Here is a 57,671-nt window from a genome sequence, read left to right as displayed (position 1 = left end):
TACTCGCTGGCGGCGGCTTATTATCCGTACGACTGCAACGCCACGTTCGACGCCGTGAACAAGACCTTCAAGCACACCTGGGGATCGGAATACTGCACGGACAACCTGGCTGCCTATGACTTCATGTATACGAACATCTGGGAGGAGCCGTTCGAAATCAACGAGGCGACGACCCAACTGCCCGTACACTTCACGTTCAAACCGCTGATGGCCCGCATCAAGATCTCGCTCGGACTGGGTGCGAACGAAACGCCCAAGAAAGTCATCCTGGAGACCGACAGCAACGTATTGCCGACCTCCGGTACGATCGACGCCCTGGAGAACTTCACGGCATCGTCCGTAACCAATTCGATCGCAGTTCCCACGAACCGGAAAGAGTTCGTAGTGGGCCTGCTCCCCGTGGGCATCCACTCGACCATGACCGTGAAGGTAATGACTACCGACGGGCTGACCTACTCGGACAAGTCGTTCACGCTGGCCGGCCTGAAGCGCAACCACCACTACACGATGAGCGTACCCTGCAACAAGAAAACGGTGACGATCACCGTACCCGATGCCATCGACCAGAAGTACGGTACGCATACCTATCAGGACAACGGATTCTACACGGTCGATTCCCAATACGACCCGGAAGGAATTTTCAATGACTGGTATTTTTACCAGGCAGAGATCAAGAGCGACAAGAACGGCGACGACAAACTCAAGAAGAACCGCATCCAGCTGCAGGTTCCTGCGGGCTTCAACAACGCAAACAACGGCGCTTTCGTGACGGCCCCGATCCAGTGCGAGGGTTCGAAAACCGTGAAGGTATCCTTCGAGGTAGCGACCAACCGTATAGGCAATATTGAGTATAGGATCGGCGTAACGGGCAACGGCCCGATCACCGAATCGTGGCTCCGCGACAGGAACAACATCCTGAACGGCAACGACCAAAAGTGCAAATCCGGTACGCAGACCCATACGTTTACGGTCACCAACGGACAGCGTCTCATGATCAAGATACTATCTACCGCAGGATCTTACCACGTAGAGTTCGCGGATTTCACCTATACGGTCGAATAATTTCGATATAATAATTTTTCAGATCGGGACGGAGCAGGATACCGTCCCGATTTATCTATAAACCGAATCTGATGAAAGCAGCATACACAAAGCCGGAATTGGAGATACTCGTAATTGCGGCCGAAGCAGGATTCGCGATTTCACAGCCGCACGGCAGCGAACTCGGGCCGGGCCCGGTGGATTATGCGGACGACGAGTATTGAATTACAAACAGCCAATTCGAACCTGACGTTATGAAACACAAACCTATTTTCCGACTCGCGCTGCTCGCGCTCCTGCTGGCCGGTTGCGGAAAGGATACGACAGAACTGCCCGAAGGGCCCGAAACACCCGCGACAGGGGGCGATGCCATCGTCTGCCGGTTGTCGATCGGCAATGAAGCGCCCGACCCCACGGACGAAACCCGTACGGCTTACGGCCCGCTACAGGACGGTTATTACCCGATCTATTGGCGCAATGCCGACCGCGTGGGGATCATCTGCCCGCAGACGACCCCGCAATGGGCGGAGGTCGAAGTCAGCGTCTCCGGGGCGACCGAAAGCGAAGCCGACCTGAGCGACACGGGGATGCAGTGGGGGAGCAGTCCCAGCTACGATTTTTACGCCTTCTACCCGGCAGACGCCGTCCAGGCCAACAGCGGCTCGATCGTCGCGACGGCAATCCCGGCCGTACAGACCTACCACAACGGCGAATGCAACATGCAGTATGCCTATATGGCGGCATGCACCCAAGGGGTGGAACGCGGAGGGGAGGTGCCCTTCAGGTTCCGCCCGCTGATGACCACGGTTACGATCCAGGTGGGATTCTCGGAGGCCGCGGAGGTACAGAAGCTCGTGCTGTCGAGCGAGAACGGCCCCATAGCGGGCGGCTTCACGTTCGACATCGAAACCGACCGGTGCACGGTCATCCCGGGCAAAGGATCGAACGTGCTGGCCCTGCACCTGATGTCGGGGGACGTCCCCTACATTCAGCTCAGCGCAGGGTCGAAGGTCGCGGTCACGGCGTTCATGCTGCCGCAGGACATCGAGGGGCTCACGCTTTCCGCCGTCACCACGCAGGGCAGAACATACAGCTACACGACCCCGGCAACGCTCAGGGCCGGGCACCGTTATTCGTTCACGATCGGCGACATGCAGGCACAGGCGCAACAGACCTCGGAAGATTATTCCGACTGGATGGCCTACCTGCCCGACAACACCTACCTGTCGCAGGTTTCCATCCCCGGGTCGCACGACGCCTGCACGATCTACGGTTCGCACTACGAGTACAAAGGCGGGATGCCCGGCGAAAGATACCACTTCAAATGGTTGCAGAACGTCGTATTCGGCTATATGAACACGACCAAGATCATCAAGGCACAGGAGCTCTCCATCGAAGAGCAGCTTGCGGCCGGGGTTCGCATGTTCGACCTGCGCCCCTCCTCGTCGAGCTCCTCGGTGCGCGACCTCCCGATCCATCACGGCATAGCCCCGCTGGGCGACCCGACGCTGGGCGGCTACGCCCCGGGCAGCTCCGGTCGCCAGGAACTTTCGCCCTTCATGCTTTCGCACCTGCTCGACCGTTTCGTGCGATTCCTCGACGAACATCCGGGCGAGACGGTGCTCGTGCACATGAAATACGAGAACACGAGCACCAGCGCCAATAAGACGGGATGGGACAAAAGCGTGGCCAGCCTGATCAAATCGCATTGCAGCGGCTATGTGGCCGACTTCCACCCCCTGATGACGCTGGCCGACGCCCGCGGCAAGATACTCTTCGTGATCCGCGAGGATTACAAATCGTCGAACAACGGCCGGTATTTCGGCGCCTACCTGAACTGGACGCACGACAAGGTGGTCTTCGACACGACGCTCAGCGGCAACGGCGTGGGGCAGGCCCCGATCCGCGTGAACGACCTCTACAACATCAAGAACGGGGCATCGGACGGCAAGACCAAGTATGCGGCCATCGACGAGTGCATCGCCTATACCTATAATACGGACGACCCGACGCGGTGGTGCATGAATTATGTGAGCTGCTACGACACGGCCCATTGCAGCGTGTCGGGGATCAGCCTGTTCGGCGCCGTGGGCGACTACGACTACTGCGCGAACAAGTACAACAGGTATACGGCCGACAAGATCGACAGGTACGATTTCCGCGGGAACGTCGGCATCGTGCTGATGGACTTCGCGGCGGCATCGCACGCCACGATGACCTACGGGCAGACCTACTCGAACATGCAGGTCTACGGCGACGACCTGGTCAGGGCCGTGATCTGCAACAACAACAAGTGGAACCTGCGGCGCAACGAATAACCCCCGGAGGCTCCCGCCGCCGGCACGCGCCCCGGCAGGACGCCGGAACGACACCGAAGAAAAACCTCCCGGGCTTCCCGGGAGGTTTTTGCACACACAAACATTAACAATACAAACAACGCAATGGCTGAATAGATCTGTTGTTCCGGATACAAAGGTGGGGGTAATTTCCGGGTCGTACAATCGCCATAAATGAGTATTTTACGTCCGGGCACTCCCAATTTATGGTGAAAGCCCCGGCGGAAGGGCGTGATCTGCAATTTTTTATTTTGAATTTCGAAATAATGCACTATCTTTGCAAGCAAATTCCAATGTCCCGGCGCCCGCCGGGGTTCTGAAAATCACTTTGAAATAGAAATATATGCAGGATTTGAAAGCGCTCGAAGGGAAAAGCCTCGTCGAACTGCGTGAAATAGCAAAAGCTATCGGTATCGGGGACACCACATTGAAGAAGCGCGAACTGATCGAGAAAATCGCCGGGTTCTCCGCTTCCGAAGGCGCCCCCGCAGAAAATAAAGAGAAAAGAGGACGAGGCCGGAAAAAGGAGGTTCCCGCAACGGAAATGCAGCAGACGGCAGCCATAGCCGAACCTGCCGCCGCAAAGGCGGAAACCGCTCCCGAAACCGTTCCCCAGGCCCCGCGAGGCCGCCGGCCGCGCATCACCAATACGAAGACCGAAAACACCGCACCAGCACAGCGTCCGCCCGTCACGGTCGCCGGCCCCCCTGCCGAGCCGGAGCTCCCGATGGAAAGCGCCCCGGCACCTGCACCAGCGGCAGCGGCAGAAACCGTACAGGCACCCCGCGAGGAGAAGGCCGAGCCCAAGCGCCGCGGCCGCAAGCCCAAGGCACAAGCACAAGCACAGGAAGAGGCAGCAGAACCCGCCGCCGCAACACCCCCGGCTGCCCCGGCTGCCCAGGCAGCCCAGACTACCCAGGCAGCAGCCGATGCGCAATCCTTCGACGGCGAGGTGATCACCAAGGACGATTTCGCCGGGGAGATCGAGGGCGAAGGCGTGCTGGAGATCATGCCCGACGGATACGGGTTCCTGCGTTCGGCCGACTACAACTACCTGAACTCGCCCGACGACATTTACGTTTCGCCGTCGCAGATCAAACTCTTCGGGCTGAAGCCCGGCGACACGGTGAACGGCGCCATACGCCCGCCGAAGGAGGGGGAGAAATATTTTCCGCTGGTACGCGTGAACGAGATCAACGGCCTGGCGCCGGAGTTCATCCGCGACCGCGTACAGTTCGAATTCATGACGCCGCTCTTCCCGAGCGAGAAATTCTGCCTTACGGGCAACGGACACAACAACATGTCGACGCGCGTGGTCGACCTCTTTTCGCCCATCGGCAAGGGACAGCGCGCGCTGATCGTAGCACAGCCCAAGACGGGTAAGACGGTGCTCATGCAGTCGATCATCAACGCCATCGCCGACAACCATCCCGAAGTATACATCATCGTGCTGCTGATCGACGAACGCCCGGAGGAGGTGACTGAGATGGCCCGCAACTCCAAGGCCGAGGTCGTGGCATCGACCTTCGACGAACAGGCGTCGCGCCATGTGAAAGTCGCGGAAATGGTACTCGACAAGGCCAAGCGCATGGTCGAATGCGGACACGACGTGGTGATCTTCCTCGACTCGATCACCCGCCTGGCACGTGCCTACAACTCCGTCCAGCCCGCATCGGGCAAGGTGCTCTCGGGCGGTGTGGATGCCAACGCGCTCCACAAACCCAAGCGTTTCTTCGGTGCAGCCCGCAACACGGAGGAGAAAGGGTCGCTGACGATCATCGCCACGGCGCTGATCGACACCGGTTCGAAGATGGACGAGGTGATTTTCGAAGAGTTCAAGGGCACGGGCAACATGGAGCTCCAGCTCGACCGCAAGCTCGCCAACAAACGTGTCTACCCGGCAGTCGACGTCATCGCATCGGGTACGCGCCGCGAAGACCTGCTCCTGCCGCGCGACGTGATGAACCGCACGTGGGTGCTGCGCAAATACCTTTCGGACATGACGCCCGTCGAGGCCATGGAGTTCCTCCAGAAGCAGATGGGAATGACCAACACCAACGAGGAGTTCCTCGCCACGATGAACCATTAAACAACCACAAAACCCACTGATAGAATGAAAAACCTGATTATCCTGCTGTCATGCCTGCTGTTCGCCGGCAGCGTATACGGATGGGGACAAAAGGGGCACGACGTCACGGCCTACATCGCAGAGTGCCACCTCACGCCCGAAGCCGCCCAAAAGATCGACAAGGTGCTCAACGGCCATTCGCCCGTGTACTACTGCAACTGGATGGACATTGCCAGCCACACCCCCGAATACAATTACACCAAGACGTGGCACTACCTGAACATCGACGAGGGCCAAACCCTCGAAACGATGCCCCGGAACCCCAAAGGCGACGTGCTGACGGCCGTCACGACGCTCGTCGCCGAGCTCAAGGCCGGCGGGCTGGCACCCGAGGCGGAGACCGAGAAGCTCAAGATGCTGATCCACCTGGTCGGCGACATGCACTGCCCGATGCACACGGGGCGCCTGTCGGATATCGGTGGCAATCAGCGCCCGGTGCTGATGTTCGGACGCAGAACGAACCTCCACTCGGCCTGGGACTCGGCGATCCTCGAAGCCGGGCACAAGTGGAGCTACACCGAGTGGCAGGAACAGATCGACCGCTTGACGGATGACGAGGCGGCACTGGTACAGGCCGGGGAGCCGCAGGACTGGCTGAAGGAGACCCATGCGATCTGCGTCGGCATCTACGAGGACAGCCCCGAAGGGACGAAAATATCCTACGATTACGTGGACAAATACACGCCCGTCATCGAGCAGCAGTTCGTCCGGGGCGGCTACCGGCTGGCACGCCTGCTGAACGAGATTTACCGCTGACCGTAGGTGCAAAATAAAAGAGAACGGGCTTGCAGTCGCTGCAAGCCCGTTTTCCGTCCTGCGGCAGTGCGGCAAAGATGTATTTCGGCCGTTTCGGCCGCACAAAAATCCGGGCTAAGCGCTAAGGGACAAGACCGGGGCATGCAGGGGAGCACTGCATGCGGCGCAGGGCCCCGGCAACGGATCGGGGCGGATAATTTTATCCGGCAAAATACCCGCGGAAATAAAAGTTATATTAATTTTGCAGGCATGAGATACCTAACCGCCATACTCTTCGGCCTGCTTGCTGCCGGATGCGGCGACAAGGCCGCGGACAACCTGATGACCCAGGCTTCGGTGCTGATAGAGGAGCATCCCGACAGCGCCTTGCTGGCTCTCCGGCAGATAGACCCCTCGGCCATTTCACCGGCGGCCGACGCCCGGCGGCGCCTGCTGCTCGCGCAGACCTACTCCCGCACAGGTGCCGAGGCTGACAAGGATTCGCTGACCGCCCCCGCACTGGATTATTACGAGCGCCACGGCTCCGGGGCCGAGCGTGCCTATGCCTGGTATTTCGACGCAAAGGTACACCACAATGCCGGCGACCTGGGACGGGCGATCAAAGGCTACACACAGGCGATGCTCTACGCCGAACGCAACCGCGACAAGGCGGGAACCACAAAACTGCTCATGGCACTGTACCACACGCTGGGGCTGCTGTACCTCGAACAGGGATACGACACCGAGGCCGAAGAGGCATTCTCGAAAGCCGTCGCCGCGGCGCAGGAGACCGGCAGTGCGGAACTGGAGGGATACAGCCGCTACATGCTCTCGTCGGCACAGTATGCCAACGGCCGCTATGCCGCGGCCATCGAAACACTCTCCCCGCTGGTCGGGGCACGCGACACGATGGCATTCCGTTTCTTCGCCCAGCAGATCACCCTGCAAAACCTGATATACCACACCTTCGCCGAAGACTGGAGCACCGGGCAGTTGCTCGAGGAGCGGGCGCGCATCGACATGCACGAACTATGGATAGCCCCGCTGACGCACGGCCCCGCATCGGCCGACGACGATGACCGCACGCTTTACGACATCGCTTCGGCCATCATTTTTTACCGGGCGGAGCAGCCCGATTCGGCACAATACTACATAGACCGCTCGCTGGCGCACATCAAACGCTTCAACCAGAACAACATAGGGCTCTACACGATCGCCTCGGCCATACACCACCGCCGCGGGGAGGACGGCAAAGCCTATGCCTGTGCCATGCAGTACATCGGCAAGCGCGATTCGCTCGACAAGGCACGGCAGGGGGTATCGGTGGCCGAGCTGGAAAAGAGATACCGCACGGCCAACGAAACGGCGCTCCGCGAGGCGGGGCTGCGTTACCGAATCTGGATCGCCACGCTGGCATGCCTGTTGCTGGCCGCGGCCGTTACAGGGGCGATGGTGGGCTACCGGCGCAAACTCCGGCACCGGGACGCGCAGCTGAGCGAATACCTCACGCTGCTGGAATCCTACCGGGAATCGCACGACAGCCTCACCTCGCGGCTCGATGCCTCGAACGAGCGCGAGGCCGCCGTCAAGGCTTCGCTCGAGGGGCGGTTCGCCCTGCTGCGCGACATCGCCGCAACCTACTACACCTATGGCGAAGGGGAACGGCTGGCGAGGAAGGTGAAGGAGCTGGCACTGAGCCCGGCGATGCTCGCGGACATCGTCCGCATGGCAGACCTCTACAACGACCGGGCGGTCACGCGCCTGCGCCGCCAACTGCCGGGGTGGACGCCGCGCAACTACGATTTCGCAGCGCTGGTCGTCGCCGGGTTCTCGGCGCAGGAGATCAGCGTGATGCTCGACATGACGCTGAACGGGGTCTACACGCTCAAATCGAAACTCAAACGCCGGATCGCCGAATCGGGGGCTGCGGACAGGGAGTTTTTCACCCGTTTTTTCGCATAGCAAGGGCGCCCGGCGCGCCGGCAAGAATCCGCGGGATCGCACCCTCTGTAAATCAACATTTTACACACAAACAAGCAAGAATTATTCCGTACCGGCAAGCCGCATCGGGGCTTAACTTTGCAGGGAAACCAAATGAAAAAACCAAGCAAAGTTATGAGACGGACATTTCTTTTACTCGTATGCGCCCTGGCGCTTTTTTCCGTGAAACAGACCTGCGGGCAAATTGTGCGGGGGAGGGTGGTCGACCAGGAGCGGCAACCCGTGGTCGGGGTCGCGGTAGTGATGCTCGACACCGACTCGACCTACCTCGCGGCCGCGGCATCGGATGCCGACGGGCGTTTCGCCATCGCATCGGAGGTACGCCCCTACCGGCTGCTGTTCCAGCACCTCGCCTATGAGATGCAAACGCTTACGTCGGAGCACGACGAAGCCGGCGAGGTCGTCCTGCATGAATATACGAATGCGCTCGACGCTGTGGTCGTAGAGGGCGAAAAACCCATCGTGCGGGTCGAAGAGGGGCGGCTGGCCTATGACCTGGAAGCCGTATCGAAAGGCAAGGCGGTGAACAATGCCTACGAAGCCCTCACCCAGCTGCCGGGCGTCAGCGAACAGGACGGCGGGCTGACGCTTGCCGGCGCCGGGGGTGTCACGGTGATCCTGAACGGGAAGCCCTCGACGATGAGCGCCGAGCAGTTGGCGTCGCTGCTGCGCTCGACACCCGTCGAACGGATCGAGAAGGCCGAAGTGATGTACAGCACGCCGCCGCAGTACCATGTGCGCGGCGCGGCGATCAACCTCGTCCTGCGGCGCAGCCACGACTACTCGTTTTCGGGGGAGGTACACGCCAACTATACCAACCGGTTTTACAGCAACTGGGATGCCGGGGGCAACTTCGCCTTCTCCTCGCCCGAGTGGTCGGCCGAGGTAACCTATTCGGCCGGGCAGGCCAAGACCAAACGGATCATCGACCTCTACTCGCGGCATACGCTCGCGGACGGGGAGCATGAAATCGCCCAGAGGCAGAATATCACCAGCAAAGGGACATGGCACCGGCTGAGGGCCGCCGCAGAATACGCCCCGCAGGGCAAAGGACGCCTGAGCATTGCCTATACGGGCGCATACACCCCGCATACGAGCGGCCTCGTACGTGCCGACGGCAACCTGGTCAACTCGGTCAGCTCGCCCGGGGGCGACAACACGATGCACAACGCTGCGCTGCGCTACACGTCGGCCTCCGGGCTCGACCTCTCGGCGGACTACACGCATTACAGCTCGTGGCAGCTGGCCGCCATGCGGAACAGGTACGCCGACGGCAGCCGGACAGCGTTCGACGTGGTTTCGGGGCAGTCCGTCGACCGGGTAAATGTCAGCGCCGACCAGTCGCACGACCTGGGCAATGGCTGGGGCATGACCTACGGGGGCATCTTCAGCTGGGCGGGCGACCACGACTACCAGCGATACACGCTCTGCGAGGGCGACATCGCCACCGTCGATACCGATTCGCACCTCGACGAATACACGGGCAACCTCTACGCCGGGGTGAGCAAAGAGTTCGCCAAGGGGAGTTTCTCGCTGTCGCTGGCCGGGGAATACTACCGCGCGGGGGACTACGACAACTGGTCGCTCTACCCGCAGGCGACCCTGCTCCTGACACCCGCAGAGAAACATCTCGTACAGATTTCACTCTCGTCGGACAAGACCTATCCCTCGTACTGGGAGATGCAGCAGTCGACCTCCTACATCGACGGCTATTCGGAGATCCGGGGCACGCCCGGACTGCGGCCGTCGAAAAGCTACAACGGCCAGGCAATGTACATGTATAAGCAGAAGTATATCTTCATGCTGTTCTGGAACGAGATGCCCGACTACTTCGACCAAACCGCATGGCAGGCCCCTGATCGCCTGGCATTGGTCTACCAGACGCTCAACTGGAACACCAACCGCCAGTGGGGCGCCAACGTCATCGTACCGCTGCGCCCGGGCAAATGGCTCGATTCCCGGCTGACGCTGACCGGGATGCGGATGACCCAGCGCTGCGACGCCTTTCACGACCTGGCGTTCGACCGCTCCAAATGGCTGGGGGTGGTGCGCATGGACAACACGATCCGTCTGAGCCGCAAACCCGACCTGACGCTCGACCTCTCGGGCTACTATCAGAGCGCGGCCATCCAGGGGACTTACGACGTCGCCCCTTCGTGGAGCGTCAACGCGGGTGTCAAGTGGACGTTCGACAAGAGCCGGGCGAGCCTCTCGGTGCGCTGCAACGACATTTTCGAAAGTTCGCTCCCGTTCGCCAAAGTCCGTTACAAGGGACAGTACCTCGACATGGATTCCGGCACGTACACCCGTTCGGTGACGGTGCATTTCTCCTACCGTTTCGGCACATACAAGGAGAAGCGGCACAAGACGGTCGACACGTCGAGGTTCGGGCATTGACCGGATCCCGCAGGGCACGAAAAAAGGGCCGTCGCAAAAGACGGCCCTGTACTCGGAGCGGGAATCGAACCCGCACGACCATTGCTGGTCACAGGATTTTAAGTCCGGCGTGTCTACCTATTCCACCATCCGAGCCACTGCCTTTCGGCGAAAGGCGTCGGCAAAAGTACGAAAATTTTACGATTCGCCAAAATCTATATAATTTATAATCGTCCCCGTCTGGCCGGGGCCGAACCAGCGGATTTCCGGGTCGCGGCGGAACCAGGTAAGCTGCCGTTTGGCATATCGGCGCGAATTGCGCTTGATAAGTTCCACGGCCCGGTCATAGGAGATGCGTCCGTCGAAATAGTCGAAGAACTCCCGGTAGCCGACCGTCTGCAGGGCATTCAGACCGCGGTAGGGATACACCGCACGCGCCTCGGCTTCGAGGCCGTCGGCAAGCATCTGCCCGACACGGCGGTCGATGCGTCCGTACAACTCCTCGCGCGGCATGTCAATGCCGACCTTCACGATGTCGAAATCGCGCTTGCGACGCCGCCCAGTCCGCAGGCGGGAGTAGGGCAGTCCGGTTTGCAGGCAGACCTCCAGTGCCCGAACGACGCGCGCCGGGTTGCTGCGGTCGACCACCGCATAATAATCCGGATCGAGCGTCCGCAACTGCCCGGCGAGGGCTTCGAGCCCCTCCGTGCGGAGTCGCGCCGCCAATTCGCGGCGCAGGTTTTCATCGGCCTGCGGCAGGTCGTCCATGCCTTCGCACAACGCCTTGACATAAAGCCCCGAGCCCCCGACGGCAACGACGCAGTCATGCCCGGCGAACAGTCTTTCGAGGCAGGCGAGGGCCTGCGTTTCGTACTCGCCGCAACTCAGGTTATCCGCGAGGTCGTGCGATGCTATAAAATGGTGTTCGACGGCTTGCAATTGGTCTGCCGTAGGCTGAGCCGTACCGATCGGCAAGCCGCGGTACATCTGGCGGGAGTCGGTGGAAAGGATGGGTGCACCGTAGTGCAGGGCGATGCGGATGCTCAGATCCGTCTTGCCCGAACCGGTCGGGCCGACAATGACGACGAGCCGCTTAGTACTCGTCGTCATAATTGTCGTCGCCCTCGAAATCGTTGAATTCCCCCATCACCTCGTCGAAAATCGAGCCTTCGCCCGCGGTGGCCGTCTTCGACGGGTCGTACTGGTCGGGGGCATCCGCCTGGGCGTATATCTCGCGCGGATAGGAGCCGTCTTTGGGCATTTCGTACGTCCCGGTCAGTTCGAGGAAGTAGGCCCGGTCACCGAACATGTCGAAAAGGTAGATCAGCCGGTCGCGGTTGTTGTGGATGATCTGCCCCAAGGTCACGCTCTCCATCGCCGCAGGAGCCCCTTCCGAACCGTCGTCCATATCCATGAGGGTGAACTCGCGCAGTTTTTCCCAGCGCTCGTCCGCCGTGAAGAACGACGCCATGCACTCCTCGTATTCGAGCGAACGGAGGATGAAATTATGGAAATCGAGCAACGTCATGTCGTACGGCACTTCGTAATCGCGCACGAAGTTGTCGTTCTCATCGCTCAGCATCCGGAATCGGAAAACCATTGACATAGCTTGTAATTTTTGCATTTCCTACTACAAAGATAGTACAAAAAGGGAAAATGCAAAACCACAGGCTGCGTCACTTCCGACCGAGGTACCGGGTAACAATGTCGATCAGGTAGTGGCTGCCCTGCGGGTTCTCCGCCCCGGGAGCTACGTAGTCGTGGTGGAATTCCCACCAGAAAGCCCCCAGGTAGCCGCCGGCCTTGATCCATTCGATCTTGCTGCGTATCGAAGAGGGGTTGTCGATGGTCACGAATTCCGTTCTGTCCGGCGAGAAATAGTAGGACACCTCGGCTGCCGGGTCGAACTCCTCCGTCCAGCCGTTTGCGAGCCGGGGCAGGAACTCCTTGTAGGTGATATACGAACCGTAGTCACGCAGCGACCCGTCGGCTTTCTGCCCGGGCTTCAACCCTTTGTAATAGAACCCGTAGTTGGCCAGCCCGAGGCAGAGCTTCCGCTTGTCGAAGACTTTCCAGTGTTCCAGCTTCGACCGCATACGCTCCATCGAGGTGTTGTGCGAAGGGGTGCTGCCCCATACGCCGTCGCACATGTCATAGGACATGATATTTATCCAGTCGACCGCCCCGGCCAGCCTGTCGGCCAGCGCCGGGTCGTACTCGTGGTCGATGCTGAGGGCCGTGGTCAGGTAGTAATAACGCCCGGTGCGTTCCGAGAGTTCGTCGAACCGTTCGCGCAGCAGGGCCATCATGCGGGCATGCAACTCCTTGTCCAGCGTGATCTCCCAGTCCATGTCGATGCCGTCGTAACCGTTCTTTTCGACCAGGCGCACCATATACCCGACAAACCTGGGGATCCGATCCGGATTCTCCAGCAGGGGAAGGAACTCCTGCTGCCCGCCGAAGCACAACAGTATCCTGGCCCCGGCGGCATGCGCCTTTTCGATCATGGAGGGCACGAGCGCCATCTTGCCTCCCTGCTTCAGGTAGTCGAACTGCGTGGCATAGGCGTCGACGGCATCCTGCGGCCGGTCGAAATCCAGCCCGGCCCACTCGGGCGTAGCCATCAGGTAGATGAACTGGAAGGCATCGTACCCCGGGTTCGTGAGTTCCGCCTCGCTCAGGAGGCTCTCCACCGAATAGGCGGCATGTATGAAGTCGGGGATTACGGGGGCCGGTTTGCGGGCATACGATGCAGAGCCGGCGACAAATAACGAAACGACTAATAAGGCGAACTTTTTCATGATAAACCATTTGTTTTATATTCAGCCTCAAATATAATATTATTTATTATAAACACAGCCAAATATAATATTATTTATCAATAAAAAGCACCCAGCATGACCTAATTTACAAACAAGATGTCGTAAGGAATTCGATGACATCCCTGTTGTCGGGGTAATCCGTCAGCCCAGGGGACTGTGCATGGCCGAAATCCACGCGGCGGCGGCAGGCAATGCACTCCGAAACGACGCATTGCAGTCCGGCATCGTGTGCTGCGAGCCAGGCCCCGACCTCGGCGGGTGATTTGTAAAACGAATAATTGATCCGGCTCAACGCCGCGGGAAAGGCCCGCTCTTCGACGGCCACGGCAGCTCCCAGGTCGCGGAACGGCTGTCCGCCCATCGTCAGGAGGGCTTTCTGCTGGCGGTAAGAGTTCCTGTATTTCACGTTCACCTCCGGCATCCGCAGCTGCAGGTCATAGCCCTCGGGCAGGAAAAGCAGCGACACGCTGCGGCAGCCCAGTCCGGAATAAGCCCAGATGTCGTCGGCCAATGCAGTGAGCTGCGCGGGGGTTTCCCGGCCGCCGAGTACGGCGACCGACTGGCGGTTACCGCGCAGCAGGGCGGGAATGCCCGCATACTGCGCCCGGAAATAGCGGTTGGCATTGTCGCTGCCCGTAGCGATCACGGCATCGGGCGATGTGCTGCCGTCGTAAAATTCCACCGGAACCTGCGGGTCGATTCCGCGCAGCAACCCGATGACATATTCCATCAGGACGGTATCTTTGGCCGATGGTTTTACGAGGCACCTGTGCCCTGCGGCGAGCACGCACAGCATATCGAAAAATCCGACCAGCGGGATATTCCCGGCCATGACGACCAGCACGCGCCGGGGTTCGGCGACAGGAACGGGGTAGGGCGCCAGCCACTCCGCCAGCGCATCGCGCCGGAGCATCCCGTCTGCGACGGCTACAACGGCGCGGCAAATGTCTGCGGGCGTAAACCAGCCGTTTTCCCGGCAAGCACGCCCTATTATCTCCCGCGTGCGGGCGTCGTCGCCGAAACCGCGCAGGCGGCACCCAAGCCGGGAAAAGAGTCCGATGGCATTTTTCATGGTGCAAAGATAGCGTTTCGCAGCGGAATATGCACATTTTATCCGAAGTTGTGCTATATTTGCATAGACGGATCTTAAACCGGTAAAGACTATGGAAAGAACATTCAGAGAGGCACTCCGCCACCGCCGCAGCTACTACGCCTTAGCTCCGGAATCGCCCATCGACGACGCACGGATCGAGGAAATCGTGCGTTTTGCCATAAAACACGTACCCTCGGCCTTCAATTCGCAATCGACACGTGCCGTATTGCTGCTTCACGAGCATCACGACGAATTATGGAAAATCGTAAAGCGCACCCTGCGGGCAATCGTCCCCGAAGGGGCATTCGCACGCACCGAGGAGAAAATCGAGCACAGCTTCGCAGCCGGGTACGGCACCGTACTTTTCTTCGAAGACACGGATGTCGTCCGCGGCCTGCAACAGCAGTTTCCGGCCTATGCGGGGAATTTCCCGGTATGGTCGGAGCAGACATCGGCCATGCACCAGCTGGCAGTCTGGACGATGCTGGAAGACGCAGGGTTGGGGGCATCGCTCCAACATTACAACCCGCTCATCGACGATGAGGTGCGCAAACACTGGAGCCTGCCCGGGGAGTGGAAACTCGTCGCGCAAATGCCGTTCGGGACACCCGCAGGCGAACCGGGCGAAAAGACGTTCAAACCGCTGGACGAACGCATCAGGGTGTTCAGATAAAGGGGGCGGAGCCCGGCTTCAGGACAAAAATTCCGCAGAATAGCCCTGAAAAATTTGGAGATTCGGATTTTTTATATACCTTTGCACTCGCAATTGAGAAACATGCCATGCGGAAATAGCTCAGTTGGTAGAGCACAACCTTGCCAAGGTTGGGGTCGCGAGTTCGAGTCTCGTTTTCCGCTCAGGGAATCAGCAACTTACAGAAATGAAGTTGCTGATTTTTTGTTTACCTGCGGCGGGAAAGAGGCAAAAGCGCCTTTCCAGGGGCCTGGCTCCCATTGTCTCTCCATAAAACTCCCCATAGGAAACGTATTTTCCCTCCTGCGTCAAACGATGCGGAACAATGACTTCCGAACAAATACCCCGGCAAGGACACGGTCAATAAGCCCCCGTTATGTCCCTTGCGTCCCCGGGACAAACGCAGGAAACCAGTAACAGTGAAATAACCTGTCCGTCTTACGGATCCTGCGACTCCCCGTCCGGCACGGGTCGAACGTATCGGGATAAAAACTTCGGGCCCGAGGGACTTTTTTTGGCCGTTTGCGGGAAAAAGGGTATATTTGCAGTGTTTCGCAAACGAAATAACCATACAATGTTGCTGAGTGTGATTGAAACGGCGGAGACCTTGGGATGCTCCGCCCAATATGTGAGGAAACTTTTAAGGGAAGGCCGCCTCGCCGGCCAGAAAATAGGGGACTCCTGGATTATAAACGACGATACATTGGAATCTTTCGACAGGAAGGATCTGCGGATGAAAAAAAATGACGTTCCGGATCGGAAATCCAAGAAAGCGCCAAAACAGGACGCGCTGAATTGCCTCTCCTTTTTCTCCGGGGCGATGGGGCTGGACATCGGACTGGAGCAGGAGGGCATCAACATATTACTGGCCTGCGAAACGGATAACGCATGCCGCCGGACGATCGTCGCCAACGAACCCGGCATCGGCCTGATCGGAGATATAAGGGACTACACGGCCGGGGAGATCCTGGAATATGCCAACCTCAAAGAAAACGGGCAGGTCGACATCATCGTCGGCGGGCCGCCCTGCCAGGCATTCAGCACGGCCGGGAAAAGGCTCGGCTTCCAGGACGAGCGGGGCAATGTCTTTCTGAAATACATAGAAGTCATCCGGGAGATACAACCGCAGTACGCCGTAATAGAAAACGTAAGAGGGTTGTTTTCGTCCGCACTTTCGATAGACATCGACGATGAAATTACCCGCAGCTACGACATCAATTGGGCAAAGACACCGGGGTCGACACTCTTTTATATCAAAAAGAAGCTGGAAGCCGCAGGTTACAACGTAACTTTCAACCTTTACAATTCGGCCAATTTCGGCTCCCCGCAAATCAGGGAGAGGGTCGTCATAACATGCACCAAATCCCCGAACCCGGTTCCGTACCTCCGTCCCACCCATTCGAACGAAGAGGTATTCGGGCTTGAAAGGTGGAGGACTTTCAGGGATGCAGTAGCCGGATTGGATCCGGCCCGATGCGACCACATCGACTTTTCCGAGAAGCGGCTGAAATACATAAAGATGCTGAAACCGGGGGAAAACTGGCGGAATCTGCCCAAAGAACTCCAGCCGGAAGCCATGGGAAACTCCTACCATCTGGGCGGTGGGAAAACGGGCTTTTACCGAAGGCTGGACTGGGATTCGCCGTCCCCCACGGTAGTCACCCATCCCGCCATGCCCGCAACGGAATTGGCGCACCCGACGGAAAACAGGCCCCTGTCCATACAAGAATACAAAAGGATTCAGGAATTTCCCGACGATTGGGTGATCGAAGGCAGTTTGCTGGACAAATACAAGCAAATCGGCAATGCGGTTCCCGTCGGGCTGGGCAGGGCAATCGGCAGGACAATCGCCGCCCACCGCCAGGGAGTCGAAACGGCGGCACCGGAAGGCTTTCCTTATTCCCGCTACAAGGGCACATCGGATCATGAATTCGAAACCGGAATTTTATCGGGAAAACGAAAAAAAACATCGTCCCAGTTGACGATCGAATTCGATTAATCCGTAATTTTAAAACAAAAAAGCCATGACGGATGCATACAGATTCGACGAATCGAGTACGGAACAGGCAATCGCCTATGCCAAAATATACGCCGGGGAAAATTATTCCCCCGCCATGGAGACCGTCCTGAAAGTCGCCTTCAGCGAAAAACGCAACTTGCCGACGTTCCGCCTGAAGAGTTCGGACACCATACTTCTATCCGGCTACATGAAAAAGTGGGTGGGAGCATACTTGGCCGGATATAACAACAGGCCCTCGGTCAGAACCGGGAATTGCTCCGGGACACATCCGGATCCGATGGCAAAAACGATCCTCAGAGCCAGGATATCCGGGCTCGAGGATAATCTGGCCGATAAAATAGTGGCCGGGCACTCCCTGCTGATGACAATCGAAAACAATATCGGCGAGTTGCTCGAAGAGTACCTGTCCGTAAAATTATCTCCCCTGGGGTGGTATTGCTGCTGGGGGAGTACGATCGACGCGGTAGACTTTTGCAAGGCAGACGGCTCGCTGCTGCAGATAAAGACAAGCGACAATTCCGAAAACAGTTCCAGCAGCAGGGTCAGGCAGGGCACTCCCATCGGAAAATGGTTCCGCAGATTCTCGAGGCGTCCGGGAGTATATAACTGGGAGTCGCTCAACAGGATGCTGGGACGGCCGGGATATGTGTCCGAGTCAGACTTCCGGGCCTTCGCGGAAAAGACCATAGCGGCAAACCCGGCCTGCATATATATAGCCGCCAACCACCTGTTGAACAGGCCCTGAGATATACCGTCCCGCAGGTGGATGCACCCAAAAATTACCCGGAGCGCTTGCCCGGGTAATTTTCATTCCGGATCGCGGGGGCGGGCTATTTCCCCAGCCGGTAAGCGGTGGGGGTCATGCCCGTATGGTTCTTGAAGTATTTCCCGAAAAACGACTGGTTGGGGAAATTCAGGTAGTAGGAGATCTCCTGGATGCTCATCGTGGAGTATTTCAGCAGGTTTTTGGCTTCGAGCACCACATAGTCGCCGATCCACTGCACGGCCGTGCGCCCGCTGGTCTTGCGGATGATCGTCGTGAGGTATTTGGGCGTCAGGTTCAGCTGGCCGGCATAGAAACCGACCGAACGCTGCTGCATGTAATGCCTGGCCAGCACTCCCATAAACTGGTTGAAATATTCCTCGTTGCGGCTGCGCGAAGAGGCGTCCGACGCCCCCGTCTCGACATGCCGGGCGATGATCCGGCAGACCTTGTAGGCCAGTGTCCGGATCATCGAACGTATGATCTCGGCGGAGTAGGGGTCGTTGTGCTGCCGTGCCCCCTCGATGCGGATCCCGTCCAGCGAACGCATGACCCCGTCCCACTCCTCGTCGTCGAGCGGCAGGCTGGGGTGCTTCTCGACCTGCAGGAAAAGCTGTGTCAGCAGTTTGAGGTCGATATTGATCCGTTGGATGAACTCCTCCTCGCAGAGAATGGCATGCACGCTGGCGTCCTCCACCGACTCGACCTGCAGGATGCTGCCGGGCAGGTGCACGAAAAGCGTCCTCTCGCCGATCGTGTGCCGCGTCACGCCCGACGTGGAGACAATCGAACCTTTAGAACAAAAAATGATCGCAAAGGCATTGAGACGTGTCGGATACCGGAACAGGTCGATGTTGAATTCATCCTTCACATTGACACGCGAAGCGATCAGGCATCCATCGTAATAGAGGTCTTCCGGCCTGCGGCCGCAGATGTCGAGCAAAGTGGCGAGCGAGAAGCTCTGAATCTCCTTTTTGTTCATTTTACCGATAATTATGCGGACAAATATACGCAAATCCCGGGAGCTTTTCACTGAATAGTACAAAATCGAACCAATCGACGAATTCATCCGACACGATGGTCTTTTCTTACGGCCGCTAAAACGGCAACTTTGCATCGAAAAATACGGAACTGATGAAACAAACGACTTTTTGCGCAATACTGCTGTTAGCGACAGGTTGCACTTCACCGAAAAAGCCCCATACGGCCGATCCGCTGCGTGTGGGCACCATCGTCGTCACCCCGTCGTCGGACATCGACGCCGCGCTCTACGTCGGCACGATCGAGGAGGAGACCTCGGCCGCCCTGAGTTTCCCCGTCGCCGGTACCCTCGCGCGCACCTACGCGGACGAAGGGCAGCGCGTGCAGCAGGGGCAGTTGCTGGCCGAACTCGATCCGACGTCGGCCCGTCAGACCTTCGATGCCGCGCAGGCGGCACTCGACCAGGCGAAAGATGCCTGCGCGCGCCTCAAACAGCTTTACAACGCCGAAAGCCTGCCCGAGATCAAGTGGGTCGAGGCGCAGACCCGGCTGCGCCAGGCCGAGTCGGCATACGGCATCGCCCGCAAAAACCTCGACGACTGCAAGTTGTACGCACCGTTCACGGGCGTCATCGGCAAACGGCAGGCCGCAGCGGGGGAGACGGTTCTGCCGGGCGTCCCGGCCATGACCCTGCTGCGGATCGGGACGGTGAAAGTCCGCTTCCCGGTACCCGAGCAGGAGATCGCACGCCTGGGCACGGACAGCCGGCTGCGGATAACCGTCGCGGCACTCGGCGACCGTGCTTTCCCGGCCGGGAAGATCGAAAAGGGTGCCGTGGCAAACCCCGCCACACACACCTATGACGTACGCGCCACGCTGTCCAACGCCGACGGCGAGCTGCTCCCGGGCATGGTATGCCGCGTGGAGGCATCGCCGGCAGGGGCGGCCGAAGAGATCGCGCTGCCGGTACGCGCCGTGCAGCAGGCCGGCGACGGAAGCCGCTTCGTATGGAAAGTGAGCGGGGATTCGGTCGTCCGCACGGCTGTCGCCACGGGACGCCTGGTGAACAACGCCGTCACGATCACCGCAGGAATACAAGCGGGCGACCGCATCGTGACCGACGGGATGCAGAAAATCGGCCAGGGAAGTAAAGTCATAGCGGAATGAAAAGCAATATAATATCGTGGTCGATGCGCAATTTCCGCATCGCCTTCCTCATCGTGGGCTGCCTGTTCGCCTTCGGTATTTACGGGCTGGTGCATATTCCCAAGCAGGAGTTCCCGGAATACACGATCCGCCAGGGCGTGGTGATGGGCGTCTATCCCGGCGCCACGAGCGAAGAGGTCGAGCAGCAGCTCGCCAAGCCGCTCGAACAGTTCCTGATGACTTACAAGGAGGTCAAACGGTCGAAGACCACCTCCACGTCGCAGAACGGCATGTGCTACGTGATGGTCGAACTCGAAGACCACGTGAACGACAAGGACGAAGTGTGGTCGAAGATCAAGCACGGCCTGGCGGCATTCAAGTCGCAGTTGCCGCCGGGCGTTGCGGCCGTGGTCACCAACGACGACTTCGGCGACACCTCGGCGCTGCTCATCACGCTTGAATCCGACACGCGGTCGTACCGCGAACTGAAAGGCTACATGGACGACCTGAGCGACCGCCTGCGCCGCATCGAGTCGGTCTCGAACCTGCGCCCGTACGGCGTGCAGCAGGAGCAAATCTCGATCTACGCCGACCATGAACGGCTGGCGGCCTACGGCATCGGCGAAAAAGTCCTCTCGGCCGCGCTCGCCTCGCAGGGGCTGACCCCGATGGGCGGGTCGGTCGGCAACGCCGAGACCGAAACGCCCATCCACATCGCGCCGGCGCTGGCCGGCGAGCGGGAGGTCGCCGAGCAGATCATCTGGAGCGACCCGCAGGGGAATGTGCTGCGCGTGAAGGACGTGGCGCGCGTCGTACGCGAATACGACGACCCGGACAGCTACATCCGCAACAACGGCCATCGCTGCGTCATGCTGTCGATGGAGATGAAGGCGGGCTTCAACATCGTGCAATACGGCCGTGACGTGGACGAAGTGCTGCACGAATTCATTGCGGCCGAGCTCCCCGCGGACGTCCAGGTGCAGCGCATCGCCGACCAGGCCAAGGTCGTGGGCGACTCGGTGCACTCGTTCCTGCGCGACCTGTTCGTCGCCATGGCCATCATCATCCTGGTGATGATGCTCCTCTTCCCGCTGCGGTCGGCCATCGTGGCGGCCATCACCATCCCACTGTCAACCTTCATCTCGGTGGGAATCATGTACCTGTGCGGCATCCCGCTCAACACGGTGACCCTCGCGGCGCTGGTCGTGGTGCTGGGTATGATCGTCGACAATTCGATCGTGGTGATCGACGGCTACCTCGACTACCTCGGGCGAGGCCACTCGCGCTGGTTCGCGGCGGTCGAGAGCGCCCGGGAGTTCTTCCCGTCGCTGCTGCTGGCCACGGTCTGCATCTGCATGATCTTCTATCCGATCCTCTTCACCATGACGGGCATGATGGGCGACTTCCTGACCTATTTCCCGTGGACGATCACGATCAACCTGATGGTCTCGCTGCTGCTGGCCGTACTGGTCATCCCGTTCCTCGAAATCCTCATCATCCCCGCCGTACAGCCGAAAAAAGCGGGCAAGTCGGTCACAGACCGCGTACACGACCTCTACCGCCGTGTACTGGCGTGGACGTTCCGCCACGGCTGGCTGACGATCTCGATGGGCATCGCCTCGGTCATCGTATCGCTGCTGATCGCCACGCAGCTCAAGCTGCGCATGGTGCCCTTCGCCGACCGCGACCAGTTCGCCGTGGAGATCTACCTGCGCCCCGACGTGCCGCTGGAGCGCACCGCCGCCGTAGCCGACTCGGTCTACCGGGTGCTGCATGACGATGCGCGCGTGAAATCGGTCACCTCGTTCGTCGGATGCTCCTCGCCGCGCTTCCAGATGAGTTACGCCCCGCAGATCGCAGGTAAGAACTACGCGCAGTTCATCGTCAACACCACCTCGGTCGACGACACCGAAGATATCCTCGACCAGTATGCCGACGCATGGGCCGACCGTTTCCCCGAGGCCTATGTCAAATTCAAGCAGCTCGACTACCAGAACGTCCCCTCGCTGGAGTTCCGGTTCTACGGCAGCGACATCGACTCGCTGCGCGCCGCGGCCGACGGCCTGATGGCGCGGATGCGCCGGATGCCCGAGCTGCAATGGGTACACTCCGACTACGAAGACCCCCGTTCGGTCATCGACGTGCGGCTGGATCCCATCACGGCATCGCAGCTGGGCGTCACGCGGACGCTGGCCGCGGTCAACCTGGCGCTGGCTTCGGGCGACGTCCCGGTCGGATCGGTCTGGGAGGGCGATTACCGGCTGCCCATCGTACTCAAGAACGACACACGGCAGGGCCAGCGCTCGCTCTCCGACATCGGGGACACCTACATCTCGTCGCCGGTGCCTTCGGTCAGCGTGCCCCTGCGCCAGATCGCCGACGTGGAGCCCGTCTGGAGCCAGAGCAAGATCGTACACCGCAACGGCATGCGCTGCATAACCGTCACGGCCGACCTCAAACGCGGCGCCAACGCCATGCGGATGACTTCGCGCATCAGCGACATCATCGACCGGGAGCTGGTGCTCCCGGCAGGCGTCACCACGGAACTGGGCGGCGCCCATGAATTCGACTGGGAGACCATCCCGCCCATCGCATCGGGGCTGTCGATCTCACTGGTGATCATTTTCTTCTTCATCCTCGTCAACTTCCGCAAGTTCGGCATCACGCTGGTGGTCATGGCCTCGATGTCGCTGTGCCTGTTCGGCGCCGTCGTCGGGCTGCGGATCGCCGACTTCACCATCGGCCTCACGTCGGTGCTGGGATTCATCACGCTGCTGGGCATGATCGTGCGCAACGTCATCCTGATGTACCAGCACGCCGAGGACAAACGCAAGGTCTGCCACTGGTCGGCACGCCTGGCGGCCTACGACGCCGGCAAGCGGCGCATGGTGCCGATCTTCCTCACGACCGCGACCACGGCCGTAGGCGTCGTGCCGATGATGTTCGGCGGCAGTACGTTCTGGGCACCGGTCGGCGTGACGATCTTCGCCGGCGGCATCGGTTCGCTGATCCTCGTAGTCACGATCCTGCCCGTACTCTATTCCAAAATTTACAAATGATGAAAAAGACCGTCCTATTCCTCCTGCTGTGCATGGCCGCCGCCCCGGGCCTGTCCCAGACGCTCACGCTCGACGAGTGCCGCGCCGCGGCCGAGGAGCATAACCGCACGCTCAAAAACAGCCGCCTCGGCCTCGATGCCGCTTTGCAGACGCGCCGCGAGGCATTTACCAACTATTTCCCGCAGGTCTCGGCCTCGGGCGGCGTATTCCAGGCCCAGCACGGGCTGGTGCAGGCCGATTTCGCGATCCCGCAGATGGGGTCGCTGCCCCTGTCGCTGGTAAAACGCGGCATCCTGGGTTCCGTCACGGCCGTGCAGCCCCTGTTCGCAGGGCTGAAGATCGTCAGCGGCAACAAGCTCGCCCGGCTGGGCGAAGAGGTCGCGCAGCTGCAACTGCAAAAGACCGCAGCCGAGGTGCGCGAACGTACCGACACCTATTTCTGGCAGGTGGTATCGCTCAGGGACAACCTTTCGACCATCGAAGCCGTGGAGCGGCAACTGGCGGAGATACACCGCCAGGTCGCACTCTCGGTCAAGGCAGGGCTCGTGACCACGAACGACCTGCTGCGCGTGGAACTGCGCAGGCAGGAGGTAGCCTCCAAGCGGCTGAAGGTCGAAAACGGGCTGAAGGTGTCGAAGATGCTGCTCGCACAGCATATCGGCGCCGACTGGCATACGTTCGACATCGCGGCCGCAGCCTTCGGCGAACCGGAGGCCCCGGCAGCCTATTACGTGCCGGTGGACGAGGCGCTCGACCGCCGCGCGGAATACCTGCTCTCGGAAAAGAACGTCGAGGCGCAGAAATACCGCAAACGCATGGAACGCGGCAAACGGCTGCCGACCGTGGCCGTGGGCGCCGGGTACCTCTATTATAACGTGACCGACAAGGACGTGGACGACGGAATGGTCTTCGCACAGGTATCCATCCCCATTTCCGACTGGTGGGGCGGGGCTCATGCCCTGAAAAAGGCCCGCATCGACGAGATGCAGGCCGAGAACGACCGGCTGGAAGCCCGCGAAATGCTCGCCGTGGAGATCGAACGGACATGGAGCGAGGTGCAGGAGGCCCACGCACAGATCCTGCTCATGCAGCGTTCGGTGGCATCGGCCACCGAAAACCTGCGGCAGAACCGCAATTTCTACGACGCAGGGACAGCTACCCTCACAGACCTGCTCGACGCCGAGACGCTCTACACCCAGAGCCGCAACAACCTCACCTCGGCCTATGCCGCCTACCACACCTCGCTCGCGAAATACATGCGCGTCACGGGGCGGTAAGGGTACGGCAGGCATTCGACAAGTATATTCGGCAGTCTGGCGGATCGGTCGTACTGCCTGATACCGGGTGTTTTCCGAGGCGCCGCATGAGGGTCGCGATATTCTCGCGTTTGCACTGGGTGATGAAATCGGCCCTGTCCGCCGCGAGCTCCCCGATAAGCGGGCGGATAATGGGGTAGGTGACGAACGTGAAGATATCGAGCGAAAAGATATCCAGCATGAGGTGCCGTACGTCCACACGTTCGATTTCACCCCGGCCCGCCGCGATCTACGTGGTGCGGGCGCCTTCGAAACCTTTTTTCAGCAGCTCTCCCGGACAAGAAAAAAACAGGCACAGCGTACGCCCCACCGCAAAAAACACTATATTTGCGACCCGGAGCGGCACTGAGGCAGACCGGACAAAAGGTGCCGAAGTCGTTTACCCGCCCCAAATAACTTCTACCCATGTATTGCGTCCGTTTTACCGTCGTATTCCTCCTGTGCCTGCCGGCCATCGGCTGCCAAACCATTCCCGAAGCCATTCCACAAGCCGAGGCGATCGTCATGGAGCATCCCGACAGCGCCGTGCGGCTCCTGCAGGGAATCCCCGCCCCCGCGAAAAACCTGTCTCGCCGCAACTATGCCCGCTACGCACTCATCTCGACCCAGGCGCGGTGGCTCGCGGGCGAAAACTTGACCGGCGACACGCTTTCCGACGTCGCACTCGCCTATTACAGCACCCACACGAAGGATTTTGTCCGTGTGCACAAGGCTTATTACTATGCGGCCAAGATCGCCGATCGCCGCCACCAACCCGAAATCGCCATGTCACTGCTGCTGAACAGCCGGCAGGCGCTGCCCGCGGCGGGTGAGTGGCAAAGGCACTATGTGGTGGAAACGTGGCTGGGCGTCTTCTGCGGCAAGCAACGGCTCTACGAGGAGAAGGTCGGCCACGCCATGCGGGCCTATGCCTACGCCGACAGCCTCGACAGGGACGGCTGGCGTTGCATTTCGCTCGGCGACATCGCACATGCGTACATGGGGCTCGGCAAATACGACAGCATGGAATACTATGCGCTGAAGGCGCTCCGCCTGGCCGAAGAGAAGGGAATCACCGAAAATACCTCCCAGAAATGGGCCATGCTGATCGAAAACGCCCTCCGGCGCGGGGACTACGCCGCTGCCGAGGAGTACTGGGAACGGGGATACGAATTCGCCCCCGAACGGGCCCGCTTTTCGTGGATCAAGACCAAGGCAGAAATATATAACAAGCAGGGGCGCTACGACGTGGCGCTGCGTCTAATCGACAGTTCGCGGATGATGTGCCCCGACACATCCGACCTCACCGCACGGGCGCTGTGGGCGTTCCACGCCTCGGAAGCCTACGAAGGGCTGGGGCAGGCGAAGAAAAGCCTCGAAGCGCTGAAATATTATTGCAGCCTCAGGGATTCGCTCGAAGACGACATACACAGCGCCGATGTGCTCCACATCCGCGAATTGTGGCAGTACGAGCACCTCAAAGCCCGGAACACCGCCCTCGAGGGGCAGAAACAACTCCGCGAACGCCTCGCATACCGGACGATACTGGCCTGCGGCGCGATCCTGCTGCTCGGGGCATGGCTGGGGATGCGCATATGGCACCGGACAAAACTGCGGGAGATCGTCCAGCAAAAGCGCCTCATGAAGCAGGCGAACGAGCTCGACGAAATGCGCCGCAAGGAAGAACAGCTGCGCACGGCTTTCTTCCGCCAGCTCAACAGCCGCTTCATCGCGCAGGTAAAGCAGGCCGGGGAGTCGAAGAAATGCCGGATGTCGGATGAAGACTGGAAGACGATCTACACCCACGCCGACGCCGTGTTCGATAATTTCACGGTTCGGCTCCGCCAACGGTTCCCGTCCCTGAACGAGGATGACATCCGCTATTGCTGCATGGTACGCATGCATCTGTCGCAGGCCGAGATCGCCGGCGTCGTCTGCCTGGAGAAGGACTCGGTAAAAAAACGACTGAAGCGCATCCGCACCGAAAAACTGGCCTCGGCAAAGGGCGCGACGCTGGAAGATGTCCTCTCCAAATTGTAAAATGTCCCCCTCTTGTCCCGCCTCTCGAACATGAAACGAAAAGAGAACCAGCGGATTGAAAAATAATCCCCCCCCCGCAATATACCCCTATATACCCATTCGGAACAGGTGCCCTGCAATTAACTTTGCACCGAATACGACCGTCATGCCGCGACTGCCGTAAAGGAGCGTCCTGCGCTTAGTCCGCCGGATAACGCGAACGGGCAACATTCATCCAAATTTACAATAATATGCAGAAATTCAACTACACCCCGACCAACCCCTTCAGCGGGTCGCTCTCATCGCTGGCCATCGGCGCCGGCATGGTCATCGTACCCCTGGTATATCCTTTCGGCATCCGCATCGGCCGCATGCCCATCCTGGGCGCCACCGCCACGACGGTCATCTTCGTTGTCGGCGGGCTCACACTGCTGGCATTCACCGCACGCGAGATCATGCAGGCGCGCAGGCTCATCGCCCAGGGCGGGGAAATCACCGTCGACGGCGACCTGGTCACGATCCCCGTGGTGAAAAAAGGCGCCGTAACCAACGAGTCGTTCAGGCTCCCGGACGTCGAGTACACCAAATTCGATGCGGAGGAAAACGAATTCACCATCTCGCTGCCGGCCGCCCACCATGTCATCCGCGGCGCATTCTTCGAAAGCTCCGATGCGTTCGACGCCTTCAAGTCCACCTTCAAATAACAGAATATACACCACGAACAAACAACGTTTTGCGATACACGACACGTCCGCTAAGCAAAACATTTTATCAATTAACGTTATAACCGAAAAGACAATGCGACACATTTTCAAACTGCTCGCCGCGAGCGTCGCTGCGGCAACGATCTGCTCCTGTTCCTCGCTCACAGGCTATCCGACGGATGCCGAGGCGAGTTATGCCAAAGCCATCGAAATCGCAAAAAAGAGCGTCGACACCGACAAGTTCAAGGTCTATTCGCTTTCGTTCATGGAGGGTGAAACCCTGTCGGACAACCTGTTCCTCATCTCGGTAAAACTGGTCAACAAGGACAACCAGGCATTTTCGCAGTCCTACTACATGACCGGGCTCGAACCGACCGCCCTGCGCGACGTGCAGCGCACGTTCGAGGCCCCCGAATACGAAACCACCGTCGGCATCGACCTTACGAAGCTCGACGCCGCGCAAATCGCCGCACAGATCGCACAGGCCAAGACCATGCTCCCCGAAGGGCACTCGTTCAAGTCGGTAGGAAGCTACCAGATCGAAGAGGATGTCCCGGCAGGCAACTCGGTATTCAACCGCAACAAGACATTCGGGGAGCAGCATACGTCGTTCGTCGTCCGCTTCACCGAGGACGGTAAGGAGACCGAGAGCAGCGCGGGCAAAACGTCGTATATCTACTACGAGGCCGAGGTGACCGTGAAACCCGACGGCACGCTTTCGATCGAAGAAAATTAAGTTTTTCGCCCGGGAGCGCGGTTTTCTCCCGATTTTTCCTAAATTTACAGGACAGATGCCCCGACAACCGGGCATTGCCATAATGAAAACTACATGAAAACTACCCACCCATTCGTCGCCCCTGTCCTCGGCTCGACCCAGAGCAAGGTCAACATGGAGGCCTACGAGCAGGCCATAGACCAATACAACGAGGGCAATTACCTCGGGGCGTTCTATCAGTTGCTCGACCACCTGAACCCGGAATTCCGCACCAAGTACGGCAATGCCAACGGCACGGAGTTCCATATCCCGCACGGATCTATCCTGGTGCACATCCGCATCGCGGACGACAGGCTGCACATCAGCGCCGATTTCCTGATACTCCCCGAAAAGGGACGCGTGGCCATGCTGCGCCAGGTCGCCGACCTGAACATCAACCGGCTGATGCTGCCGCGTTTCCGCAAGGAAGACGACAGGCTGATGATGGAATACGCCTGCCCGCTGTCACAAAGCCATCCGCACAAACTGTATTTCATACTGCGCAACATCTGCCACGTCGGCGACCGCTACGACGACGAGTTCTGCACGAAGTTCGGCGCCCAACGCAGCTACGAACCGCAGGTGACGCCCTACCCGGAAGAGGAGGTGACGCGCATCTACGAAGCCGTCCGGCAGACATGCCGCGAGACGCTCGACGCGGTGAAGGAATACGAGACGGAACGCAAGTACGGCTATTCGTGGAACGTGATCGACATCGCGCTCTACAAGATCGCCTATTTCGCGCACCCGCAGGGGCAGTTGCTCAACGACCTCGACAAGGCGGTCGACGACATGGACAAGGAGCTTCCCGTGGCCGAACTGGTGGCCAAGGGCAAGGCGTTCCTCGAACGGCTGCTCGCAATGCCGCGCGAGGAGATGGCGCGCGACCTTTACCTGGTCGACACGCTGGTTTCGACCAAGCGCCGCTCCTCGCTCAACAACGTGCAGGAGAACTTCAAGGAGGTGTACCAGGAGGCTACCGAAGCCATCGAATCGGAGAATTTCGAGCGTAGCACCGTCCGCATCCTCTACAAGTTCTACGAAATGTATTACTACAACGACGTGCAGGACGACCTGAACGCCGTCGTGGCGGGGGCGCTCGGCAAGTCGGCCGGGAAAACGATGGAGGAAGCTTCGGAGATCCTGTACGAAGCACTCGAAAAAATCATGGAGGACGACCTTTCGGCGGACGACGGGGATTTCGACGCCGGGGAGCTGGGCATCGCCGGTGCGGCCGCCGCGGAGCAGGTGCAGCAGATGGCCGCCGCCATGCAGGGCCATGTCGCGCAGATGCAGGCCGCGATGCAGGAGGCACTGGCCAAAGGCGACATGGCCGAATACATGCGGCTGGCGCAGGAATTCCAGCAAAAAATGATGGAACAGGCCCTCGGGCAACAAAAATAACCGCTCTAAACCCGTATATCCTATGGAACAGAACAATATTTACAAGACGGTATTCAAAGTGACCCATTCGGGCGGCTCGGGCAGTTGCTTCTACCTCAAGGCCTATGACCTTTTCGTGACGAACTACCACGTGACCGAGGGCTTCCGCACCGTCGCCATCCACGACAACGAGCGCAACCCGTACCTGGCCAAGGTCGTGCTGGCAAACCCTGCGATGGACATCGCCCTGCTGGCGGCCGAAGGGGATTTCTCCTCGCTGCCGGACATTTCGCTCGCCGAGGACGACACGCTGACGATCGGCCGCAAGGTCTACGTCGCAGGGTATCCCTACGGCATGCCCTTCACGATCACCGAAGGTTCGGTGTCATCGCCCAAGCAGCTGATGGACGGCAAATACTACATCCAAACCGACGCCGCGGTGAATCCCGGCAACTCGGGCGGCCCGATCCTCGACGAAGACAACCGGGTGGTGGGCGTGACGGTGAGCAAGTTCACGCAGGCCGACAACATGGGCTTCGGCATCCGGGTCGAGACGCTGCACGCACTGCTGGATACGATCGGCGACCTCGACCGCACGGTATTCCAAGTGCAGTGCGGCAGCTGCGAGGAGCTGATCGCCGAGGAAGAGGAGTATTGCCCGTCGTGCGGCGACAAGCTGCCCGAAGGCGTCTTCGAAGAACGCGAACAATCGCCTCTGGGCGGGTTCGTCGAATCGGCCATCGAACAGATGGGGGTCAACCCTGTGCTGGCACGCGACGGCTACGACTCGTGGTTATTCCACAAGGGAAGTTCGGAGATTCGCATCTTCGTCTACGACAACAACTACCTGTTCTCCACCTCGCCGATCAATCTGCTGCCCAAAAAGGAGGTGGAACCGGTGCTGGACTACATGCTGAGCGAGGATTTCGGCCCCTATAAACTGGGGATCGAAGGCCGCCAGATCTACATCGCATACCGCATACACCTCTCCGACATCACCGACGAATCGGAGGAGGAGATCCGGAAGAACATCGTCGACCTGGCTTTGCGGGCCGACGCCATGGACAACATGCTGGTGGAACGCTTCGGGTGCGAATTCTCGGAATATTCGAAGGCGGACGCGCAGTAGGCGCACCCGCCAAGACAAGGCGATGCCGGGCTTTACTGGAAAGCCCGGCATCGCGCTTCTTGCTCCGGCCCGCACAAACCTGCGCCACAGGCTCCGGAAAAATGCCTGCTGCTCATACGCCGGCGCGCAGAGCCACCATCGCCGGAGGCTTCGCTGCGGGATCCCCGGCAGAAGACAGTGCGCGGCATTCCGCAGGAATCCCGGATACACGGCGCCCGCAGGCGGAGGCAGCCGAAAAAAGAGCCCCGCAGGCCGTGCTGGCTGCGGGGCCGGAAGGCCTATAGGTTATCCTGTTTGAGATGTTCGGCGAACAGGTCGATGCGGTGCAGTTCCTGCGGGATACGGATATTCTGCGGGCAATGCGGCACGCACTGGTTACAGCCGATGCAATGGCTGGCCTGGCGGAGTTTGGGGACGCTGCGGTCGTAGCCCACGAGGAACGCCCGGCGCGCCCGGCGGTAATTTTCGTCCTGCGACGAGGTGGCGACGTTCCCTTCGTTGACGCACTTGTTGTAGTGCAGCAGGATGGCCGGGATGTCCAGCCCGTAGGGACACGGCATGCAATACTTGCAGTCGTTGCAGGGGATCGTGGGGTAGCGGAGCAACAGCTGCGCCGTCTCCTCGAGAAACTCCTTGTCGGCATCGGTCAGCTCGTCGAGCGGCGAGTAGGTACGCAGGTTGTCCTGCAAATGCTCCATGTAGGTCATGCCGCTCAGCACGGTCAGCACCCCGGGGAACGACCCCGCGAAACGGAACGCCCACGAAGCGACGCTCGACGACGGGCGCCGCTGTTTGAGATGGGCGGCGATGTGGTCGTGGACATTCGAAAGGCGCCCGCCCAGCAGCGGCTCCATGATGACGGCCGGGATACCGCGCTTCTCCAGTTCGCCGTACAGGTACTCGGCATCGGTATTGCGCGTGTTGACCTCCTTGGCGTGTTTCCAGTCCACGTAGTTGAGCTGTATCTGCACGAAGTCCCACTTGTAGCGGTCGTGCTGCGCAAGCAGGTGGTCGAACACCGCGATGTCCCCGTGGTAGGAGAACCCGAGGTTGCGGATACGGCCGGCCTCACGCTCGGCAAGCAGGAAATCCAGCATCCCGTTGTCGATGTAGCGGGCTTCGAACTCCTCCATGCCGCTGCCCATGCCCACGCCGTGCAGCAGCAGGTAGTCGATATAATCGACCTGCAGCTCGCGGAACGAATTGCGGTACATGGCCATCGAGGCTTCGCGGCTCCAGGTCGAGGGCGCGAAATTGGACAGTTTGGTGGCTATGAAATACTTGTCGCGGGGATGGCGGCTCAGCGCCACGCCCGTGGCATGTTCGGAATGCCCCCGGCAATAGGCGGGCGAAGTGTCGAAATAGTTCACCCCGTGGGCAATGGCATGGTCGACCAGCGCGTTGACCATCTCCTGGTCGATCTCGTCGCCGCTGTCACGGGCGCTGCCGCTGCTGACCGTCGGCCAGCGCATACAGCCGTACCCAAGCAGCGACACCCGGTCTCCCGTCTTGGGGTTGGTACGGTAAGTCATCTGCCCCTGCTGTGCGCCGTCTGCCTCAGAGGCGCTTCCCGCAGAGCGGGGCTTGCAGCCATACAACGCCGCCGTCGTTACGGCGGCACCGGTACCTGCGACTTTCAGGAACTCCCGGCGGCCTATCTTTTTCTTCTCTTTCATACGTTTGAAGCATTAAACGGTACGGTGATTCTGGTGCCCTTCGACATAAATGGCGCTGAACGGACGGCTCGGACAGAGGTTCTCGCAGGCGCCGCAGCCGATGCAGCGGGCCTCGTTCACGACCGGAATACGCGGGGAGTCGGGCTTCCCGGGCTCCTTATGCACCATCTGGATAGCCCCGGCGGGGCAGTGGCGGGCGCAGTTGCCGCACTCCACGCCGTCGGTATTGACGACACAGTTGGCGGCGATCCATACGGCGTGGCCGATCTGCACCGACGACTTGTCCTCCTTGGTGATCGGGCGTATGGCCCCCGTGGGACAGACCTCCGAACACTTCGTACATTCGGGGCGGCAGTATCCCCGTTCGTAGGACATCTCGGGCACCATCAGCGACATCAGCTTGCCCGACGGCCTCAGCACCTGGTTGGGACACACGGCCACGCACAGTTGGCATCCGGTGCAGTGCGCCTCCATATTACGCACGGCGAGCGATCCGGGCGGGGTAATGGGCGTCGTACGCCGGGGGATTTTCTTCTGCTCGATCACGGCCAGGCCGCCGTCGACCTTCTTCTCCTGCGCCCTGACCGTCGCACAGGCCATGACCCCGACCAGCGAAAGGAACTTGCGGCGCGAAGCATCGGCCGGTTCCCCCGCCGCAACGGCCGCCTTCACGGTCGCAGGTTCCACGGCAGCGGGTTTGCGGCCGGCAGCGGGTTTGCGCGAAAAGGAGATCGCTCCCTGGCGGCATTTCCCCAGACAGTCCATGCAGGCCACGCAGCGGCTGTAATCGATCCGGTGCGCCTTCGCGTCGATGCACGACGCCTTGCAGTTGCGGGCACAAAGGCCGCAACCGTTACATTTCGAGGCGTCGATACGCGGTTTGAAAACCGCGAAGCGCGACACGAGTCCCAGGATCGTGCCGACAGGACAGACCGTATTGCAATAGGTTCGGCCGTTGCGCCATGCCAGCACGGCCAGCACGATGAACGTCACGGCCGCCACGGCCAGCGTCGCGGCGCCCTTGACCCAGACATCGACCGTGTAGAACGCATAGCTGCCGGCTCGTTCGGCCAGATAGGCCAGCAGGTTGTTGCCCCACAGGTAAAGGGGCGCAAAAAGGTTGGACACGATACGCCCGTAGGCACTGTACGGCGCCAACAGGTTCGACACGGGCTTGAAATGGGCGGCCAGCGCCACGAGGAACAGCACCAGTATGCCGTAGCGCAGCCACGACAGCGCCCGCGAGTAGCGGAAGCGGTTCTTACGCCGCCGGGCGGCCGCCCGCGACACGACATCCTGAAAGACGCCCAGCGGGCAGATGACCGAACAGTAGACCCGTCCGAAAAGCAGGGTCAACAGCACGAGTGCCGCGACCACGCCCGCATTGACGGCCAGGACGGCAGGCAACAGCTGCACCTTCGCCATCCAGCCGAACCACGCATGGAGCGTCCCCGTGAAATCGAGCAGCAACAGCGTGATCACCGTGAAGAAAACGGCCGCAGCCGTGATTCTGATTTTGCGTAACATCCGTTTTCGTTTATTTTGACAAATTCATTCCCCCGATCCATTTACCGACTGCATCCAGCGAGCCTTTCACGGCACTGCCGCGCACCGGCAGCCCGCCCAGCAGGGTAGCCCCGTGACAGAGCTCTCCGATGTCCTCCTCGCTGCGGCCCATGCGGCTGCCCCCGTGCGTCATGAACGGTGCAACGGTCTTTCCCGACCAGTCGTACGCGGCAAGGAACGTCGCTACGGGCGGCGCGACGGTGCCCCACCAGCAGGGCGAGCCGACGAAAATCACGTCGTATGCGCCGATGTCGGGCAGGCGCCCCTTCAGCGCGGGCCGGTATCCCCGGCCGATCTCGCGCTTGGCCTGGGCCGTAACGGCATCGTATTGCACAGGGTAGGCGCTCTGAGGGACGATCTCGAAAAGATCCCCGTTCGTAGCCTCGGCAATCTGCCGCGCCATTTCGCGCGTGTTGCCGCTATGTGAAAAATAGGCGACGAGCACCTTTTTGCCGGAGGCCGTCTGGGCCTGCATGTCCGTGGCCGGGAATAATACCGCGACGGCCGCTATTAAAACCGATAATCTCATAATCCGTAATTTTCAATCCGTTTACACACCTTACACGCCGCACCCCAGGGCATAGGCCTCGTCCATCGCGGGCATCCCCTCGATGTCGCCGGCACGCCATGCCCCGACCCCGTAGACCACGCCTTTCTCGCGGGGGTCTTCGAGGCAGTCGAGCAGGCCGCGGAAACACTCCACCGTGCGTTCCATCATCGGGACGCTCTCTTCGGCGGCCGTCAGGATGAAATAAAACTCCTTGCCCTTCATCTCCAGGTAGCGGGCGCAGCAGCGGTCGATCAGGGTCTTCATCTGTGCGCTGAGCGTATAGAAATAGACCGGCGTAGCCATCACGATCACGTCCGCTTCGACCATCTTGCCGATCACCCCGGCCGCATCGTCTTTCTGCGGGCAGGGCCCGGCACCGCCGTAGCAGGCACCGCAACCCGTACAATAGCCGATCCTGCGGTCTTTCAGGAAAATCTTTTCGACCTCGTGTCCGGCCTGCTGCGCACCCGCCATGAAACGGTCGCAGAGCCGGTCGGAATTTCCCCCGCGCCGCGGGCTGGAGGAGAGTATCAATACTTTTTTCGCCATAATCTTCATCTTCGTTTATTCTCTCCCGGGCGCCACTTCATTCAGGCAGGCGATCGCGTTGAGCGACCGCGGATAGCCCACGTAGGGCAGCAGTTGCGTGATGACGGTCAGCAGCGTCCGTTTGTCGTTGCGCAGGTTCAGGTTGCCGCGGATATGTCCCTTGAGCTGCGGTTCGCAGCCGCCCAGCGTAAGCAGCATCGAAAACGTCAGCAGCTCGCGCGTCCGGGCATCCAACCCGCCGCGAGTGACGTAATCACCGAAACAATTCATCGACAGGTAATCCTGTATGTGTTTCTGGCCCTCGGGGGCCGCTTCGCGCAGGGCGTCGATATGTCCTGCGCCGAAAATGGCCTTCTGGACGGCCAGTCCCCTTTCGAACCGCGTCCCGGGCGAGGTCGTCGACTGTCCTTCGAGCGGAAGCGCCACGCCGCGCGTCACCAGCACATCGTTGGCGATATGTACGAAATCGAGCACCTTGGCCATCCCCACGTACGGCACCGCCTGGTAGAGGACTTCCTTCGCCTCGACGGGCGTCACGCCGGCGTTGAGCGCCCCTGCGAGCATCGTCCGGAACTCGGACTGCCCCTGCGCGGCGATACACGATGCGAGGATGCACATCATCCGCGTAGGGGTATCGAGGTCGCCGTAACCGGCGACTTCGCCGAATGCAAAGTTATCAAAAATTTCGATTAATTCGGGATCCGTCGCCCCCAGTCCCGAGGCATCGCCCGAGAAAAGTTCCGCACGGTTGCGGAGCGCCTCGGCGCCCAGCTGCGGAACGACGGCAGCCGCAGGGGCGGTCGCCGCGGCATACTGCGCGTCGTCGACCGGCTCCAGCCACGTATTGCGGTTCGTCTGCGGGTTGGTCTCGACGGCCAGGTGCGAAAACCAGCTGTCGGGGGCCGCGCCGTGCCAGTGCACCACGCCGGGGCCGATCTCGACCACGTCGCCCGGCAGCAATTCCCGCGCAGGTTCGCCCTTCGCCTGATAATACCCCCGGCCGCTCACGGCGACGAGCAGCTGCCCGCCCGTGTGGCTGTGCCAGTTGTTCCGGCAACCCGGCTCGAACGTGACGTTCGAAACGGGGCAGTTCAGGGCCTCGTCACGCGTCAGCCGCGCAAGATAGGCCTGCCCGGTAAAATACTTCGCAAACATTTCCGGCAGCTTCTCCCCCCGGGGAAAAACCGATCCGTATATTCTCTCCTTCGTTTCCATGTTACCCGTATCGTTGGTTTGTGCGTAAATTTCCGCCGTCAGCGCCAGCGCCGCGACAAACGCCGCAAGAATTCCTTTTTTCATCCGTCCGCTATTTATCGAGGTCATACTTCATAGTCCCGAGCCATTCGACCGTCTGCGGATCGCGGTGCGAGAGGAAACAGCTCTGCTTCATGTCGAGCGCGGCGATCCGTACCATATCCTCCGGCGCCCCGCGCAGGGATGCCGCTCCGGCGGACGGCCCGCGCCACGGCGCGTTCGTTCATATAGGCGGCTGCCGTGTCGATCGACCGGTAACCGGCCGCCAGGGCATCAGACACGCACCGTTCGCAAATCGCCCCGTCCACCTGGTAGACGCCGAACCCCAGCACCGGCATCTCCACACCATTGTTTAAAATCCTCGTTTCCATAGTTTTGACGCCTTAACAAATTATCATGTTGCAAAAGTAGGGTATTCCGCACTGTCCGTCATTACCCGGATTACAGTTCGTCATACCATTATTACCGATCCGCCGCAGCAGGTGCGGCAAGCGAAGAAAAAAACACTAACTTTGTGTCAAACAAACCGGAACAACTATGGAAGAGATCGCAAGGCTGGATCATGTGTACCAGTATAACGAACTGATGGGAATCGAAACCCTGCACCCGCTGGTCAGCGTCATCGACATGTCGAAATGCCCGCGCATGCGTCACTCGCGCCGCCTGTACGGGTTCTACTGCATCTTCCTGAAAGATGTCAAATGCGGCGACCTGCGCTACGGGCGCAACTACTACGACTACCAGGAAGGGACGCTCGTTTTCACGGCCCCGGGACAGGTGGTCGGCGTCGAGGATAACGGCGAGGTTTTCCAGCCCAAAGGCTGGGCGTTGCTGTTCCACCCCGACCTGATCCGCGGCACGTCGCTCGGGCGCAACATCGGCCGCTACACCTTCTTCTCCTACGAATCCTACGAAGCGCTGCACCTCTCGGAGCAGGAGCGGCACGTAGTGATCGACTGCCTGCAGAACATCGCGGGCGAATTGCAGCACGCCATCGACAAGCACAGCCGGACGCTGATCGTCTCGAACATCGAACTGCTGCTCAATTACAGCGTGCGCTTCTACGAGCGGCAGTTCACCACGCGCAGCGACGTCAACAAAGACGCCCTGTCGGGATTCGAACGGCTGCTCAACGACTATTTCCGGGATGACGCCCCGCAGCGCGACGGGGTGCCTTCGGTACGCTGGTGCGCTGAGCAGCTGCACCTTTCGGCCAACTATTTCGGCGACCTGGTCAAAAAGGAGACCGGGAAATCGGCGCAGGAATACATCCAGCTGAAAGTCATCGACATCGCCAAGGAACGCATGTTCGACACGACCAAGTCGATCAGCGAAATCGCCTACGAGCTCGGGTTCAGGTATCCGCAACACTTCACGCGCCTGTTCAAGAAGTGCGTGGGGCAGTCGCCCAACGAATACCGGACACAAAACTGACCCGGCGGCACGGCCGGCAAAAGGAGGCGGACGGGAAAAACGGAGAGAACCGGAGAGAACGGCGGACTAAACGGTAAAAACAGGCCGGCACAAACAGCTCGCCAGGTACGATCAGCCCGGATAAAACGCAGTTTCTGCCCCGGACAAAACGCAGGCTTCCGCATCGCGTACGAAAATACCCGCACACTGGAAAAGTGTACGGGGATTTCAAATACGGGGTACTTCGCGGCATATCCGGCCAACCGGCTCCCTGCCCCGGCCAGTTCCGAACTACACCGGACGCCAGCCAGCCGGCAGCAATTTCCACAGCGGTACCACCCGTGCGGCATCAGGCGGCCGGCCCGCTACGCCTCAGGACTTTTTCCCCTGGTTGGCGACGGCGGCCATCAGCCGGGCTATCTCGTCGGGGTCGCCCAGGAAATGATCCCCCGCGTAGTTGAGGCCCTCGTCGAACTCGAAGACATAAGGCACGGCGGTCGGGAGGTTGAACTCCGAAATCGCCTCGTCCGAAATGCCTTTCAGGTGCTTGATGATGCCGCGCAGGCTGTTGCCGTGGGCGACGACCAGGATAGCGTCGTGATGCGCCAGCGCCGGCAGGATCTCGCATTTCCAGTAGGGCATAATACGCGCGACGGTGTCGCTGAGCGATTCGGTGCGGGGCAGTTCCGCCTCGGGGACATCGCGGTAACGGGGATCGAAACGCGGGTTGCGCGGGTCTTCCTCGCCCAACGGCGCCGGGGCGACGTCGTAACTGCGGCGCCAGATGTGTACCTGTTCGTCGCCGTACTTTTCGGCGGTCTCCCGTTTGTTGAGCCCCTGCAACATCCCGTAATGCTTTTCATTGAGCCGCCAGCTCTTCGAGACCGGGATCCAGTCCTGATCCAGTTTGTCGAGCACCACGTCGAGCGTCTTGACGGCGCGTTTCAGGTAGGAGGTATAGGCATGCCCGAACAGGAAACCCTCCTTGCGGAGCAGCTCCCCGGCCCTGGCCGCTTCGGCAACGCCTTTCTCGCTCAGATCGACATCCGTCCATCCCGTAAAACGGTTTTCCCTGTTCCATGTGCTCTCGCCGTGGCGGAGCAAAACTACTTTTTTCATCCTATCGCTTTTTCAGGTTCGGCACGCACCTCGTTCACCAATTTGCGGTGCTTGTCGAAATCGTTAATATTCTGCAATGTAGTATGCGCTATATTATCCAACGCTTCACGTGTAAAAAAACCCTGGTGCGAGGTCATGATGACGTTGTTGAACGACAGCAGGCGCGCCAGGATGTCGTCGTCCATGATCCGGTCGGAGGTATCCTCGTAGAAATAGGCGGCCTCCTCCTCGTAAACGTCCAGCCCGGCTGCCCCGATCTTCTTCTCCTTCAGCCCCTCGATCAGCGCCTCGGTATGGATCAGCTGGCCGCGCCCCGTATTGATTAGGATCACGCCGGGCTTCATCTTGCCGATGGCATCGCCGTTGATCATATAGCGCGTCTGGTCGGTCAGCGGGCAGTGCAGCGAAATGATGTCCGCACGGCGGTAAAGCTCGTCGAGCGTCACGTATTCGACCTGCGCCTGCGCGGCGTATTCCGCATCAGGGAAGATGTCGTAAGCCAGCACCTTCATGCCGAACCCCTTGAGTATCCGGATCAGCTCACGGGCGATCTTGCCGGTGCCGATGATGCCCGCCGTCTTGCCGTACATGTCGAACCCCATCAGGCCGTGCAGCGAGAAATTCCCGTCGCGCGTGCGCCAGTAGGCGCGGTGGACTTTGCGGTTGAGCGCCAGCATCAGCGCCACGGCATGTTCCGCGACGGCGTGGGGCGAATAGGCCGGAACGCGCACGACGGGGATGCCGTATTCGGCCGCGGCCTTCAGGTCTACGTTGTTGAAGCCGGCGCAACGCAGTGCGATCAGTTTCACGCCCATCGCGGCCAGCTGGCGTATCGTGCCGGCGTCGGCCGTGTCGTTGACGAAGATGCAGACCGCGTCGGCCCCCTGCGCCAGCAGGGCGTTGTTGCCGTTCAGGTGGCTGCGGTGGTAATTGAACTCGAACCCGCAGGACGCATTGGCGCGGTCGAACGACTCGCGGTCGTAGGGTTGGGTTCCGAAGAATGTTATTTTCATAAATGCACTTTTTTTCCTCTTTTATCGTACAGAAAACGGTTTTGCACGGCCGGTTATTATGCGATCGTGACCTCGGGGTCGAGATATACGTCCTGGATGGCGTTGAGCAGCGCCACGCCCTCCTTCATCGGGCGCTGGAACGCCTTGCGGCCGCTGATAAGCCCCATGCCGCCGGCCCGCTTGTTGACGACGGCCGTCATCACGGCCTCCTGCAAATCGGATGCCCCGTGCGACTCGCCGCCGGAATTGATCAGCCCGACGCGCCCCATGTAACCGTTGGCCACCTGGTAGCGGCAAAGGTCGATCGGATGCTCCGTCGTCAGCTTGGTGTAAACCTCGTCGCGTGTCTTGCCGAAGCCGATGGCACGGAACCCGCCGTTGTTCACCGGCAGCTTCTGTTTCACGATATCGGCCTTGATCGTCACACCCAGGTGGTTCGCCTGCCCCGTCAGGTCGGCCGAAGCATGGTAATCCACCCCGTCCTTCCTGAAACCCTCGTTGCGCAGGTAGCACCACAGGATCGTCGCCATGCCCAGCTCGTGCGCATAGTCGAACGCCCCGGCGATCTCCACCAGCTGGCGGCGGCTCTCCTCCGACCCGAAATAGATCGTAGCCCCCACGGCGGCGGCGCCCATGTTCCAGGCGTCGCGCACGGTGCCGAACATCACCTGGTCATAGGTGTTGGGGTAGGTGAGCAGCTCGTTGTGGTTGAGCTTGACGATGAACGGTATCTTGTGCGCATATCTGCGTGCCACGGCGCCCAGCACGCCGAAGGTCGAAGCCACGGCATTGCAGCCGCCCTCGATGGCCAGCCTGACGATATTCTCCGGATCGAAATAGGCCGGGTTCGGGGCGAACGACGCCCCGGCGGAGTGTTCGATGCCCTGATCCACGGGCAGGATCGAGACATAGCCCGTACCGGCCAGGCGCCCGTGGGCGAGGATCCATTGCAGGCTGCCGAGCGTCCGGATGTTGCGGTCGGACTCCATCCAGACCTTGTCGACCGTATCGGGTGCGGGCAGGTAAAGCTGGCTCTTGTCGATCGTCCGGCACACATGGGAAAGGTAGTATTCGGCCTTCTCCCCGAGAATTTCAATGGTTTTCATAATTTTACGATATTAAGTGATTCGAGTTTATTTACTGCAATTCGGGTTCCAAACACGCCCGGCGCCCCGCGACAAAACGAAAGCCGCCCGGCGGGGCGGCTTATTTCTTGGTGTTACGGTACTCTGTGGGAGATTCACCCGTATGCTTCTTGAAATAGCGCCCCAGGTAGGACTGGTCGGGGAAATGCAGGCGGTAGGCGATCTCCTGCACCGACAAGTCCGTCGATTGCAGGAGCATCTTGATCTCCAGCAAGACCGACCGGTCGATGAACTCCTTGGCGGTGCTGTGCGCGATCGTACGCACGATGGTCGAAAGGTAACGGGTGGAAATGCAGAGTTTGTCGGCGTAGAACGACACTTCGCGCTCCTGCGAACCGAACTCGTGCACGAAGGCCACGAACCTGTGGAACAGTTCGGTCTGCCGCGTGGTCGATTCGGGCACCTGGCGCTGCATGCCCACAAAACGCTGCAACTTGTCGTAAATCTCCATCAGCACATTCTGCAAACGGTTGCGGATGATCGTGTTGCGGAAAATATTATTCCGGTCGCGGTAGGTATAAGCCGCCATCTGAAACCAGATGGCAGCCCCCTCGACGATACGCGCCGGGGGATAGGCGATCGGATTCTCGCGCAGGGTGCGGAAAAAGGAGGGCTCGAGCCGGAGCCGAAACGCCGCCTCGGAAAAAATATCGTGCGAAAAGGCGCAGAACGTCATCCGGAAGTCATCGGTTCGCTCCGTGAGCATCAGCATCGAACCGGGCAGTACGAGCACCAGGGTATTCCGTTTCACAAGACCTCCGTATTGGTTTACAGTCACATGGGCGCTGCCTTTGCGGCAAAACAGAATGGCCCCTCCCTCACAGCGGTTCGCATAATTGTTGAAATAGGAAAAATCGGATTCCCCGACTACGAATTGCTCTTCGGCAGTAGTAATTATAGGATTTATGGCAGACATATGAATTCGTTTTTCGAACAAATTTAGCGCATTTTCCGATATTTTCCCAAATTTTGTTCCGAAAAATACCAACACTGTTCGCAATATAAAGGCACGATCACGCCCTTTTTAGGGTACTTTTGCAACGAAAAAAGTTTTTTTAGTTTAAAACAGGAGAAAAGTATGAAGCAAACATTTGTGAAAGCTGCTATCATGGCAAGCTTCATGGCAGCCGTTTCGTGCGGTCAGGCACCCACGGAGCAAGGCCCCGCGCAATACGGCGTGACGACCATTGCCACTACCGACCGCGAAATCCAGAGCAACTACTCGGCAACGATCCGCGGACGCCAGGACATCGACATCTATCCGCAGGTTTCGGGAACCATCTCCGAACTGCGTGTCACCGAGGGCCAGTCGGTTTCGAAAGGACAGACCCTTTTCATCATAGACCAGGTACCTTACAAGGCAGCGCTCCAGACAGCAGAAGCCAATGTCGCAGCGGCAAAGGCCAGCGTGGCAACGGCCCAGCTGACATATGACAGCAAGAAGGAACTCTTCGCAAAGAGCGTCGTGTCGCAGTACGACCTCTCGACAGCCGAAAACACGCTGCTGACGGCAAAGGCGCAGCTCGCACAGGCCGAGGCGCAGCGCGTAAATGCCGCCAATAACCTCTCCTACACGGTCGTGAAGGCCCCTGCCAACGGCATGGTAGGTACACTGCCGTACCGTGTCGGCGCACTGGTGAGCGCGTCGATACCGCAGCCGCTTACGACCGTCTCGGACAATTCGGAGATGTACGTCTATTTCTCGATGACCGAAAACCAGCTGCTCAACCTGACCCGCAAATACGGCTCGATCGCCAACACGCTCAAGAATATGCCCGACATACAGTTGCAGCTCAACGACGGTTCGATTTACGACCAGACAGGCCGCATCGAGTCGATCAGCGGTATTATCGACACCTCGACGGGCAGCGTGCAGCTGCGCGCGGCATTCCCCAACAAGGGAGGCCTGCTCCACAGCGGCGGCGCAGGAAGCATTATCCTGCCCGTCAATTACACGGATTGCATCGTGGTTCCCCAGGTAGCGACATTCGAACTGCAGGACAAAGTATATGTATATAAAGTGGTAGACGGCAAGGCTACCTCGTCCATGATCGACGTGGAGAAAATCAACAACGGACGGGAATATATCGTCAAGTCGGGCCTCGTCCCGGGAGACGTCATCGTAGCCGAGGGCGTCGGCCTGCTGCGCGAGGGTACGCCCATCGTAGCCAAGACGCAGGGCGCCGCAGCGCAGGCCACACCGGCAGCCGCAGCCCAAACCCAAACCGAAAAGGAGGAATAACCTATGACACTGAAACATTTTATCGAACGACCCGTACTGGCGTCGGTCATATCCATCGTAATCGTAATCGGCGGTCTGATCGGTCTGGTGACACTGCCCGTGGAGCAGTATCCCGACATCGCACCCCCGACGGTGATGGTGCGCGCCTCGTATCCGGGCGCCAGCGCCGAGACGATCCAGAAATCGGTCATCGTACCGCTCGAACAGGCTATCAACGGTGTGGAAGACATGACCTACATGACCTCCAGCGCCGCTGTCGGAAGTGCCTCGGTGACGATTTACTTCCGCCAGGGAATCAATGCCGACATGGCTGCCGTCAACGTGCAGAACCGCGTTTCGCGGGCCACCGGCCAGTTGCCTTCCGAAGTCACGCAGATCGGCGTGACGACCATGAAGCGGCAAACCTCGATGATCAAGATCTTTTCGCTGTACAGTCCCGACGACACCTACGATGAAACGTTCCTGTCGAACTACCTGAAGATCAACATCGAGCCCCGCATCCTCCGTATCGCAGGCGTCGGCGAGGCCTTCACGCTCGGTGCCGACTATTCGATGCGTATCTGGCTCAAGCCCGACGTGATGGCCCAGTACAAACTCGTCCCGTCGGACGTGACGGCGGCGCTCGCCGAACAGAACATCGAATCGGCAACCGGTACGCTGGGTGAGAACTCGGACAATGCGTTCCAGTATACGATGAAATACCGCGGACGTTATCAAACTCCCGAAGAGTTCGGGGAGATCGTGCTCCTGGCCAAGCCCGACGGCACGCTCCTGCGCCTGAAGGATGTCGCGGACATCGAGCTGGGCAGCGAGTCCTATGCCTACAAAGGCTACACCAACGGCCACCCGGGCGTCAGCGCTATGGTCTACCAGACCGCCGGATCGAACGCAACCCAGGTAGTGAACAACATCAACGCACTGCTCGACGAGGTGGAGGCGGAACTGCCGAAAGGCGTCGCCATCGCCCACCTGCACAGTGTGAACGACTTTCTCTACGCCTCGATCAACGAGGTGATCAAGACGCTGATCGAGGCCATCCTGCTTGTGATCCTCGTGGTGTACGTCTTCCTGCAGGATATCCGCTCGACGCTCATTCCCACCGTTTCGATCATCGTATCGCTGGTCGGTACGTTCGCCTTCCTCTCGGTAGCGGGCTTCTCGATCAACCTGCTGACGCTCTTCGCGCTCGTCCTTGCGATCGGCACGGTCGTCGACGACGCCATCATCGTAGTGGAGGCTGTCCAGGCGCGTTTCGACGTGGGATATAAGTCCTCCTATATGGCGACCATCGACGCCATGTCGGGTATCACCTCGGCCATCATCACTTCGACGCTGGTCTTCATGGCCGTGTTCATCCCCGTGTCGATGATGGGCGGTACGTCGGGTATCTTCTACACGCAGTTCGGTATCACGATGGCCGTGGCCGTGGGCATCTCGGCGCTGAACGCCCTGACGCTCTCGCCCGCACTGTGCGCCCTCATCCTGAAACCCTACCTCGACGAAAACGGCGAGATGCGCGACAACTTCGCGGCCCGCTTCCGCAAGGCATTCAACTCGGGATTCAGCACCCTGATCAACAAATACAAGCACGGCGTGCTGCTCTTCATCAAGCACAAATGGCTGATGTGGTCGACGCTCGGCCTGGCATTCGCCGCACTCGTCCTGCTGATGAACAGCACCAAGACGGGTCTGGTGCCCGACGAAGACCAGGGTACGATCATGGTTAACGTCACCACGGCACCGGGTACTTCGCTCGCCGAAACGCACATGGTCATGGAGCAGGTTGCCGACCGCATCCAGACGATCCCCCAAATCAGGGACTTCATGCAGGTGGCAGGTTTCGGTATGATCGCCGGCCAGGGTTCCTCCTACGGTATGTGTATCATCAAGCTCAAGGACTGGGAAGAGCGACCGGACAAGGCGGATGCGGTGAACGCCGTAATCGGCCAGATATACAGACGCACGGCCGACATCAAGGATGCACAGATTTTCGCCGTGGCACCGCCGATGATCTCGGGTTACGGTACCTCGACCGGTTTCACTATGAACCTTCAGGACAAGTCGGACGGCAGCCTGACGGACTTCTACAACATCTACCTGCAGTTCATCGGGGCGCTGAACCAGCGCCCGGAGATCGAACGCGCCTACTCGACCTTCAACATCAACTTCCCGCAGTACATCGTGAGCATCGACGCGGCAAAGGCCAAACGGGCCGGCATCTCGCCCAACGCGATCCTTTCGACGCTTTCGGGTTACTACGGCGGGCAGTACGTCTCGAACGTCAACCGGTTCTCGAAGATGTACTACGTGACGATCCAGTCCGACCCGAAATACCGTCTCGACACCGAATCGCTCAACAACGTCTTCGTACGCTCCAACAACGGCGAGATGGCTCCCCTGGGACAGTTTGTGAATCTGGAAAGGGTTTACAGCTCCGAGGTGCTGAACCGCTTCAACATGTACAGTTCGATCGCCGTGAACGGCACGGCGGCCGCCGGGTATTCGTCGGGTGACGCCATCAAGGCCATCCAGGAAACGGCCGCCCAGGTACTGCCGAAGGGCTACGGCTACGATTTCGACGGTATCACCCGCGAGGAAGCGCAGACGGGCAGCAACACGACGATCATCTTCGGGATCTGTATCCTGCTGATTTACCTCATCCTGAGTGCCCTGTACGAAAGCTTCCTGCTTCCGTTCGCTGTCATCCTCTCCGTACCGTGCGGCCTGCTGGGTTCGTTCCTCTTCGCCAAGATGTTGGGGCTGGAGAACAACATCTACCTGCAAACGGGTATCATCATGCTGATCGGCCTGCTCTCGAAGACCGCCATTCTGATCACGGAGTACGCCTCCGACCGGCGCCGTGCGGGAATGTCCCTGACACAGGCCGCCGTATCGGCTGCCAAAGTCCGTCTGCGCCCGATCCTGATGACCGTCCTCACCTGCGTATTCGGTATGATCCCGCTGGTGCTCTCGCACGGTGTGGGCGCCAACGGTAACATGACCCTCGGCTCGGGCGTCGTGGGCGGTATGATCGTCGGGACACTGGCCCTGCTGTTCCTCGTACCGACGCTGTTCATCGCCTTCCAGACCCTGCAGGAGAAAGTCAAGCCCATAGAGTTCGACCCCGATCCGCAGTGGGCCGTACAGGCGGAACTGGAGGAGTGTAAAAACGAGAAAGAGGAGTAACAAGATGAAAAAGCTTATTATCATACTGGCCGCAGCGGCCATGACCGGCTGCGGCATCTACAAGCCCTACACCCGTCCCGAGGTGAAAACCGACGGGTTGTACGGCACGGCCGAGACCGCCGACACGACGACGATCGGCAACATGGGCTGGGAAGAGATGTTCACCGACCCCTACCTGCGGACGCTCATCCGCCAGGGGCTGGAGAACAATACCGACCTGCAATCGGCGCAATGGAGGATCAAGGAAGCCGAGGCGACGCTTAAGTCGGCGCGCCTGGCTTACCTGCCGTCGTTCAACTTCGCACCTCAGGGCAGCATGAGCAGTTTCGACTGGGCCACGCCGGGCAAAACGTACAGTATCCCGGTCACGGCAAGCTGGCAGATCGACATCTTCAACGGCCTGACCAACGCCAAACGCAAGTCCAAGGCGCTCTACCTCCAGAGCAAGGAGTACGAACAGGCAGTGAAAACGCAGTTGATCTCGGGCATCGCAAATCTCTATTACACGTTGCTGATGCTCGACGGGCAATACGAGGTTACCGAGCAAACTGCCGGGAAATGGCGCGAGAGCGTCCGCACGATGCGCGCGCTGAAAGAGGCCGGCATGGCCAACGAGGCTGCCGTAGCGCAGTACGAAGGCAACTGCCTCGCCATCGAGGCTTCGCTGCACGACTTGGAATACCAGATCCGCCAGGCCGAGAACAGCCTTTGTTCGATGCTGGCCGAAGGCCCGCACCCCATCGAGCGCGGCCGCCTCGAAAGCCAGCAATTGCCCGACGACCTGACTGTCGGCATACCGGTGCAGATGCTTTCGAACCGCCCCGACATCCGCAGCGCCGAATACTCGCTGATGCAATCCTATTATGCCACCAGCGAAGCACGCTCGGCCCTCTATCCTTCGATCACGCTGAGCGGGACGTTGGGATGGACGAACAACAGCGGGGCCCGGATCGTCGATCCCGGGAAATTCCTCTGGTCGGCCGCCGCTTCGCTGCTGCAACCCATCTTCAATGCCAACGCCAACCGCGCCCGCGTGAAAATCGCCAAGGCACAGCAGGAAGAAACCAAGCTGGCATTCCAGCAGGCCCTGCTCAACGCGGGCGCCGAGGTCAACAACGCCCTCACGCAGTGCCAGTCGGCCCGCGCGAAAACCGGCCTGCGGACACAGCAGATCGAGGCGTTGGAACGCGCCGTGGAGAGCACGGAACTGCTCATGCAACACGGCAGCACGACCTACCTCGAAGTACTGACCGCCCAGCAGTCGCTGCTTTCTGCTCAGCTGAACCAGATTGCGGATCGTTTTGACGAAATCCAGGGTATCGTGAACCTCTACCAGGCTCTGGGTGGCGGACGCGACATCGCAGCGGAGGCGAAATAATGAAAAGGGGAGCGACCAAAGAGGAGATCATCCGCATCACGCAGGAGCTCATCACCCGGAACGGCATCCGTGCCGTCCGGGTGGATGAGATCGCGCAGACGCTGGGAATCTCGAAGCGCACCCTCTATGAAATGTTCGCTGACAAGGAAGACCTGGTGAGTGCCTGCCTCGATTTCATGTGCCACCAACAGCAGGAGCGCATCACGGCTTACAGGAAACGCCGCAGCAGGAGTTCGCTGCAACGGGCTTTCAAGCTGGTATATGAATACATCGAACACCTGTACACGGTCGAAAGCAGTTTTCTGTCCGACCTGCGCCACAAGGTGGCCTACGCGGAACATTTCGACGAACACCGGGAATTCTGGCGCAGCGAACTGACCGCCCACCTGCGCGGAAGCCGCGAAGAAAAGCTCCTGTTGCCCGAAATCGATGCGTCGAGCTTTGCCGACCGGATTCTGGAAACGATCTTCGAAATGCGGATAAACAATGCGACGCGCGAGGAGTCCTACCTCTTTTGCAGGACGATCCTGCGCGGTGCGGCAACCCGCGAAGGGGTCGAGCGAATCGACAGCCACCGATAATTATTCTGTAATACAATGAAAATCCCCGCAGGAGAGAGCCCTGCGGGGATTTTTTCTGTCATAATGGCGGGCGGCAGGCAAAACCCAGAACGAGAATACGGTTGGAATACGGGAAAGGCAAGAGGGGAGGGACGCAAATCCCGCCGTCGGGCATCCGCACAAAAAGGGCCGCACTTGCGAAGTACGGCCCTTTTCAACCATCATATTTAACCTCTGACTAATAGAGCAGGGTTTCGTCGGCTTCGTCCCGATACCATTCCACATGTTCCCGGCCGCCCGATGCCGCCCATGCGTTGAAATAGGTATAGACGTCCCGGATATCGCTGCGTTCGAGCGGATAGCGGAACTCACCCGGGATACACAGCGCCCACATCATGTAGTTGTTCTTCACACCGTCGCCCTTGGTGACGAAATAGCGGTAGGGATCCGACTCCAGGAAGGTATTGCCCGATACGACCGCGAATTGCGTCGGCTTGCGCCCCGGCATGTGGATCTCCGTCTCGCGGGTGAACGTGCCCGAACTCTTCTGGTTCACGACGATGAACGCATTGAGCGCCGACTCGCGGACGGCTGCGGGGTCGACCGGCTGCGCAAAGGTCACCGTCGTCGTGTGTTTCACGGTCGGTATGGCCACGCCCTTGGTCGTATTGATGTAAGTCCCTTCGCCCAAGATCTCCTGCGAGGTGTTGAAAAGCGGGATCACGGCCAGTTCGCTGCCCGATTCCGGGCCGGAGCCCGCAAACGCACCGCGGCCGAAGGTCGTATTGGTGGTCTCCACGCCGGCGACCTCCGAGGTACGAACCTTGTCCAACTGGATGGCAAAGGCATTCAGGTGCGCGGCACCTGCGGCCTTCAGTTCCCAGTTGATGCGGATCAGGCCGACCTTCCCGGTCTCCTTGTCGCTGCGGCGGTCGACGCTTACGACCACCACGACATCGTTCATGTCGTAGTCGCCGATCCACGGCCAGCCGTCCTCAAAGCAGTAGGTATAGGGTAAACCGTTGACCTCGACAAACTCGGGTTCCGGTTCCGGATCGGGCGTTATGGGCTGCCGGCCGCCGTTGCAGATGGCTTCGGGGAGCACGACCGTCTGCCTGGCACGCATCACGGCGCCGCCGGTGAGGCTACGCTCGTCGATGACGTATTTCGAATCGGCCGCATTGTCGTATACGACCTCCATCAGCCCGTCGAACTTTGTCCCGTAATAGCGCGAACTTACGCCCTTTTCGCGGATCACGACCACGGCCATGAGCTGGTCGGCGGCAGCCTGGCTCACGATACGGACATTGCCGCCCGACTTACCGGCATTATACTCGTCCATGGCGAAGATCGAGCCGGCAGCGGCGTACAACTCCGTATTGCTGTTGAAATAGACCTCCTCGGCATCGAGCCCCGCGCCGGATGCAATATAGAATCGGGCACCTTCGGCGGCAATTTCCTCGGCTACGGTATGGCAATTCACATAGAGTGTCCCCCCGCCGCGGGCTTCGAGTTTCTCCATCGAGGCCAAACCTTTCTGGTAAACGACCGAGTTGTTGGTCAAATAGAAAGTCCCGTCAACATCAACGACACCATTCTCGCAGTTAGACAGTTCGGCGTAGGAGTTGAGCTCCAAATCATCGCTCTCTATCTTGCCGTCGTTATAAAGTTTCGCCCGGTTGGTGATTTCCATGTCATCGGCCTCCAATTCTGCGGCGGCACCGTTGTAGAACGCACAGGAATTATTGATGTCGAACGTCCCGTCGACGATGAATTTCCCTTCGTTGACCACGGCCTTGCAGGAAAAGTTCGTTTTCCCTGCCGTGAACTTACCGCCTTCGAAAACGAAAATCGCGGGGTTGGGTGCGTTCTGCTGCATGTTCGCACTTGCTTCACGGATGTACACCTCGCCGCCCGGAAGCACTGCGAGCGTCGCCTGGCCGATCGTAACGGAGGCATCGAGCGTCAGTTTGCCCGCCACGTAGAGGATCGGCGAGGGGTTGGGGCTAAAGGTTCCGTTCAGGCCGATATTGCCCGTAACCTCGGCTCCTGCCGGGATATAATACTCCGCAGCGGCAAAAGGAGCCCAGCTCGCACCCAGGTCGATCTTGCCGGCAGGCGTACTCCGGATGATGGCCCCCTCGGCGAAATCACCCTCGGCCTTCGCCGCGAGCCGCGGGTAGTCGGGCATCGAACTGTCGGCCGCGGCGCGCGCCATCCCGGCCATCCGGAGTAAGGGCGTCCCGGCTGCGGCCTTCATCCGCGCACCGGCGACGTTCACCGACGCTGCGACCGGTTCCATGGAGACGGCCACCGTACCGTCGGGCAGGGTAGTCTGGACATAAATGTTCCCGATCCCGGCCGGGATCGTCACCGCGGTTCCGAACACGGGGCGGGATGGCGTCACCACACCCATCGCCACGATATTGCCGTCCGAGAGGATCGGGGAGCAATACACGCGGATAACGGCATATTGGGGCGTATTGCCCGTAACACTCGGCATACCGACCGAAATATCCAGGTCGCGGGTCGTTTCCCATTTGAAGTCGGCGGGAACTGCAGACGAGGGCTCCTGCGGTTCGCCGCTGCCGGGGCCCATGTTTTTCTGGCACGAAAAGGCCAAAAACGTCGTTGCAATAGCTGCAACAGCGTAAAGTCGTTTCATAAATTGATATTTTTAATCTATCCCTTGTGCATAGTGCACATTCTTCGACACAAATATAAACATTAATTTTTCAAACCAAAACTTTTCCGCCCTTTTGTTCAACAAAAAAGGTCGAGGTAGCAACTATGGCATGCAAAACCCCGGCCGCTAAACAGTTTTTTGCAAAAAAATCGGGCCGACCGCAAGCATGAGCCGAAAAATTCCTATATTTGCACACAGGAAAACATCCGAAAGCAGAAAATGATTGCCACGACGACATACCACGACACATACGGCGGCTCGCTCCGCAGTATGACCATGGATATGATGTACATGCGCAACCGATTCCGCCGGGTGTAGATTTTCCGTGTATACGAACGACACAATCCGGCTTCAGAGAGGTCGGATTTTTTTTGTAACGACTAAAAAACAGATAGCATGGCTGAGAAAAAATTACGTTTCGAGACATTGCAGATCCACGGAGGGCTGCAACCCGACGATCCCACGGGTGCCCGCGGTGTGGCGATATATCCCACGGCAGCATACCGTTTCAAGAGCTGCGAACACGCGGCCAACCTCTTCGACCTGAGCGAAGGGGGCAACATCTACACCCGGCTGCAGAACCCGACCACGACCGTATACGAGCAACGCATCGCCGCCCTGTACGGTGCCGTGGGGGCGCTGGCTGTCTCGTCGGGCATGTCGGCCATACTCATCGCCGTGCTCTCGCTGGCGGCCGAGGGCGACAACATCGTCGCCTCGCCGTTCCTCTACGGCGGCACCTTCACCCAGTTCCGCATTTCGCTGCGCAGGCTCGGCATCGACTGCCGCATCGCCCGAAGCGAACGCCCCGAGGACTTCGAGGCGCTGATCGACGGGCGCACGAAAGCGATCTACGCCGAGAGCATGGGCAATCCCACTTGTACGGTGCCCGATCTCGAAGCACTGGGACAACTGGCCAAACGCTACGACGTGCCTTTCGTCGCGGACAATACGTTCGGTGCCGCGGGCTACCTGTGCAACCCCTTCGAATGGGGTGCGAACATCGTCGTCGACTCGGCGACCAAATGGATCAACGGCCACGGCACGGCCATGGGCGGGGTGATCGTCGACGGAGGCAATTACAACTGGGCCAACGGCAAGTTCCCGCAGATCGACGGCCCGTCGGAAGGGTATCACGGACTGAATTTCCACGAGGCATTCGGCGCGGCGGCCTTCATCGTGAAGTGCCGCGTGGACGGTGTCCGCGACCTGGGCTGCTGCCCCTCGCCGTTCGACTCCTACCTGATGACGCTCGGGCTGGAAACGCTTTCGCTGCGCGTGCGGCACGAAGTCGAGTCGGCACGCAGGCTGGCCGAATACTGCCGCAACCATCCCAAAGTGGAGCGCGTGAGCTTCGTAGGCTTCGAGTCGCACCCGAGCTACGCGAACGCGAAGAAGTATTTCCGGTTCGGTTCGTCGGCCGTCTTCACCATCGAACTCAAAGGCACGCTCGACAGCACCGTGCGTTTCGTCGAATCGCTCAACCTGGCGGCACACATGGTCATGATCGGCGACTCGGTCACGGTCGTTACGCACCCGGCATCGACCACGCACAAACAGCTCAGCGACGCAGACCTCGCCGCAGCAGGCGTCACGCCGACCATGCTGCGCATCTCCGTCGGGCTGGAGAATACCGACGACCTTATCGACGACTTCGAACAGGCTTTCGCACACATCGGATAATGGAACCCAGCATTTACAAAGCACCCGGGCCGTTCGTGCTCGAAACGGGGCATACGCTGCCCGAGCTGAGGATCGCTTACCACACCTACGGCAAGCCCAATGCGGCGCATGACAACGTCGTGTGGGTATGCCATGCCCTGACGGCAAACTCGGACGTGGCGGACTGGTGGCCGCACACGGTCGAGGCGGGGTGTTTCCTGGACCCGGCACGCCACTTCGTGGTCTGCGCCAACATCCTCGGGTCGCACTACGGCACCACGGGGCCGCTGCACGTGAACCCGGAAACGGGAAGCCCCTATTACAAGGATTTCCCGCCGTTCACGATCCGCGACATCGTCCGAGCACACCGCCTGTTGGCCGGCGCGCTCGGCATCGGCCGCATCGACACGCTCGTAGGAAGTTCGGTCGGGGGATTCCAGGCCATCGAATGGGCGGTCTTGGAGCCGGAGCGCATCGGCAAACTGATCCTGATCGCCACGGCGGCCAAGGCCTCGCCCTGGACGATTGCCATCGACCAGACCCAGCGCATGGCCATCGAGGCCGACACGACGTTCGGCGAGCCGCGAGACGACGCCGGGATGGCCGGACTGGCTGCCGCACGCGCCCTGGGGCTGCTCACGTACCGGGGTTCGCTGGGATACAACCTCACGCAGCAGGACAGGGAGGAACTCCCCGCAGTACACCGCGCATCGACCTACCAGCAATATCAGGGCGAGAAACTCTGCCGGCGCTACAACGCCTACTCGTACTATGCCATACTCAACGCCTTCGACACCCACGACACGGGGCGCGGGCGCGGCGGGGTAGCAGCCGCCCTCGCACGCATCGAAGCCCGCACGGCAGTGGTCGGCATCACGACCGACATCATTTTCACCCCGGCAGAGATGCGCGAACTGCACGGCATGATCGCCGGAAGCACGTACCACGAAATAGATTCGCCGTTCGGGCACGACGGGTTCCTCGTCGAGCACGGGCAGTTGAACGACATCCTCTATCCGTTCATGAACAATCAATAAACAAGCAGCATATGAGCAAAATCAAAATCGGCCTGTTCGGGTTCGGCGTCGTCGGACAGGGAATCTACCAGGTAGTGCAGAAATCGAAGAACGCCCACGCGGAGATCGTGAAGATCTGCGTCCGCGACCCGGAAAAGCCGCGTAAGGTCGAAGTCGACAAATCCCTCTTCACGACGTCGGCCGACGAGATACTCGACAACAGGGACATCAACCTGATCGTGGAGGTGATCGACCAGGCCGATGCTGCATACAGCATCGTCAAGCGGGCCCTGCTGCGCGGCATCCCGGTCGTCTCGGGCAACAAGACCATGCTGGCGCACCACCTTCCGGAACTGATCGAGATCCAGAAGACGCACAACGTGGCGCTGCTGTACGATGCCTCGTCGTGCGGTTCGATCCCCGTCATCCGCAACCTCGAGGAGTATTACGACAACGACCTGCTGTTAGAGGTGAAGGGCATCCTGAACGGCTCGTCGAACTACATCCTCTCGCGCGTCTTCGACCACGCCGAGAGTTACGACAGCGCCCTGGCGCAGGCGCAGGCGCTCGGCTTCGCCGAAAGCGACCCGTCGTTCGACATCGAAGGCTACGATTCGCTCTTCAAGCTGGTGATCATCACCGTACATGCGCTGGGCACCTACGTCGCCCCGGAAAAGATTTTCACCTACGGTATCTCGACCATCCACGATTCGGACATCCGGTATGCCCGCGAGAAGAACGTCAAAATCAAACTCGTGGCGCAGGTCGTCAAGGTGAGCGACGAACACTTCACGATGTTCGTCATGCCGGAGTTCGTGACGCCCTCGAAATATATTTACAGCGTGGACGACGAGTACAACGGCGTAGTGATCCGCGGCGAGTGCTACGACCGGCAGTTCATGTTCGGCAAGGGCGCCGGGAGCCTGCCCACGGCATCGTCGATCCTGAGCGACATCATGGCCCGCCTGAACAACTACCGCTACGAGTACAAGAAGCAGAACTACATGCAGAAGCCCGACTACACGACGGACATCACGCTGAAGGTCTACGTGCGGTACAAGGAGACCGACGTGCACGGCATCCTGAATTTTACGAAGGTGCACGAACAGTACACCAGCGAAGACAGCAACTACGTCATCGGCGACATCCAGCTGAGCGAACTGCTCGCCAAACGCGACCGGCTCCGGGGAAAGGACGTGTTCCTGGCCAACATCCCGATTTTCTTCCTGAACCGCGACAACTGACACGACGCGGGCACTGGGCTCCTGCGGGGTGGGACACGCATTCGCTGCGCCACCAAAAGGTCATCACGCAATGGCCTGTGCTCACCGCAGCCCCGAGGAAAACCGCACGGCGGCCTGCCGCAGCGGGCAAACCCACCGTAAAAAGACGATCCCCGGCTCATCCGAGACCGGGGATCGTTCCGTTGCCGCATCCTCGGCTACGGCTATATATCCTTCACGCAGCGCAGCGAGACACCGTTTCCGGCCGGAAACGGAGCAAGCCCGGCTACGATACCGTCAGACGAATAAAGCAAGGCCTTATACATTGCGCCGTTATCTTCCGAGGTACAGCTCATCAGGTACCCCTTCTTTTCCGCAACATACAGACCTGCATCCGAATTCCACATCCCGGCGCTACGGAGCAGGGACGCATCGTATTCGGGGCTGGCGATCATCTGCTCGATCTCGGCGCCCGTGGGGACATGCCAGCCCGGCGGACAAATCCCCTGCACCGGGGTGCCGGATGCAGCCGTCGCACCGCCCAGGGCCGTTGTGAAGCTGTAAAGCAACCCCCGTTCCGCGACATATTCGGCGTCGTTCGATCCCGCCGTACCGCGGCAAGGGTACCAGATACCGGTTCCGATCTGGGCACCGTCAGGCAGGTAACGCAGGTTCCGGGTCATCCAAACCCGTCCGCCGATCGTCGCGGTGGGGTAGTCCACACCCCCGTAGGAAAGCGTCCCGGGGTCACCACCCTCGCCGCCGCCCTCACCACCGCCGCCATCACCGCCGCCCCCTTCGCCGCTACCATCGAGCGAACCGCCGTCGCCCCAGTCGACGACTTCGCCGCTCAGTTCCACGTCGATGTCGATATTGGTCACAACGACCGACATGTCGTAGCGTTTCCCGCTTTCGAGCTGTGCCGAAGAGAGGGTTTTGCTGCGGCTCTTTCCGTCACCGGTCGCTACCGTAACCGTCAGGGTGGCCTGCTGCGGCACAAGGATGGCACGGTAGGCGGCATCGGCCGTCACTTCGAACGCCTCGACGTCGGCAGCAGCAGCCCCGCTCTTGGCCGCGGCGGAGGGCACCGTGAAATCGACCACGGCCGTCGGGACGAGTCCGCCGACCGTAACCCCCGTAACCGGGGCGTCGGAATTGTTGGTAAGGACGATCGTCAGCTGCGACATCACATGGTAAAAGAGCATCCCGACAGGTGCCGAAGATGGGGTAACCTCTTTTTTCACCGCGACCAGCAGGTCGGACGATGCACCTCCCGACGTCTGGTCTGTAGCAACGGAAAACTCCGCGGGCATTCCCTGTTCGGAGTAAGGATGGTAGGCCGTGAGCGTCGATTTTTCATTCGAATCGTTATACCACAGCAAATCCGGGGCCGTAAAGGCCGTACCGTCGTAGGTCATCAGGACATTCTGCACGTAGGTTTCCGAACCTTTGGCAATGCTCAGCCCGATGCGGTCGCCGGTATCGAAATGCAATCCCGTAACACGGGTCTGGATCGTCGGCGCGATTTTCACACAAGGCGTACCTGTGTCGGACTTTGAGCAGCCTGCCGCAAGGGCAGCGGCGGCCAAAGCCGTCAGAAGTGTTGTTTTCATCTCGCGATAATCGTAATAAGGTGTGACTTTTCAGCACAAATTTAAACCTTTTTACGTCATTCACAACACTTTCGAACAGTTTTTACAATCAATTCCGGTAATAGGATTCGTCGAGTCCGAGCGTAAAGCTGCCCCGGCGCAGGAGTGTGACAACAGCCACGGCCAGCACCAGTGCCGCATTGAAAAAGAAGGGGAAGCGGTCGCTGTGCGTCCCGAAAACATGACGGAAGAGGTCTACGATAAAAGGGCAGACCATCACGGCCAGGTAATTCACCGACATGACGAACGAAAGGGCCAGCGTAGCGGAACGCGGCGGGGCGATGGTCGCCGCCTTGTCGTAAATGACAGGCTGCATGATCCCATACCCAAGCCCGGTGCAAAGCGCCCCGAAGGCCAGCATCGCCTTGCCGTGGAAAACCCCGACACACAGCAGCCCCACACAGACCAGCACGAGCGCCACGAGGTTGACGTTCCGCTTCAAAGAACGGATAATCTTGTCGATGAACAGCCCCGGCAGCATGATCGCAAGGAAAAACAGCGAGATCAGCACCCCGGAAAACGAGCTGTCGATCTTGTAGTCGTCGATCAGGAACGAGGCATAGAACGTCACGACCAGCACGGCGTAGGTGACGAAGAAATAGAACACCATCAGCCCGGCGAGCTTACGGCGGTCGATCATCTTGTGCCGCAGCTGGATGCTCTGTTCCGGCTCGGGAAAGGAGCGCTGCCGCTTGAGCAGGAACGACAGCGCAAGCGAAATACCCGGCAGGGTATAGACCAGGAAGGGCAGGTGCCAGTCGACGTTGGCCAGGTATCCCGTCACGACGGTCGCCAGCACGAGCGTCAGGTTGTTGATCGACGAGCTGTACCCCAGCTGCCGGACACGGTAATCGCCCGTAAAGTAGTCGACCACGAGCCCCGTGGAGAAGGGGATTACCATACCGGCGCCGATACCGAGGATACAGCTGATGACGATGAGCCACATCATGCTCCGGGCGAAGAGGCATGCCACGCCGCTCAGGAAGAAGACCGACAGTCCGACGGCGAGGATCTTGAGCTTGTCCTTGCCGACGGAGAGCTTGCCGGCAAGCAGGACGAAGGGGATGATCAGCAGCGAGGGCAGCGACGTGAGCATCTGTATTTCAAGGTCGGTGGCCTTCGGGAAGATTTTATTCAGGTCGCCGAGGATCGGCGAGATCGCCAGCCCCGGCAGAGAGGCGATTGCCGACACCGACCATATCGCCAGCAGCACCCCGAGCGTAATCGTACCTTTGCCTGTCTTGATTTTCATTGCCAGTGGATTTACACGCCCACACAGCAAGTGTTATACCAAAGCAGGGCGGG

The 57,671-nt window shown here is 59.8% G+C and carries 44 protein-coding genes, 2 tRNA genes and 1 pseudogene (1 of these 47 only partly in view); 27 read left to right on the top strand and 20 right to left on the bottom strand.

Annotated elements, in window-relative coordinates; genetic code table 11:
* The 7 genes from DW189_RS02490 to DW189_RS02465 all read left to right on the top strand — a co-directional run.
* Positions 1 to 1,062, top strand: partial view of a fimbrillin family protein gene (locus DW189_RS02490; RefSeq protein WP_117506753.1) — the 3' portion only. Its footprint begins 291 nt before the window's first position; the window shows 1,062 of its 1,353 coding nt (coding positions 292-1,353); its start codon lies beyond the left edge, outside the window; it ends in the stop codon at positions 1,060 to 1,062.
* Positions 1,063 to 1,133: 71 nt separating this feature from the next.
* The gene (locus tag DW189_RS14560; protein ID WP_259295422.1) at positions 1,134 to 1,265 is read left to right on the top strand and encodes a hypothetical protein; all 132 of its coding nucleotides are present in this window, start codon (positions 1,134 to 1,136) and stop codon (positions 1,263 to 1,265) included.
* Between the two features lie 30 nt (positions 1,266 to 1,295).
* Positions 1,296 to 3,359, top strand: a complete 2,064-nt coding sequence (locus DW189_RS02485; protein WP_117506752.1) for a fimbrillin family protein — start codon at positions 1,296 to 1,298, stop codon at positions 3,357 to 3,359.
* 361 nt (positions 3,360 to 3,720) lie between these two features.
* Positions 3,721 to 5,466: a transcription termination factor Rho gene (gene rho, locus DW189_RS02480; RefSeq protein WP_117506751.1), complete on the top strand. Its 1,746-nt coding sequence runs from the start codon at positions 3,721 to 3,723 to the stop codon at positions 5,464 to 5,466.
* Between the two features lie 24 nt (positions 5,467 to 5,490).
* Positions 5,491 to 6,261 carry a S1/P1 nuclease gene (locus DW189_RS02475; RefSeq protein ID WP_055201953.1) on the top strand — a complete coding sequence of 257 codons (771 nt, stop codon included), beginning with the start codon at positions 5,491 to 5,493 and terminating at the stop codon, positions 6,259 to 6,261.
* Between the two features lie 249 nt (positions 6,262 to 6,510).
* Positions 6,511 to 8,202, top strand: coding sequence for a hypothetical protein (locus DW189_RS02470; RefSeq protein WP_117506750.1), 1,692 nt, complete (start codon positions 6,511 to 6,513; stop codon positions 8,200 to 8,202).
* Between the two features lie 153 nt (positions 8,203 to 8,355).
* A complete protein-coding gene (locus DW189_RS02465) occupies positions 8,356 to 10,638 on the top strand; it encodes an outer membrane beta-barrel family protein (RefSeq protein WP_082426508.1) in 2,283 nt (760 codons plus the stop codon).
* A gap of 49 nt (positions 10,639 to 10,687) precedes the next feature.
* Here the strand turns inward: DW189_RS02465 and DW189_RS02460 are convergent.
* The 5 genes from DW189_RS02460 to DW189_RS02440 all read right to left on the bottom strand — a co-directional run bounded on the left by DW189_RS02460 (position 10,688) and on the right by DW189_RS02440 (position 14,511).
* Positions 10,688 to 10,773, bottom strand: a tRNA-Leu gene (locus DW189_RS02460).
* Between the two features lie 42 nt (positions 10,774 to 10,815).
* Positions 10,816 to 11,727, bottom strand: coding sequence for a tRNA (adenosine(37)-N6)-dimethylallyltransferase MiaA (gene miaA, locus DW189_RS02455; protein WP_055201957.1), 912 nt, complete (start codon positions 11,725 to 11,727; stop codon positions 10,816 to 10,818).
* Complete coding sequence (locus tag DW189_RS02450) at positions 11,711 to 12,223, bottom strand: IS1096 element passenger TnpR family protein (RefSeq protein ID WP_022333655.1); 513 nt, start codon at positions 12,221 to 12,223, stop codon at positions 11,711 to 11,713. The genes miaA and DW189_RS02450 overlap by 17 nt, the downstream gene beginning before the upstream one ends.
* 70 nt (positions 12,224 to 12,293) lie before the next feature.
* A complete protein-coding gene (locus tag DW189_RS02445; RefSeq protein ID WP_117506749.1) occupies positions 12,294 to 13,418 on the bottom strand; it encodes a glycoside hydrolase family 18 protein in 1,125 nt (374 codons plus the stop codon).
* Between the two features lie 106 nt (positions 13,419 to 13,524).
* Positions 13,525 to 14,511 carry an acyl-CoA reductase gene (locus DW189_RS02440; protein ID WP_117506748.1) on the bottom strand — a complete coding sequence of 329 codons (987 nt, stop codon included), beginning with the start codon at positions 14,509 to 14,511 and terminating at the stop codon, positions 13,525 to 13,527.
* A 91-nt stretch (positions 14,512 to 14,602) separates the two neighbouring features.
* Between DW189_RS02440 and DW189_RS02435 the strand changes: the two genes are divergently transcribed.
* The 4 genes from DW189_RS02435 to DW189_RS02420 all read left to right on the top strand — a co-directional run bounded on the left by DW189_RS02435 (position 14,603) and on the right by DW189_RS02420 (position 17,988).
* Entirely contained in the window at positions 14,603 to 15,205 is a 603-nt protein-coding gene (locus DW189_RS02435; protein ID WP_117506747.1) for a nitroreductase family protein, read from the top strand.
* 109 nt (positions 15,206 to 15,314) lie between these two features.
* Positions 15,315 to 15,387 (top strand) — tRNA-Gly (locus DW189_RS02430).
* 569 nt (positions 15,388 to 15,956) lie between these two features.
* Positions 15,957 to 17,222 (top strand): DNA cytosine methyltransferase, encoded by a 1,266-nt coding sequence (locus DW189_RS02425; protein WP_232045580.1) that lies wholly within the window; start codon positions 15,957 to 15,959, stop codon positions 17,220 to 17,222.
* A gap of 115 nt (positions 17,223 to 17,337) precedes the next feature.
* Positions 17,338 to 17,988 carry a SinI family restriction endonuclease gene (locus tag DW189_RS02420; protein WP_259295421.1) on the top strand — a complete coding sequence of 217 codons (651 nt, stop codon included), beginning with the start codon at positions 17,338 to 17,340 and terminating at the stop codon, positions 17,986 to 17,988.
* 85 nt (positions 17,989 to 18,073) lie between these two features.
* Here DW189_RS02420 and DW189_RS02415 read toward each other — a convergent pair whose 3' ends face one another.
* Positions 18,074 to 18,988, bottom strand: coding sequence for a helix-turn-helix domain-containing protein (locus tag DW189_RS02415; protein WP_181969286.1), 915 nt, complete (start codon positions 18,986 to 18,988; stop codon positions 18,074 to 18,076).
* Between the two features lie 152 nt (positions 18,989 to 19,140).
* On the opposite strand from DW189_RS02415, the gene DW189_RS02410 reads away from it, so the two are divergent.
* Genes DW189_RS02410 through DW189_RS02400 form a run of 3 tightly spaced genes read left to right on the top strand, consistent with a single transcriptional unit; the run spans position 19,141 to position 24,469 of the window.
* Positions 19,141 to 20,154, top strand: a complete 1,014-nt coding sequence (locus DW189_RS02410) for an efflux RND transporter periplasmic adaptor subunit (protein WP_117506744.1) — start codon at positions 19,141 to 19,143, stop codon at positions 20,152 to 20,154.
* Positions 20,151 to 23,192 carry an efflux RND transporter permease subunit gene (locus DW189_RS02405; protein WP_117506743.1) on the top strand — a complete coding sequence of 1,014 codons (3,042 nt, stop codon included), beginning with the start codon at positions 20,151 to 20,153 and terminating at the stop codon, positions 23,190 to 23,192. The genes DW189_RS02410 and DW189_RS02405 overlap by 4 nt, the downstream gene beginning before the upstream one ends.
* The gene (locus DW189_RS02400) at positions 23,192 to 24,469 is read left to right on the top strand and encodes a TolC family protein (RefSeq protein WP_117506742.1); all 1,278 of its coding nucleotides are present in this window, start codon (positions 23,192 to 23,194) and stop codon (positions 24,467 to 24,469) included. The genes DW189_RS02405 and DW189_RS02400 overlap by 1 nt, the downstream gene beginning before the upstream one ends.
* On the opposite strand, the gene DW189_RS02395 is transcribed toward DW189_RS02400, so the two are convergent.
* On the bottom strand, positions 24,456 to 24,707 hold the full coding sequence (locus DW189_RS02395; RefSeq protein WP_174760556.1) for a hypothetical protein: 252 nt from the start codon (positions 24,705 to 24,707) through the stop codon (positions 24,456 to 24,458). The genes DW189_RS02400 and DW189_RS02395 overlap by 14 nt on opposite strands.
* A 206-nt stretch (positions 24,708 to 24,913) precedes the next feature.
* Here DW189_RS02395 and DW189_RS02390 point away from each other — a divergent pair, with 206 nt between their 5' ends.
* From DW189_RS02390 to DW189_RS02370, 5 genes are all read left to right on the top strand, one after another.
* Positions 24,914 to 26,527 carry a hypothetical protein gene (locus tag DW189_RS02390; protein ID WP_117506741.1) on the top strand — a complete coding sequence of 538 codons (1,614 nt, stop codon included), beginning with the start codon at positions 24,914 to 24,916 and terminating at the stop codon, positions 26,525 to 26,527.
* 230 nt (positions 26,528 to 26,757) lie between these two features.
* Positions 26,758 to 27,210 carry a hypothetical protein gene (locus tag DW189_RS02385; RefSeq protein ID WP_117506740.1) on the top strand — a complete coding sequence of 151 codons (453 nt, stop codon included), beginning with the start codon at positions 26,758 to 26,760 and terminating at the stop codon, positions 27,208 to 27,210.
* Between the two features lie 94 nt (positions 27,211 to 27,304).
* Positions 27,305 to 27,946: a hypothetical protein gene (locus tag DW189_RS02380; RefSeq protein ID WP_117506739.1), complete on the top strand. Its 642-nt coding sequence runs from the start codon at positions 27,305 to 27,307 to the stop codon at positions 27,944 to 27,946.
* Between the two features lie 93 nt (positions 27,947 to 28,039).
* Positions 28,040 to 29,368: a T3SS (YopN, CesT) and YbjN peptide-binding chaperone 1 gene (locus DW189_RS02375; RefSeq protein ID WP_117506738.1), complete on the top strand. Its 1,329-nt coding sequence runs from the start codon at positions 28,040 to 28,042 to the stop codon at positions 29,366 to 29,368.
* 22 nt (positions 29,369 to 29,390) lie between these two features.
* Positions 29,391 to 30,476, top strand: a complete 1,086-nt coding sequence (locus tag DW189_RS02370; protein WP_117506737.1) for a serine protease — start codon at positions 29,391 to 29,393, stop codon at positions 30,474 to 30,476.
* A gap of 278 nt (positions 30,477 to 30,754) precedes the next feature.
* Here the strand turns inward: DW189_RS02370 and DW189_RS02365 are convergent, their stop codons facing one another.
* The 6 genes and pseudogenes from DW189_RS02365 to DW189_RS14555 form a co-directional block, all read right to left on the bottom strand.
* The gene (locus DW189_RS02365; RefSeq protein ID WP_087401566.1) at positions 30,755 to 32,152 is read right to left on the bottom strand and encodes an aldo/keto reductase; all 1,398 of its coding nucleotides are present in this window, start codon (positions 32,150 to 32,152) and stop codon (positions 30,755 to 30,757) included.
* Positions 32,153 to 32,164: 12 nt separating this feature from the next.
* Positions 32,165 to 33,679, bottom strand: coding sequence for a 4Fe-4S binding protein (locus DW189_RS02360; protein ID WP_018695882.1), 1,515 nt, complete (start codon positions 33,677 to 33,679; stop codon positions 32,165 to 32,167).
* Positions 33,680 to 33,689: 10 nt separating this feature from the next.
* Positions 33,690 to 34,247 carry a flavodoxin gene (locus tag DW189_RS02355; RefSeq protein ID WP_117506736.1) on the bottom strand — a complete coding sequence of 186 codons (558 nt, stop codon included), beginning with the start codon at positions 34,245 to 34,247 and terminating at the stop codon, positions 33,690 to 33,692.
* A 30-nt stretch (positions 34,248 to 34,277) separates the two neighbouring features.
* Positions 34,278 to 34,817, bottom strand: coding sequence for a flavodoxin family protein (locus DW189_RS02350; RefSeq protein ID WP_055210614.1), 540 nt, complete (start codon positions 34,815 to 34,817; stop codon positions 34,278 to 34,280).
* Between the two features lie 15 nt (positions 34,818 to 34,832).
* A complete protein-coding gene (locus DW189_RS02345; protein WP_117506735.1) occupies positions 34,833 to 36,116 on the bottom strand; it encodes a cupin domain-containing carboxymuconolactone decarboxylase family protein in 1,284 nt (427 codons plus the stop codon).
* A gap of 134 nt (positions 36,117 to 36,250) precedes the next feature.
* A pseudogene (locus tag DW189_RS14555) lies at positions 36,251 to 36,442 on the bottom strand (aldo/keto reductase); the annotation flags it as partial.
* Between the two features lie 166 nt (positions 36,443 to 36,608).
* Between DW189_RS14555 and DW189_RS02335 the strand changes: the two are divergent.
* Positions 36,609 to 37,505, top strand: a complete 897-nt coding sequence (locus DW189_RS02335; RefSeq protein WP_117506734.1) for a helix-turn-helix domain-containing protein — start codon at positions 36,609 to 36,611, stop codon at positions 37,503 to 37,505.
* 351 nt (positions 37,506 to 37,856) lie between these two features.
* Here DW189_RS02335 and gpmA read toward each other — a convergent pair whose 3' ends face one another.
* The 4 genes from gpmA to DW189_RS02315 all read right to left on the bottom strand — a co-directional run bounded on the left by gpmA (position 37,857) and on the right by DW189_RS02315 (position 41,677).
* Entirely contained in the window at positions 37,857 to 38,603 is a 747-nt protein-coding gene (gene gpmA / locus DW189_RS02330; RefSeq protein ID WP_018695876.1) for a 2,3-diphosphoglycerate-dependent phosphoglycerate mutase, read from the bottom strand.
* Entirely contained in the window at positions 38,600 to 39,616 is a 1,017-nt protein-coding gene (locus DW189_RS02325) for a 2-hydroxyacid dehydrogenase (protein WP_018695875.1), read from the bottom strand. Before DW189_RS02325 ends, gpmA begins: the two co-directional genes overlap by 4 nt.
* A gap of 56 nt (positions 39,617 to 39,672) precedes the next feature.
* Complete coding sequence (locus DW189_RS02320) at positions 39,673 to 40,722, bottom strand: class I fructose-bisphosphate aldolase (RefSeq protein ID WP_018695874.1); 1,050 nt, start codon at positions 40,720 to 40,722, stop codon at positions 39,673 to 39,675.
* A gap of 100 nt (positions 40,723 to 40,822) precedes the next feature.
* Positions 40,823 to 41,677: a helix-turn-helix domain-containing protein gene (locus DW189_RS02315; RefSeq protein ID WP_117506733.1), complete on the bottom strand. Its 855-nt coding sequence runs from the start codon at positions 41,675 to 41,677 to the stop codon at positions 40,823 to 40,825.
* Positions 41,678 to 41,839: 162 nt separating this feature from the next.
* Here DW189_RS02315 and DW189_RS02310 point away from each other — a divergent pair, with 162 nt between their 5' ends.
* From DW189_RS02310 to DW189_RS02295, 4 genes are read left to right on the top strand one after another with little or no spacing between them, the layout of a single operon-like run.
* Positions 41,840 to 43,003 carry an efflux RND transporter periplasmic adaptor subunit gene (locus DW189_RS02310; protein ID WP_117506732.1) on the top strand — a complete coding sequence of 388 codons (1,164 nt, stop codon included), beginning with the start codon at positions 41,840 to 41,842 and terminating at the stop codon, positions 43,001 to 43,003.
* A gap of 3 nt (positions 43,004 to 43,006) precedes the next feature.
* Positions 43,007 to 46,189: an efflux RND transporter permease subunit gene (locus DW189_RS02305; protein WP_117506731.1), complete on the top strand. Its 3,183-nt coding sequence runs from the start codon at positions 43,007 to 43,009 to the stop codon at positions 46,187 to 46,189.
* Between the two features lie 4 nt (positions 46,190 to 46,193).
* Complete coding sequence (locus tag DW189_RS02300; RefSeq protein ID WP_055201999.1) at positions 46,194 to 47,567, top strand: efflux transporter outer membrane subunit; 1,374 nt, start codon at positions 46,194 to 46,196, stop codon at positions 47,565 to 47,567.
* Entirely contained in the window at positions 47,567 to 48,148 is a 582-nt protein-coding gene (locus DW189_RS02295; RefSeq protein WP_117506730.1) for a TetR/AcrR family transcriptional regulator, read from the top strand. The genes DW189_RS02300 and DW189_RS02295 overlap by 1 nt, the downstream gene beginning before the upstream one ends.
* 217 nt (positions 48,149 to 48,365) lie before the next feature.
* On the opposite strand, the gene DW189_RS02290 is transcribed toward DW189_RS02295, so the two are convergent.
* Complete coding sequence (locus DW189_RS02290; protein ID WP_232045586.1) at positions 48,366 to 50,792, bottom strand: LruC domain-containing protein; 2,427 nt, start codon at positions 50,790 to 50,792, stop codon at positions 48,366 to 48,368.
* A 417-nt stretch (positions 50,793 to 51,209) separates the two neighbouring features.
* Between DW189_RS02290 and DW189_RS02280 the strand changes: the two genes are divergently transcribed.
* The 3 genes from DW189_RS02280 to DW189_RS02270 are packed head-to-tail and all read left to right on the top strand — an operon-like array spanning position 51,210 to position 54,735.
* Entirely contained in the window at positions 51,210 to 52,496 is a 1,287-nt protein-coding gene (locus tag DW189_RS02280) for an O-acetylhomoserine aminocarboxypropyltransferase/cysteine synthase family protein (protein WP_022333688.1), read from the top strand.
* The gene (gene metX / locus DW189_RS02275) at positions 52,496 to 53,512 is read left to right on the top strand and encodes a homoserine O-acetyltransferase family protein (protein ID WP_022333689.1); all 1,017 of its coding nucleotides are present in this window, start codon (positions 52,496 to 52,498) and stop codon (positions 53,510 to 53,512) included. The genes DW189_RS02280 and metX overlap by 1 nt, the downstream gene beginning before the upstream one ends.
* 11 nt (positions 53,513 to 53,523) lie before the next feature.
* On the top strand, positions 53,524 to 54,735 hold the full coding sequence (locus DW189_RS02270) for a homoserine dehydrogenase (protein WP_117506728.1): 1,212 nt from the start codon (positions 53,524 to 53,526) through the stop codon (positions 54,733 to 54,735).
* Positions 54,736 to 54,938: 203 nt separating this feature from the next.
* On the opposite strand, the gene DW189_RS02265 is transcribed toward DW189_RS02270, so the two are convergent.
* Together DW189_RS02265 and DW189_RS02260 are read right to left on the bottom strand one after the other, a co-directional pair.
* Entirely contained in the window at positions 54,939 to 56,327 is a 1,389-nt protein-coding gene (locus DW189_RS02265; protein ID WP_117506727.1) for a fimbrillin family protein, read from the bottom strand.
* Between the two features lie 88 nt (positions 56,328 to 56,415).
* Positions 56,416 to 57,618, bottom strand: a complete 1,203-nt coding sequence (locus DW189_RS02260) for an MFS transporter (protein WP_117506726.1) — start codon at positions 57,616 to 57,618, stop codon at positions 56,416 to 56,418.
* Between the last annotated feature and the right edge of the window lie 53 nt (positions 57,619 to 57,671).

The sequence above is a fragment of the Alistipes sp. AM16-43 genome, from assembly GCF_003435745.1.
Lineage (GTDB): Bacteria > Bacteroidota > Bacteroidia > Bacteroidales > Rikenellaceae > Alistipes > Alistipes onderdonkii.
Note: the sequence above shows the minus strand (reverse complement) of the source record. Positions and strands in the feature narration are given on the sequence as shown.

What these genes read in the sequence shown, in the direction of transcription:
- DW189_RS02445 (WP_117506749.1), bottom strand. Translation starts at nt 13,418, where the DNA reads ATGAAAAAGTTCGCCTTATTAGTCGTTTCGTTATTTGTCGCCGGCTCT.
- DW189_RS02355 (WP_117506736.1), bottom strand. Translation starts at nt 34,247, where the DNA reads ATGAGATTATCGGTTTTAATAGCGGCCGTCGCGGTATTATTCCCGGCC.
- DW189_RS02305 (WP_117506731.1), top strand. Translation starts at nt 43,007, where the DNA reads ATGACACTGAAACATTTTATCGAACGACCCGTACTGGCGTCGGTCATA.
- DW189_RS02475 (WP_055201953.1), top strand. Translation starts at nt 5,491, where the DNA reads ATGAAAAACCTGATTATCCTGCTGTCATGCCTGCTGTTCGCCGGCAGC.
- DW189_RS02390 (WP_117506741.1), top strand. Translation starts at nt 24,914, where the DNA reads ATGTATTGCGTCCGTTTTACCGTCGTATTCCTCCTGTGCCTGCCGGCC.
- DW189_RS02270 (WP_117506728.1), top strand. Translation starts at nt 53,524, where the DNA reads ATGAGCAAAATCAAAATCGGCCTGTTCGGGTTCGGCGTCGTCGGACAG.
- DW189_RS02360 (WP_018695882.1), bottom strand. Translation starts at nt 33,679, where the DNA reads ATGTTACGCAAAATCAGAATCACGGCTGCGGCCGTTTTCTTCACGGTG.
- DW189_RS02375 (WP_117506738.1), top strand. Translation starts at nt 28,040, where the DNA reads ATGAAAACTACCCACCCATTCGTCGCCCCTGTCCTCGGCTCGACCCAG.
- DW189_RS02425 (WP_232045580.1), top strand. Translation starts at nt 15,957, where the DNA reads ATGAAAAAAAATGACGTTCCGGATCGGAAATCCAAGAAAGCGCCAAAA.
- DW189_RS02260 (WP_117506726.1), bottom strand. Translation starts at nt 57,618, where the DNA reads ATGAAAATCAAGACAGGCAAAGGTACGATTACGCTCGGGGTGCTGCTG.
- DW189_RS02450 (WP_022333655.1), bottom strand. Translation starts at nt 12,223, where the DNA reads ATGTCAATGGTTTTCCGATTCCGGATGCTGAGCGATGAGAACGACAAC.
- DW189_RS02290 (WP_232045586.1), bottom strand. Translation starts at nt 50,792, where the DNA reads ATGAAACGACTTTACGCTGTTGCAGCTATTGCAACGACGTTTTTGGCC.
- DW189_RS02380 (WP_117506739.1), top strand. Translation starts at nt 27,305, where the DNA reads ATGCGACACATTTTCAAACTGCTCGCCGCGAGCGTCGCTGCGGCAACG.
- DW189_RS02470 (WP_117506750.1), top strand. Translation starts at nt 6,511, where the DNA reads ATGAGATACCTAACCGCCATACTCTTCGGCCTGCTTGCTGCCGGATGC.
- DW189_RS02300 (WP_055201999.1), top strand. Translation starts at nt 46,194, where the DNA reads ATGAAAAAGCTTATTATCATACTGGCCGCAGCGGCCATGACCGGCTGC.
- DW189_RS02400 (WP_117506742.1), top strand. Translation starts at nt 23,192, where the DNA reads ATGAAAAAGACCGTCCTATTCCTCCTGCTGTGCATGGCCGCCGCCCCG.
- rho (WP_117506751.1), top strand. Translation starts at nt 3,721, where the DNA reads ATGCAGGATTTGAAAGCGCTCGAAGGGAAAAGCCTCGTCGAACTGCGT.
- DW189_RS02435 (WP_117506747.1), top strand. Translation starts at nt 14,603, where the DNA reads ATGGAAAGAACATTCAGAGAGGCACTCCGCCACCGCCGCAGCTACTAC.
- DW189_RS02335 (WP_117506734.1), top strand. Translation starts at nt 36,609, where the DNA reads ATGGAAGAGATCGCAAGGCTGGATCATGTGTACCAGTATAACGAACTG.
- DW189_RS02315 (WP_117506733.1), bottom strand. Translation starts at nt 41,677, where the DNA reads ATGTCTGCCATAAATCCTATAATTACTACTGCCGAAGAGCAATTCGTA.
- DW189_RS02280 (WP_022333688.1), top strand. Translation starts at nt 51,210, where the DNA reads ATGGCTGAGAAAAAATTACGTTTCGAGACATTGCAGATCCACGGAGGG.
- metX (WP_022333689.1), top strand. Translation starts at nt 52,496, where the DNA reads ATGGAACCCAGCATTTACAAAGCACCCGGGCCGTTCGTGCTCGAAACG.
- DW189_RS02265 (WP_117506727.1), bottom strand. Translation starts at nt 56,327, where the DNA reads ATGAAAACAACACTTCTGACGGCTTTGGCCGCCGCTGCCCTTGCGGCA.
- DW189_RS02365 (WP_087401566.1), bottom strand. Translation starts at nt 32,152, where the DNA reads ATGAAAGAGAAGAAAAAGATAGGCCGCCGGGAGTTCCTGAAAGTCGCA.
- DW189_RS02405 (WP_117506743.1), top strand. Translation starts at nt 20,151, where the DNA reads ATGAAAAGCAATATAATATCGTGGTCGATGCGCAATTTCCGCATCGCC.
- DW189_RS02415 (WP_181969286.1), bottom strand. Translation starts at nt 18,988, where the DNA reads ATGAACAAAAAGGAGATTCAGAGCTTCTCGCTCGCCACTTTGCTCGAC.
- DW189_RS02325 (WP_018695875.1), bottom strand. Translation starts at nt 39,616, where the DNA reads ATGAAAATAACATTCTTCGGAACCCAACCCTACGACCGCGAGTCGTTC.
- gpmA (WP_018695876.1), bottom strand. Translation starts at nt 38,603, where the DNA reads ATGAAAAAAGTAGTTTTGCTCCGCCACGGCGAGAGCACATGGAACAGG.
- DW189_RS02385 (WP_117506740.1), top strand. Translation starts at nt 26,758, where the DNA reads ATGCAGAAATTCAACTACACCCCGACCAACCCCTTCAGCGGGTCGCTC.
- DW189_RS02485 (WP_117506752.1), top strand. Translation starts at nt 1,296, where the DNA reads ATGAAACACAAACCTATTTTCCGACTCGCGCTGCTCGCGCTCCTGCTG.
- DW189_RS02310 (WP_117506732.1), top strand. Translation starts at nt 41,840, where the DNA reads ATGAAGCAAACATTTGTGAAAGCTGCTATCATGGCAAGCTTCATGGCA.
- DW189_RS02420 (WP_259295421.1), top strand. Translation starts at nt 17,338, where the DNA reads ATGGAGACCGTCCTGAAAGTCGCCTTCAGCGAAAAACGCAACTTGCCG.
- DW189_RS02410 (WP_117506744.1), top strand. Translation starts at nt 19,141, where the DNA reads ATGAAACAAACGACTTTTTGCGCAATACTGCTGTTAGCGACAGGTTGC.
- DW189_RS02370 (WP_117506737.1), top strand. Translation starts at nt 29,391, where the DNA reads ATGGAACAGAACAATATTTACAAGACGGTATTCAAAGTGACCCATTCG.
- DW189_RS02320 (WP_018695874.1), bottom strand. Translation starts at nt 40,722, where the DNA reads ATGAAAACCATTGAAATTCTCGGGGAGAAGGCCGAATACTACCTTTCC.
- DW189_RS02345 (WP_117506735.1), bottom strand. Translation starts at nt 36,116, where the DNA reads ATGAAAAAAGGAATTCTTGCGGCGTTTGTCGCGGCGCTGGCGCTGACG.
- DW189_RS02465 (WP_082426508.1), top strand. Translation starts at nt 8,356, where the DNA reads ATGAGACGGACATTTCTTTTACTCGTATGCGCCCTGGCGCTTTTTTCC.
- DW189_RS14560 (WP_259295422.1), top strand. Translation starts at nt 1,134, where the DNA reads ATGAAAGCAGCATACACAAAGCCGGAATTGGAGATACTCGTAATTGCG.
- DW189_RS02440 (WP_117506748.1), bottom strand. Translation starts at nt 14,511, where the DNA reads ATGAAAAATGCCATCGGACTCTTTTCCCGGCTTGGGTGCCGCCTGCGC.
- DW189_RS02350 (WP_055210614.1), bottom strand. Translation starts at nt 34,817, where the DNA reads ATGGCGAAAAAAGTATTGATACTCTCCTCCAGCCCGCGGCGCGGGGGA.
- miaA (WP_055201957.1), bottom strand. Translation starts at nt 11,727, where the DNA reads ATGACGACGAGTACTAAGCGGCTCGTCGTCATTGTCGGCCCGACCGGT.
- DW189_RS02295 (WP_117506730.1), top strand. Translation starts at nt 47,567, where the DNA reads ATGAAAAGGGGAGCGACCAAAGAGGAGATCATCCGCATCACGCAGGAG.